The following is a 57,308-nucleotide window of genomic DNA, read 5'->3' as shown; positions in this document are numbered from 1 at the left end:
CCTTCGACCCGAGCAGAAGGATGAGATCGGCATCCGCCGGCAGCACGCCGCCCGGGCGCACCCGAATGAGTTCCACGGATGGCTCCGCATCCAGCGGGTCGAGATCGTCGAAGTTGGAGACATGCGGCAGGATCGGCACGGCAATGCGGATCTTGGCACAGGTCTTTACCGGGGGGGCGGCATTCAGTGCCAGCGCATCTTCCGCCGGCAGCCGCACCGCCTCGGCAAAATGCGGCAACAGACCGATCGGCGACCAACCCGTAAATCCTTCGACCATCCGCATACCCTCGTCGAACAGGCTCGGATCGCCGCGGAACCGGTTGACGATGAAACCGCGGATCATGGCCGCGTCTTCCGGGTCCAGCACCGTCTTGGTGCCGGCAAGGCTGGCAATCACGCCGCCGCGGTCGATATCGCCGATCAGCACCACCGGAACATCGGCGGCACGGGCAAACCCCATATTGGCGATATCGTTGCGGCGAAGGTTGACCTCCGAGGCACTGCCGGCGCCTTCCACCAGCACCAGATCGGCAGCCGACTTCAGACGCTCGAAACTCTCCAGCACCCGCGGCATCAGGCGAGCCTTGATCTCCTGGTATTCGGCGGCCCTGGCATTGCCTTCCACTTTGCCCTGCACGACCAGTTGCGCACCCACCTCGCTTTGCGGCTTGAGCAGGACCGGGTTCATATGGACCGACAGAGCGGCGCGCGCCGCACGCGCCTGCAGCGCCTGCGCCCGGCCGATCTCGCCACCATCGGCGGTGACGGCGGCATTGTTCGACATGTTCTGCGGCTTGAACGGCAGCACCGTCAGCCCGCGCAGGGTAAAGGCACGTGCCAGGCCCGCGACGATCAACGACTTGCCAACATCGGAGCCGGTGCCTTGGAACATCAAGGCTTTGGCGGGCTTGCCTGTCATCAGAACTCGATCCCGGCCTGCGCCTTCACGCCGGCCTTGAAATGGTGTTTTACCAACGTCATCTCGGTCACCATGTCGGCAGCCTCGATCAGCGCCGGCTTGGCATTGCGCCCAGTCACGATGACATGCAAATCGTCGCGGCGCGCACCGAGATCGGCAAGCACAGTTTCGAGATCGAGGTAATCATAACGCAGGGCGATGTTGAGTTCGTCGAGAATGAGAAGGCCGACATCCGGCAGCGCCATCATCTCCTTCGCCTTCTCCCAGGCCCGTTCGGCGGCGGCCACGTCGCGCTTCAGGTCCTGCGTGTCCCAGGTAAATCCCTCGCCCATGGTGTGCCAGAGCACGCGATCGCCAAAGGCTTCCAGCGCCACGCGCTCGCCCGTATCCCACGCGCCCTTGATGAACTGCACCACCGCGACCGTTCGCCCATGCCCCAGCATGCGCAGCGCAAGGCCGAAGGCGGCCGTCGACTTGCCCTTGCCCGGCCCGGTATTGACGATCAGCAGCCCTTTCTCGATGGTTTTGGACGCGACTTCCGCATCCTGCACCGCCTTGCGGTTTTCCATCTTGCGGCGGTGACGGTCTGCCACGCTCTCGTCGATCTCCTTCAAGGGGCCTCTCCTAGGGTCGTTTATCGAGCGCCGGACTATAGTCGAAAGCGGACCCGCGGCAATGCGGCATTGACACGGGCTCCGCCAAACGCATAGTGAACCCTGCAACGGTCTTTCCCCGGCAACGGGAAAGCTAAGAGGGAACGTGGTGCGGTTTTAGACCTAAACCACGGCTGCCCCCGCAACTGTAAGCGGCCCCCGCCTTGGATGAAGAGGCGGAACGTCCGGCGCGAAATGCCACTGAAGCGCGAACTTCGGGAAGGCGGCGTCCGGGACACAAACCGCGAGCCAGGAGACCTGCCGTTGAGGAAGGAAAGTCCAGCCGGGCGGGGTGCTCCGGAAGGGACGTTTTTGAACCATGCGGATCCTCTGATCCGTCGTGGCAGCACCCCGTTACGATCAACAGGCGGGGTGGATTTTGGATCTCTCGGCACGACACGAAAAGCGGCAGACCGATGCGGACACGACACCGCGTGTCATCATCCATGTCTGCGAAACCTGCCGCAGCGGCACAGAAGCGGCCGATGCGCCCCGCGACGGCGCAATCCTGACTGCGCGGGCAAAGGCACTGTCTGCGGAAGGTGTCGAGATCCGCGCCGTTGCCTGCCTCGCCAACTGCAAACGTGCGCTGAGCGCCAGCATCCAGAGCGCGGACGGCTGGTCCTATGTGTTTGGCGACCTGACTGTGGATTCAGCAGAAGACCTGCTCGAAGGCGCCCGCCTGCTTGAGGCATCCGCCGATGGCCTGATGCCTTGGAAAGGCCGCCCCGACATGCTGAAGCGCGGCATGATTGCCCGCATGCCGCCTCTGCACCCTATTTTGCATTCGACGAACAAGACTTGAAGGACCGCCATCATGACCCAATCGCTCAACCGCGTGCCCTGCACCGTCGTCACCGGCTTTCTCGGCGCCGGCAAGACGACGCTGCTGCGCAATGCGCTCCAGACCATTCAGGGCAAGCGGCTTGCCGTGATCGTCAACGAATTCGGCGATGTCGGGATCGATGGCGAGATCCTCAAAAGCTGCGGTATCGAAAACTGCCCGGAAGACAATATCATCGAGCTCGCGAATGGCTGCATCTGCTGCACGGTCGCCGATGACTTCGTGCCGGCGATCGACAAGATCCTCGCAATGGAACCGAAGGTCGATCATATCCTGATCGAAACCTCCGGCCTTGCCCTGCCGAAGCCGCTCGTCCAAGCCTTCCAGTGGCCGAGCGTGAAAAGCCGCGTCACCGTCGATGGCGTCATTGCCGTGGTGGACGGTCTGGCGCTCGCCGAGGGCCGCGTTGCCGATGACCTGGAGGCGCTCGCCGCCCAGCGCGCCGAGGATCAGTCGCTCGATCACGACAATCCGGTGGAAGAGGTTTTCGAGGACCAGATCGCCTGCGCCGATCTCGTCATCCTCACCAAGGCGGATCTGCTGGATGCCGCCGGCCTCGACAAGGCCCGCGCCCATGTGGAAGACCACCTGCCGCGCGCCGTGCGCATTGTGAATGCGGAAAATGGCGCAATCGACCCGGCGATCTTCATCGGACTTGGCCTTGCGGTGGAGGACGACATCGAAAACCGCAAGACCCACCACGATGATGAGCTGGATCACGAACACGACGATTTCGACAGCTTCGTGCTGGATATCCCAGCCATCGCAAGCCCGGAAGCGCTCAGCCAGCGCATCCAGGATGTGACGGACGCGGAAAAGGTACTGCGCATCAAGGGGTATGTGGAAGTGGCCGGCAAACCGATGCGGCTTCTGGTGCAGGCCGTCGGCCCGCGCGTGAACCATTATTTCGATCGTCCCTGGGGAACGGATGAAACCCGTCGTTCGCGCCTCGTCGTGATCGGCGAAAAGGGCATCGACGCCGAAAAGATCGGCAGACTGCTGGCCGCCTGATGCACATCCTCGCCACCACATCCTCGTCGCTCGACGACCTGATCGAGCCGGTCGATCTGAACCAGAAGCCGGGCGATGTGGTGGTGCTGTCCTTTACCGACAGCGACCTGAACGGCATTGCGGGCGCCTGGGGAAGGCTTCAGTCCAACCCGCTTTCGCTCAGGCTCGCCCAGCTGTCCGATCTCCGCCATCCCATGTCGGTCGATCTGTGGCTCGACAAGGTGGCGCGCCACGCCAGACTGATCCTCGTACGCGTGCTCGGCGGTTATGACCGCTGGCGTTACGGCGTGGACGAACTGGCAAGGCTGGCGCGGCAGCACAACATTCCCCTCTACCTCCTGCCCGGCGAATGCAGCGAGCGCGATGAGCGACTGGAAGCCGCCTCGACCGTTGATTTTCATGAAATCCAGGCAGTTCTCGCGCTGTTTCGCGCCGGCGGGCCGGACAATCTCGACCGGCTCGTTGGCCGGCTCTGCACCAGGCTGCGCGGCGAGCAGGACATTCCCCTTCCGGCTGCACTCGATGTGCCGAAGCTGGGGTTTTATCGGCCGGAAGCGGGTATCGTTTCGCTGGACGAGGCGTTGAAGGCGCGCGGGGAAAAATCGCTTCTGCCGCTTCTCTTCTACCGCTCCATGCTGCTGGCAAGCGATATCGCGCCCATCGACACCTTGACGCGGGCGCTTGAAGAGCGCGGCCATGGCGTTCTGCCGGTTTTCGTGCCGGGTCTCAAGGAGGCCGCGGTCCTGTCCGAGCTGCGCGATACGCTCGCCCCCTTGCAGCCGGTCGCCCTCATCGCCACGACCGCCTTTGCCAGCAATGCCGACCTCGACGGAGAAACGCTGTTCGATGCACTGGGCGTTCCGGTGTTCCAGGCGGTGATTGCCACCACCAAACGGCAAGCCTGGGCAGAGAGCCGGCGCGGGCTAGGTCCTTCCGATCTCGCAATGCATGTGGTGCTGCCGGAACTGGATGGACGCATTCTGGCCGGCACGCTCTCCTTCAAGGCCGAGCGAGAGACTGCCGCCGAATCCGGCTTCACCGGTTTTGCCAACCGCCCGGAACCCGACCGCGTCGAAGCCACCGCCGAGCGTATCGCAAAACATCTCCACCTCTACGCCACGCCGAAAGTGGCACGCCGGCTCGCCATCCTGATGCCGGATTATCCAGGCGCCGATGGCCGCACCGGTTATGCGGTCGGGCTCGACGTGCCGGAAAGCGTGCTGCAGATGCTGCGCGACCTGAAATCCGAGGGCTATCAGGTCTCGGACATCCCCGACACGGCCGCCGAGCTGATGGACCGTCTGCTGCGCCGGACAGAAACCATGAGCGTGACCGATTACGAGGCCGCGCTGCAAACCCTGCCCGACGAGGCTAAGAAGGGAATTGTTTCCACCTGGGGCGACCCCTTAGCCGACGAAGGACAACAGGGCGGCGTCTTTTCTTTCCGCGCCGTGCGTTTCGGAAACGTCACCGTGGCTTTGGCGCCGGATCGCGGCCGGGAAGCCGATCGCCGCACCGATTACCACGATCCGGCGCGTCCGCCGCGCCATGCGCTTGTGGCCTTCGGCGCCTTCCTGCAGCAAAAGCTTCGAAGCCAGGCCATCATCCATGTCGGCGCGCATGGCACGCTGGAATGGTTGCCGGGCAAGACGGTGGCGTTGTCGAAAGACTGCTTTCCGGAAATCGTCACCGGCAATCTGCCGGTGATCTATCCCTTCATCGTCTCCAATCCCGGCGAGGCGGCAGTGGCCAAACGGCGGATTGCGGCGCTGACGATCGGCCATCTGCCACCGGTTCTGGTAAGCGCCGGCCTGTCGCCGGCCCAGCAGCGCCTGGAACTGCTGGTCGATGAATATGCCCAGGCCGATGGGCTCGACCGACGACGCCGCGACCGCCTCGCAAAACTCATCGTGGAAACAGCGGAAGACACCGGGCTTGCATCGGAAGTCGGCATTTCCCGCGACGAGGACCCCGATGCGGCGCTTGCCCGCATCGACGCCTTTCTCTGCGACCTCAAGGATTTCGCCATCAAGGACGGCCAGCATGTGTTTGGCCGGTCAGATGCCGGAGAAGAGGATCCGCTGCGGCTGCAGAGTGCCGAAGCCGAGCGCGCGGCCCTTTTCGCAGCACTCGACGGGCACCATATCCGCCCCGGCCCCTCCGGCGCCCCGGCCCGCGGACGCCTCGACGTGCTGCCGACCGGCCGCAATCTTTACGCCTCCGACCCGCGCACCATGCCAACGCCGACCGCCTTTGAGCTGGGGAAGCTTGCCGCCGACGAGGTGATCCGCCGTTATATGCAGGATCATGGCGACTGGCCGAAAAGCCTGGTGATCGACCTCTGGGGCAGCGCCACGCTGCGTAGCGGCGGCGAGGAAGTGGCGCAGGGACTGGCTCTGATGGGCGCTCGTCCCGTGCAGGATGCCGCGACCGGCCGGGTGACCGGCATCGAGGTTCTGGCACCCGCGCAGCTCGGCCGCCCCCGCGTCGATGTGACTTTCCGGATTTCCGGCCTGTTCCGCGACATGTTCCCCTCGCTGATTGCGCTTCTCGATGCCGCAACCCGCTCCATCGCCGCGCGCGAGGAGGCCGACGGCGACAATCCGCTGGCCGAAACAGCCCGCAGCGAAGGCAGCGTCCCGGCCCGCATCTTCGGTTCGGCCCCCGGCACCTATGGCGCCGGCATTGAGGAAAAGCTCTCCTCCGGCGACTGGCAGGCGCGGGACGAACTCGGCCGTGCCTATCTCTCGATGACCAGCCATGCCTTTGGCGGCGCCGATGGCGAAGGTTACGAAGCAGGCGAGGCTTTTGCCGAGCGCATCCGCGCCGCAGATCTTCTCGTGCACACGGGCGACGATCCGGGCCGCGACCTGCTGGATGGGTCGGGAGATGTCGCCTTTATCGGCGGGTTTGCCGCAGCCCTTGCAGCACTCGGCGGCAAGGCCGACCTGATTGCGCTGGACACCACCGATCCACAGAAACCTCGCGCCCGCTCGGTGACGGAAGCCGTGACGCGTGTGGTGCGGGCCCGCGCCATCAATCCGCGCTTCATCTCCGGCCAGATGCGCCACGGCCCACGGGGCGCGGCGGAATTTGCCGAAACGGTGGACCGGCTGGTCGGTTTTGCCGAAACCACCAATGCCGTGCCGCACAGCCTGATCGAGGCCGTCTTCGATGCCTATGTGGCCGATGAACGGGTGCGCGATTTTGTGCTGGAGCAGAACCCGGAAGCGGCGCGTGCCATTGCCGAACGGCTGATGTCGGCCCGCCGCCGGGGCCTCTGGCAGCCACGCCGCAATTCGGTCGATCGCGATCTCGAACTCCTGCACGGGTTCGCCCAGGCGAAAGCGCGAAGGAGGGCACGGCGATGAGTGCCGTCCCGACGCTTTCCACCGCCTCCATGGCCCGCGGCGCCTGCCCGGCGCTTGATGCCCCTATGCTGACCGGCGACGGTTATTTGTCGCGCATCGCGCTGGTCGATGCCATCTCGCCCAGAGAGCTCGCGGCGCTCTGCGCCCTGTCGGAGCGCCACGGCAATGGCATGATCGATATCTCCGCCCGCGGCAATCTGCAGCTCCGCGGCCTGACGCCGACCTCGGCGGCCGCGCTGGAGGCGGACGTGCGCCGTCTCGCCCTGCCGCTGCGTGAAGGTCTTGCGGTGGAATGGTCGCCGCTCGCGGGTCTCGATCCCACGGCAGATGTCGACCCGCGACCACTCGGCCTGGAGATCATGGCCCGTGCGCAAGACCTGCGCGGGAGCCTGGCACCCAAGCTTTCCGTGGTCATCGAGAGCTGCGGCCTGATCCGGCTCGATGACCTGCTGGCCGACATCCGGCTGGTGGCGACCGAAAACGATGGCCGCACGGGATGGCATATCCGCCTCGGCGGCACCGCACGACAGGGTCGTGCGATCGGTTTTGTGCAGGAGGACCGGGCGGCGGACTGTGTGGCGGCGCTGCTGTCTCACCTTGCTGCCCTCGGCCCCCGCACCCGTGGCCGCGATATCGATCCGGCAGGCCTGCCCAAAATGGTTTCCCATGCGCTGGAAGCCTCGACACCTCAACTCTTGTCCCCCCATCGCGACGCCTTCGGCCTCCTCGACTTGAAGGACGGGAAGGGTGCGCTCCGTGTCGCCCTGCCCTTTGGTCAGATCCAGTCCCGGCAGCTTTCAGCCTTTGCGGATCATGCCAGACGATGCGGCATCGAAAGTGTCAGGCCGGCCGCCGAACACACGCTGCTGGCTTTCGGGTCACGGCAGGCCTGCTCGGCGCTGCAGGCGGCGGCAAAGACCCATGGCTTCATCACCGATCAACACGATCCGCTGCGCCAGATCGATGCCTGTCCCGGCGCGCCGTCCTGCCAGTCGGCGCGTCTGGACACCCATGCGCTGGGCCGCCTTGCCACCGAAGAGGCAGGCGAGCTTTTCGACGGTTCGCTCAGCCTGCATCTCTCCGGCTGCCTGAAGGCCTGTGCTCATCCCACCGCCGCCACCCTGGTTTTTGCCGGCACCGACGACGCAACACATCTTGTCATCGACGGCAAAACCACCGATACCCCCGCCAAACGGCTTTTCCCCCAAACGGAAGCTGCGGCTCTCTCCGCCCTTTCCGCGCTGATGCGTCAGGAACGCCAGCCGGGTGAAACGAGCCGTGACTGTCTGCGACGCCTGGGTCCCGAGCGGATCGCGGCGGCGCTTGCCTGAAGGATCATGATGACGACGTACGACTATATCCGCGAGGGCGATGCGATCTACGCCAAATCCTTCGCCATCATCCGCGCGGAGGCGGATCTTTCCCGCTTCAGCGAGGAGGAGGCGGATGTCGCGATCCGCATGATCCATGCGTGTGGCCTGGTGGAGGCCGCCAGCCAGTTCGAATTCTCTCCCGGTTTCGTCAGCGCCGCTCGTGCGGCGCTTCTCGCCGGAAAGCCGATCTTCTGCGATGCGCAGATGGTGGCGCATGGCGTCACCCGCGCCCGCCTTCCGGCGCAGAACGAGGTGATCTGCACACTGCGTGACCCGCAGGTGCCGGACCTGGCGAAGAAGGTCGGCAATACCCGATCCGCCGCGGCCATGGAGCTCTGGACGGAGAGACTGGAAGGCTCGGTGGTTGCCATCGGCAATGCGCCGACCGCCCTCTTCTACCTGCTCGAAATGCTGGACCGTGGCTGCCCGAAGCCGGCGGCGATCATCGGCATGCCGGTCGGTTTCGTCGGCGCTGCGGAAAGCAAGGAGGCGCTGGCGGAAAGTCGACACGGCATTCCCTACGCAATTGTCAAAGGCCGCATGGGCGGCTCGGCCATGACGGCAGCCGCCGTCAATGCGTTGGCGAGGGCCGGCCTGTGAGTGAGATGTCCCCCGGCAAGCTCTATGGCGTCGGCACCGGCCCCGGTGATCCGGAGCTTCTGACGCTGAAAGCCGTCAAAGCGCTGAATGCCGCCGATGTGCTGGCCTTTTTTGCCAAGCGCGGTGCCCGCGGCAATGGCCGCACCATCGTCGAGACCCATGTTCGGGCCGATATCCTCGAACTGCCGCTCGTCTATCCGGTGACGGTGGAGGAGGACAAGGAAAGCGACAGCTACAAACGCGCCATCGACGGCTTCTTTGACCAGTCGGCGGCGGACATCGCGGTCCACCTTCAGGCCGGACGTAATGTCGCGGTCTTGAGCGAAGGCGATCCGCTGTTTTACGGCTCCTACATGCACCTGCATCTGCGGCTTGCGCCGCATTTTCCGGCGGAAGTCATTCCGGGCGTCACCGCCATGTCCGGCTGCTGGTCGCTCGCCGGCCTGCCGCTGGTCCAGGGGGACGATATCCTGAGCGTGTTGCCCGGCACATTGCCGGAAGAGGCGCTGACGGCGCGGCTTGCCGGCACCGATGGCGCGGTGATCATGAAGGTTGGCCGCAACCTGCCAAAGATCCGCCGCGCGCTCGCCGCCACGGGAAAACTCGACGGCGCGATCTATGTGGAGCGCGGCACCATGCCGACCGGCCACGCCATGCCGCTGTGTCAACGCGACGAAACCATGCCCGCCCCTTACTTTTCGCTGGTGCTGGTGCCCGGCTGGAAGGGCCGCCCGCAGGGAGTGCCGGCATGACGGGCAAACTCACCGTTGTCGGTCTCGGCCCCGGCAGCCCACAACAGGTGACCCCGGAAGCGCTCGCCGCTGTTGCGGAAGCCAGCGATTTCTTCGGTTACGGCCCCTATGTGGACAGGCTGGAGCTTAGGCCAGACCAGCGCCGCCACGCCTCCGACAATCGCGAGGAACTTTCCCGCGCCAGTGCCGCCCTGACGCTTGCGGCGCTTGGGGAAAAGGTCTGTGTCGTCTCCGGTGGCGATCCCGGCGTCTTTGCCATGGCGGCTGCCGTGTGTGAGGCAATCGACAGTGGCCCCTCCGCGTGGCGCACCGTCGAATTCTCCGTCGTGCCGGGCGTCACCGCCATGCTGTCGGTCGCGGCAAAGGCCGGCGCACCGCTGGGGCATGATTTCTGCGCCATCTCGCTCTCCGACAATCTGAAACCCTGGGCGGTGATCGAAAAGCGGCTGATTGCGGCGGCAGAGGCAGGCTTCGTCATGGCTTTCTACAATCCGGTCAGCAAGGCCCGGCCCCACCAGCTGGCAGAGGCCTTCGATATCCTGCGCGCCCATCTGCCGGGCACGGTTCCGGTGATTTTCGGTCGCGCCGCCGGTCGTCCCGACGAGAGGATTGTCGTCGTGCCGCTATCGGAGGCGCGGTCTGACATGGCCGATATGGCGACCTGCATCATCGTCGGATCGACGGAAACGCGACTGATCAAACGCGAGGGCAACCGTCCGCTCGTCTATTCGCCGCGGTCCTGGGGCAAGACCTCCGCTGGAAAGGCCTGATCCACATGGGACACGAGGTCATCCACCGTCTGAAAGGCGAGAACGTCCGGCAGAACCGGGCGGCGGATCATGATGACTGCGATGCCCAGCGCCCGCGCGGCGGCAATTTTGCCGTAGCTTGCCGTGCCCCCGGAATTCTTGCAAACGATGGCCTCGATGCCGTGGCCGGTCAGAAGCGCCCGCTCGTCCGCCTCCTCGAAGGGACCACGGGCCGTCAGATAGGTCACCGTGGGCAGAACGAGCGGCGGTTCGACGGCATCGACGCTGCGCACGAGATACGCATGCTGCGGCGCCGCCTCGAAGGGCAGCAGTTCCTGGCGGCCAAGCGCCAGAAAAGCCCGGCGCGGCGGCTCTCCGAGAGCGGCAACCGCCGACTCGACGCTGTCCACCTCCCGCCAGCGGTCACCCGCCTGCCGCTCCCAGCCGGGACGGCGCAGCGCAATCAACGGAACGCCGGTGAGAGCGGCCGCCCGTGCGGCATTGGCGGAGATTTTTGCTGCATACGGATGCGTAGCATCGATCAGCAGGTCGAACCCGTGCTCCGTCAGGTAACGGCCAAGACCTTCCGCCCCGCCGAAGCCGCCGATGCGCACCGGAACCGGCTGGCGGACCGGCGCTTTCGTGCGGCCGGCCATGGACAGTTCCAGCCGAAAACGGCCGGTTTCGCCGAGGCGTTCCGCCAGTTGCCGGGCTTCCGTCGTGCCGCCCAGAATGAGAATGGAGGCGTTCATCATGGCTCCTGAATCATCCACCCCTCTTCTAAACGGCCAGCCCTGGTTGTCCATCGTCGGCATTGGCGAAGATGGCCTGGCCGGGCTTGGCGAGTTGGCACGACAGGCCATTACCGAGGCAGACTTCGTCTTCGGCGGCAAACGCCATCTGGAATTGGCGGGAACTGCCATCCGGGGCGAGTCCAAGCCCTGGCCGCAGCCCTTCGACAGCGCCATGCAGGCGGTTCTGACGCTCAAGGGCTACAAGGTCTGCGTTCTGGCTTCCGGCGACCCGTTCTTTTTCGGCGTCGGCGTGACGCTGGCGCGCCAGCTGTCAAAACAGGATTATCGCGTTTATCCTGCCCCTTCCGCCTTTTCGCTCGCCGCCTCCCGGCTCGGCTGGGCCCTGCAGGAAATCGAGACCGTCTCGCTGCATGGCCGCGCGCTCGATCTCATCCGCCCCCTGCTGCATCCGGGCCGCAAGGTGATTGCCTTGACCTCCGATGCCGACGGGCCGGCGCAACTGGCAAAACTTCTGACGAAGACCGGTTTTGGCAGCAGCCGGCTGACAGTTCTCGAAGCACTCGGCGGCACCCGGGAAGCGATACGTTCAACCCTGGCCCGCGATTTTTCCCTTTCCGAAGTCGACCCACTGAATGTGGTGGCCCTTGAGGTGCAGTCAGAGGCTACAGCCCGCGTTCTGCCCTTGGGGTTCGGCCTCCCCGACGACCTCTTCGAGCATGACGGCCAGATCACCAAACGCGAGATCCGCGCGGTGACGCTTTCGGCGCTCGCCCCCCGCCGCGGCGAGTTGTTGTGGGATATCGGTGCGGGCTCCGGCTCCATCGGCATCGAATGGATGCTGGCGCATCCCTCCATGCAGGCAATGGCCATCGAGCATCGCAGTGAAAGGGCGGCCCGTATCCGCCGCAATGCGCAAAACTTCGGCGTGCCCGCACTGCAGCTCATCGAAGGCAGGGCGCCGGACGCGCTCGCCGGACTGCCCGAGCCCGACGCCATCTTCATCGGCGGTGGCGGAAGCGGCGACGGCGTGCTGCAGGCCGCGCTGACAGCGCTGAAACCCGGTGGCCGGCTCGTTGCCAATGCCGTCACGCTGGAGATGGAGCAGATTCTGCTGAACGCCCATAGCCAATGGGGTGGCAGCCTGACGCGGCTGTCCATCGACCGCGCCGAACCGGTGGGCCGGATGACCGGCTGGCGCCCTGCCATGCCCGTCACACAATGGATTTTTTCAAAGCCAGAGGATTGAACCCATGATGATTGCCGGAATCGGATGCCGTCGCGGCACCAGTGCAGAGGTCGTAATGGCCGTGCTTGAAGAGGCCCTCGCCGCCGCCGGCAAGGCGGGAGATCGTCCCGCCAAGCTGGCCACCGGCACGCTGAAGGCCGATGAGGTGGGGCTTCTGGACGCCGCAAAGCGTCTTGGACTCGATCTCGCCATCCTCTCCGACGCGGAGATGGACGCCGTCTCCGACCGCACGCTCACCGTCTCGCCGCACAGTGTCGGCCATGCCGGCGTCTCCAGTTTCTGCGAAGCGGCAGCCCTGGCCGCCGGCGGTGCTTCCGCAAAACTTCTCGGCCCCCGCCACGTCTCGCAGGGCGTCACCTGCGCGCTGGCCATCGTTGAAGATCACATCGAGGACGCCGCATGACGGTTCATTTCATCGGCGCTGGCCCCGGTGCCGCCGATCTGATTACGGTGCGTGGGCGCGATCTGATCGCCCGCTGCCCGGTCTGCCTTTATGCCGGCTCCATCGTGCCGCGCGAACTCTTGGACTATTGCCCGGCAGGTGCACGCATCATCGACACGGCCTCGCTCTCCCTCGATGAGATTGAGGCCGAATATCTGCGCGCGCACGAAGCGGGGCAGGACATCGCCCGCCTGCATTCCGGCGATCTTTCCGTCTGGAGCGCGGTCGCCGAACAGATGCGCCGGCTCGATCGGCTCGGCATCGATTACACGCTGACCCCCGGCGTGCCATCGTTCGCGGCGGCGGCGGCGGCGCTGAAGCGCGAACTGACGATCCCGGAAGTGGCGCAAAGCCTGATCCTGACCCGCGTCTCTGGCCGTGCCTCGAAAATGCCGGAGCGGGAGACGCTGGAAAATTTCGCGGCAACCGGATCAACACTCGCCATCCATCTCGCCATCCACGCGCTGGACAAGATCGTTGCGGATCTGACGCCGCATTACGGCGCCGACTGCCCCGTCGCGATCGTGGTCAAAGCCAGCTGGCCGGATGAAAAGATCCTGCGCGGCACGCTTTCGACTATCGCCGCTGAGGTGGCCGCCGAACCGATCGAGCGCACGGCGCTGATCTTTGTCGGTCCTGGCCTGAAAGCCGAGGATTTTCGCGAAAGCGCGCTTTACAGCACCGATTACGTGCGCCGCTTCCGCTCGCCCAAGGAAAAGGACGAGGCATGATGCGAGGGGGTGAAGGGCGCTTCGCCAACGAGTTTGCCCTCGCGGTCGAAGATCAGGATCTCGAGCGCGATCGCCTCGTTGCGCAAGGCTCCCGCCGCCGTCTGCCAGGCACGCGCCGCGATGCGATTGCCGAGATCAAGGCCCTCACTCTCCGCGAGCTGGAAGGCCTGCGCCACCGTGTTCGCCTGACCGATCGCGCCGATGAGGCTGTCGCTTGCACCGGCCTCGCGCGCGACGGCGGCCAGCGCCTCCAGATCCGCGAGGCCACGTTTGGAATGCACGTCCAGCATGCCCTGCGACAGCTTGGTGATCTTGGCGACACCACCGGCCACCGTGACCTTCGGAACGGGATGTTTACGCAGATATTTCAGCATGCCGCCGACGAAATCGCCCATGTCGAGCAGCGCAGTCTCCGGCAGGGCGTGATGCGCCTGCACGGCCTTTTCCGTCGTCATGCCGGTGGAACCGGCAACATGGTCGAGCCCCTCCGCCCGCGCCACGTCGATTCCGCGCCAGATGGAATGGATCCAGGCCGAGCAGGAAAACGGGATGACAATGCCCGTCGTGCCGAGCACCGACAGGCCGCCGACAATGCCAAGGCGCGGGTTGAGCGTCTTCTGCGCCAGCGCCTCGCCTCCCGGAATGGAAATCTCGACGTCGAAATCCGCGCGCTCGCCCGCCACCTCGGTGATCGCCTGCGCAATCATCTGGCGGGGCACCGGGTTGATGGCAGGTTCGCCCGGGGCAATGGGAAGTCCGGGGCGGGTCACCATGCCGACGCCTGTGCCGGCAAAAAACCGGATGCCGGCGCCGGGAGAACCGTGCCGCAGCGTGGCGATGACCAACGCGCCGTGCGTGACATCCGGATCATCACCGGCATCCTTGACGATCCCGGCGCGGGCAAAACCCTCCCCCTGTTCCTCCAGCGCCAGAACAAAACCCGGCCGCTGGCCGCCGGGCAGCGTCACCTCGACGAGATCGGGAAAACCGTAACCGGTGAGCGCCAGGCAGGCAGCCTTGGCCGCCGCCGCCGCACAGGTGCCGGTGGTCCAGCCGCGCCGCAGGTCTTTTGCCGTCTCGTTTCCGATTTCCACTTCCATACGCGTTTCTATACCGGTGACACGGTCTTGCGTCATCGGCAAAAGGCATCCGCATGACAAACCCTGCCTTCGAACTTCTGGCTGAACGCCTGCCCGCCTTTCATCCGGGCCATGTGTGGCTGGCCGGCGCCGGTCCCGGCGATCCGCGCTACCTGACGCTGGAAGTGCTGGATGCGCTCGGCAAGGCCGATATCCTGGTGCATGACGCGCTGGTCTCCGACGAGGTGCTGAGTTTCGCACCTCAGGCCGAGGTGATCTATGCCGGCAAGCGCGGCGGCAAGCCGTCTACCGCGCAGGAAGACATCACGCTCTCCCTCATTCGCCTGTCGCGGCAGGGCAAACGCGTGCTGCGCCTGAAGGGCGGCGACCCGTTCATCTTCGGGCGGGGTGGCGAAGAGGCCGAGGCGCTGGCAAACGCCGGCATCCCGTTCCGTATCCTGCCCGGCATGACTTCTGCACTCGCAGCCCTTGCCTCCACTCGCATTCCGGCCACCATGCGCGGTTTGAGCAAGGCGATCACGCTGGCAACCGGCCATGCCGCCGGCGAAGCGGACGATCTCGATTGGGCCGCGCTGGCGAGCACCGGGGAACCGATCGTCGTTTATATGGGCCTGAAGAACCTCGCCACCATCACAAGGCTGCTGATCGAGGGTGGCCGTGCGGCGGAAACGCCGGCGGCGATCATCATGGCGGCAACCACGAAAGAGGAACGGCTGCTGACGGCGACGCTCGGCACGCTTGCCACGGAAGCCGAACGGCAGGGTTTTGCCGCTCCTGCCCTGATCGTCATCGGTGAGATCGTCCGCATGCGCGGGCTGCTGGTCCCACAGGAGGCGGCCGGATGACAAAGGCGCTCATCATCGGCGCGCCGCGCTCCGGCTCCGGCAAGACCAGCGTCACCATCGGCCTGTTGCGCGCATTCGCGAGGCGCGGCATCAGGGTACGCGGCATCAAGTCCGGCCCGGATTACATCGATCCCGGCTTTCACCACGCCGCCACCGGCATCGAGGGCCTGAACCTCGACAGCTGGGCCATGCAGCCGGAACTGGTCCAGAATCTTCTGGCCGGGGCGGCGGATGGCACAGATCTGCTCATCATCGAAAGCGCCATGGGCCTGTTCGATGGGATTTCGGGCGGCGAGGGCCGCACCGGTTCGGCCGCCGATCTGTCCCGGCTGCTCGGCATTCCGGTGCTGCTGGTGCTCGATGTCTCCGGCCAGAGCCAGACGGCAGCCGCGGTCGCGGTCGGTTTCCGGCATTACGATCCGGCCGTCCGCATGGCGGGGGTCGTGCTGAACCGCGCCGGCAGCGAACGGCATGTGCGGCTGTCGAAGGCGGCAATCGAAGCGGCAGGCCTGGACGTTGTCGGCGCCGTCCTGCGCAATGGCGAACTGTCATTGCCCGAACGGCATCTGGGCCTGGTGCAGGCAAGCGAACATCCGGCCATCCAAAACCATATCGACCGTCTGGCCGATGTGATGGAGACCTCACTCGATCTCGATCACATCCTCTCGCTGGCAACAGAGATTGCGCCTCAGTCGGGCTCGACGGCAGCCCATCTGCCTCCGTCCGGCCAGCGCATCGCCATTGCCTCGGATGCCGCCTTCACCTTTCTTTATCCGCATCTCGGCCGCCACTGGCGCTCGGTGGGCGCGGAGCTCGTGCCCTTTTCGCCGCTTGCCAACGAGGCGCCGCCAAACGCCTGCGATGCCTGCTGGCTGCCCGGCGGTTATCCGGAGCTTTTTGCCGCAACGCTTGCCGCCGCAGACCATTTCCGCAACGGCTTGGCCCGGTTTGCCGAAACGCGGCCGGTGCATGGCGAGTGCGGCGGTTACATGGTGCTGGGCGAGGGCCTGGAGGATGCCGAGGGGAACCGCCATGCGATGACCGGTCTGCTCTCGCATTCCACCAGTTTCGCCACCCGCAAGATGAATCTCGGTTATCGCCAGGCGAAGCTTCTCGCGGAAGGCCCGATGGGCAAGACGGGCGACGTGATCCGCGGCCACGAATTCCATTACGCGCGCGTGACGGATGCCGGCCACGACGAGGCCTTTGCCGAGATTGCCGATGGCACCGGCACGCCGATCGGCCGATCCGGCGGCAGGCGCGGCCTCGTCACCGGGACGTTCTTCCATGCCATTGCCCGCGTCACGGGCTGAACCTCACTCGACAAAGACCCGCACGGTCGCCGCCCGCCCCACGGCATCGATCACCGTCAGCGTCGAATAACCGGCGCCATCCGGCACCCATTCGGAAATCCGCTTGCGCGACAGATCCGGCAGAGGTTTGCCATTGGCAAGCCAGCGGAAGGGCGCGCGCCCGCCCTGCAGTTTCAGCACCAGCGGCGAGATCTCTGCGCCGGCGCGCGCGCCAAGATCCACCCGCGCCCCTTCCGGCGGGTAGACGATCTGTGGCGCCGGTTCACGCGTCGATGAACGCACCAGACCAGTCGACGTGACGGCATAACGGCGCTGGCCGATCGGCAGGTCGGAGAGTGCCAGCCGCTGCGCACCGGGCGGCGCAGAGGGGTGCGGGCTCACCGCCACGCCGGAGCGGGAAAAGGCCTCGAACAGGATGGGTGCCGCCGTGCCATAACCGGTGATGCCCGGCACCGCGCCATTGTCCGGCCGGCCGACCCAGACGCCCAGCACATATCGTCCGTCATAGCCAACCGACCAGGCATCACGATAGCCATAACTCGTGCCGGTCTTGTAGGCGATGCCGAGCTTGCGCGCGCCCTGCGGCGGCAGCACATCGGAGAGCACATCCGTGACGTTCCAGACGGCGACGGGATCGAGCAGCGGCTGGGCCGGTTCGCGGCTCGGCACCTCGTGCACGCCATCCCCCAGCAGCACCGGCCAGCCCTCATTGGCAAGGCCCGCATAAAGCTGCACCAGTTCCTTGAGCGTCAAGCCCACCCCGCCAAGCCCGATCGCCAGACCCGGCGCCTCGCCCGCCGGCAGGATGGGACGAACCTCCGCACGGCGGAAGCGCACCATCAGTTTTGCCGGACCGACGCCCTCCAGCAGCCGGACCGCCGGCACGTTGAGCGACAATTGCAGCGCCTGCCGCACGCTCACATCGCCCTGATAACTCATGTCGAAATTGCGCGGGCGGTAACCGGAGAAATCCGAGGGCCGATCCTCGATGATGGTCTCCTGCGCCACCAGCCCATCCTCGAAGGCAAGACCGTAGATGAAGGGTTTCAGCGTCGAGCCCGGCGAGCGCGGCACGCGTGTCATGTCGATCCAGCCGGAGCGGGAGGCGTCGAAATAGTCAGCCGACCCCACCGCACCGACGATTTCACCGGTGGTCGAATCCGCCATGATCATCGCCAGCGATGTTTTCGGCGGCAGGCTGGACACGACCGATGTGGCGACTGATTCCAGCCCTTCCTGGATCGGCTTCCGGAGCGTTGTTGTATGCCGGATGTCAGTGGGCGCCTTGCGCAGCGCGGCTTCTGCCAGATGGGCTGCGAGTGCGGGCAATTGCCGCCGCTCCCGCGGCACGGAAACGAGCGTCGCCCGCTCCACCTCGCCTTCACCCACCGCCGCAGACACCTGTTCGCGGCTCAGCACCCGCTGCCGGGCCGCCCGTGCCACCTCGGGAAAACGATCCGGCCGCCGGGCTTCCGGCGATTGTGGCAGGGCGACCAGAAGTGCCGCCTCCGCCACCGACAGCCGTTTTGGCTCCTTGCCGAAATAGGCAAGACTTGCCGCCCTCACCCCTTCCAGATTGCCGCCATAGGGCGCCAGCGTCAGGTAAAGGTCGAGGATTTCCGCCTTCGACAGCCGCCGTTCGATCTGCAGGGCACGCGCCATTTGTTTCAGCTTGGCCAGAACCGAGCGGCTGTCGCGCGGTTCGATCAGCCGCGCCACCTGCATGGAGAGCGTCGAGGCGCCGGAGACGATCCGGCCATGGGTTGCGAACTGATAGGCGGCCCGCAACACCGCCTGCGGATCGACCCCGCCATGCGCATAAAAACGCCGGTCCTCGTAGGCGATCAGCATGCGTAAAAACTGCGGATCGACATCGGCGGCACCGGTCTTCAGGCGCCAGAACCCATCCTTCGTGGCAAAGGCGCGCAACAGACGCCCCTCCGCATCGAAGACCTCTGCAGAGACCTGAGAGGCCTGTGCCAGAGGCGGCGGAAAGGCCCGGTCGGCGGCATCAAGGGCAAACAGGCCGGTGGTTGCCAGGATCGCAATCCCACCGAACCCGATCAGCCCTTTCAGCCAGATCCGCATCGCCCCTTACTGCGCCTCGCGCACCTGCATGCGCCCGGTCGCCGTGCGGGCCGACAATTGCGGACGATACATGTCCTCCACGTAAGCCGCCGGATGCTCATAGGTGCCGGGGGTGACCGCCCGCACGACATAAGCGAAGGAGAATTCGCGATTGTCGCCGGCATTACGGTCGAAGGCCGCCACGAACCGGTCGTTGCGGAATTCCGTATGCGCCGCCTGCACCTCGCCGATCCATTCGAAATTGGACAGCTCCGCACTGTTGACGAGGTTCGGGTTGTCGATCTCGAAACCGGCCGGCAGCAGGTCCTGCACGAGAATACGCGAGGCCCAGTCATTGCTTTCGTTGACAGTCAGCACCACCACGTAACGCTCGTTCTGCGCCACCTCGCTGACGCTGACTTCCTCGCCATCCATCGTGTAATAGGCACGCGTGATGGCAAAACCGTCGCCGCCAGCGGCAAGCGGTGTCGTGGGCGCAGCAACCGTGGTCACCACCGCCGAGACCGGATCATTCGAGCGGTTCGTCAGCGTCACCGGCTTCTGCAACAGGGCATCGCCCGTCATGCGGCTGGCATAACGGCCGGCCTGCGGCGCACCGTTCACCTCCACCTTCAGGCTTTCATCCCCCTGCTGCAGCGCGCGCGCCGCGAGCAGCATCCAGGCCTGTTCCTGCGTGCTCGTATATTTCTTGTTGCGCCACGCCTTCGCCACCACCGGTGAGAGCTGCGGCACGATCGCCGGCACCGGCCGGCTTTCGGCGGCAAGCGCCAGCACCGCCGCCCCATCGCGCAGAAGCGAACCATAATCAGACCGCGACAGGCTGACCGGCTGCACAACCGATTGCTCGGTCATCTGCAGCGCCGCGTTGAACACCGTCTTGGAACGCTGGGCATCACCATACAGCGCCAGCGCTGCGCCGAGATGGGCCTTGGACATCGGCGTCGGGAAGTCTGAGAGCATCGTATCGGCATAATAGCGCAGATCGCTGATCGAGGCCTTACGGTTGCGCGCCAGAACGTAGAGCGCATAGGCAATCTGGCTACCCTGGTCCTTCACGTTGACATCATAGGCAAGCGCGTTCTGCAGATTGTTCAGCGCCTGCACCAGCGCCTGTTCCGGCACGTCGTACCCTTGCTCGCGGGCGCGCGTCAGGAAGTCGGAGACATAGGCATCGAGCCACTTGTCGCCATAACCCGGACTCCAGAGGCCGAAACTGCCGGAGGAGGACTGGTAAGACAGCACACGATAGATCGCATCCTGGACACGCTTTTTAATCTCCGTGTCATCGGCCAGCCCGTTTTGTTTTGAAAGCTCCGACAGATAAAGCAGCGGCAGGGCGCGGCTCGTCGTCTGCTCGGCGCAACCATACGGGTAACGGTCGAGTGCCATCAAAAGCGCCGGCACATCGAAATCGGCAGCACGGGTCACGCTGAGGGCAACGGAAGCACCGGCAAGCTGCGCATCCGCCAGAAGATTGCCATCCACCGTCAGGCTCTGGCCCGGTGCCAGCGCGATCACGCGCCGTTCGGTCACCGGCAGAACGGCGGGACGCACCGGAACGTAGAGCACCTGCTCCATGGCGGAGAGCCCGTTGCCGGCAAGCGTCAGGGTCACCTCGCCATCACCGGTCCGCATGCCCTTCAGCGGCAGGCGCAGGCTCTGTTTGCCGCCCGCCTCCAGCCGGATGGTGCGGCTTGCGCGCGCCGCATCGGTGGCGATCATCGCATTGGTGGCAATGTTCAGCTGGTAATCGCCCGCCGGCGCATCGGTATTGGCAATGTCGAGGCGAAGGCTCGCTTCATCGCCGGGCGCCAGGAAGCGCGGCAGGCTGGCGGTCAGCACCACCGGATCGCGGATCACCACATCCTTCGTGCCATGGCCGACACCGTTTTTGCTCCAGGCAACCGCCATCACACGCGCCGTGCCGTTGAACTGCGGAATATCGAAGGAAACCCGCGCCTTGCCGGTGGCATCGAGCTTGACGATGCCGGAGAAGAAGGCGACGAGCTTTTCCTTGGGCGGGCTGCCCTGCAGCGCAGCACTGCCACCGTCGCCGCCGGTGCGCAATCGCCCGGTGGCTCCCAACGAGCCGTCGATCAGGCGGCCATAGATATCGCGGATTTCCAGGCCTAAGCGCCGCTGGCCAAAATACCAGTTGTCCGGCGCCGGCGGTTCGTAACGGGTGAGGTTCAGGATGCCGACATCCACGGCGGCAACCGTCACATAGGCCTCTTCACCAATCCCGGCGCCGGCCACCTGCACCTCGATGGGAAGCGGCTGGCGCGGCAAGGTCTTGTCCGGCGCCGTCAGCGACACCGTCAGATCACGGGTCTCAGGATCGACCTTCAGCCAGCTAATGCCGATCGCCCGCATCGGCATGCGGCTTTCCTGCGCATTGCCGGGTCGATAGAGCGTCGCCGTGACATAGGCCCCGGCACCGAAGGCTTCCGTCACCGGGATCGACACTTCGCCGCCTTTTTCGCCGAGTGCAACGTTCTGCACGGAGATCAGCGTCTCGGCACCACTCGTGACCATCAGCTGGCCGGCATAACGCGACGAGACTTTGAGCTTCGCTGTCTCGCCCACCTTATAGCTCGATTTGTCGAGCGCGACTTCGAGTGCGTCCGGCGTCTCGGTCGAGCTGGCGGTGACGAACCAGCCGGCATCAAATTCGACGCTGCTGGCGGGGCCGTCCGCAGCCGCCGTCTCAACCTCCAGCCGGTAGCGGCCCCATTGCACCGGCACGGAAACCCGCCCGCCATTGGCGGCATCGGCAGACACCTTTCCATCCGCCACCTGGCGGGTGCGGTTGACGGCCTCGTAGCGCCAGGAACTGCCCTCGCGATACCACTGGTAATCGCGTTCGATCTTCACGAGTTTCCAGCGCAGATCGCCGGCTGCCTTGCGGGCACCGTCATCGCCGATCATGATCACGTTGAAATTGGCGACCGCGTTTTCGGCCAGATCGCCGGAAAATTCGGGCTTGATGCCGATCCGGTCGCCATCGGCGCGCACCGGCAGCGTCAGTTTGCGCTCGACGGCACGCCCGCCGCCTTCCTTCAGGCGCACCACGATATCCGCATCCGTCAGCTGCGTCGTATAGGCAAGTTCGGTCAGGCCGGCATCGAAGCTTGTCTTGCCCTCCTCGTCCAGAACCCCGAGATCCTCAAGCGGCAGGCGCTCCGCTTCGCTCGCCTCCTCATCCGCAAGGCCGAAGAAATAACCCTTGTAGGCCTCCCGCTCACGGGTGTGGCGCAGAACGATCTCGCCCTCCAGCGAAAGACCGGCCGCCGGGGCGCCATACAGGTAACGCCCATCGACGGTTACCCAGGTCTCATCGCCAACGATGATTTCCTTGGCCTCGCTCGCAAGATCGAACTCGATACGGTCCGGCACGAAATCGTCGATCAGGAACCGTTTTTCCGCAATCGCCGTACCCTTGGGATCGGTGAAGACCTGCAGCGTCCAGGTGCCGCGCATCGCGGTTGCCAGCGTCGGCAGGTCGACGGCATAACCGCCGAGCGTGCCACTGCCGGTCATGCGCCGATCCTCCACGCCATCCGGGCGCAGGAAAACGAAGGTCAGCGGCAGCGTATCGATCGCCTGAGCTTCGGTATCACGCGCCAGCAGCGCCGCATGGACCGTCTCACCCGGACGATAGATCCCGCGTTCCGTCCAGGCGTAGACATCGATCGCGCCCGGCGCCGGCCTGCCCGTCACGCCACGATCGGAAAGATCGAAGCCTGCCCGCGTCATGTCGAGGAAAACATAGTCCTCGCCGGACTTCGAGGCTGTCAGAACCGCCGGCACCATGCCGGCCGTGCCGCGGATGAGCCCGGCGCTGAAGACGGCGCGGCCATCCGCATCGGTCCTGGCGGTGCCCAGCACCTCGTTGTTCTTGGCAAGCAGTTGCAGATCAATGCCGGCCGCCGGTTCCGCCGTTGCCAGCGAACGCACGAAGACGTTCAGGCCATCGGTTCCGGCATAGGTGGAGAGGCCGAGATCGGAAACAACGAACCACTGCGTCGCCTGATTGTCCCACTCGTTGACCGTGCCGGTTCCGGCGGTCGCTGTCAGAACATAGACGCCCGGCTTGCGCTTCGGCAGCACCTCGTCCACCGGAAAACTGGTGACGACATCCTTGTTGACGTCCTGGGTAATCTCGATCGAACCCTGCCAGACCAGTTCGCCATTGTTCTCCTCGATCTGGCCGGCCGTATAACCGTCCATCTGCGTCAGGAACTGCGACTGGGCGAGCAGCGGCGCAATGTTGCGGTCACCGATCCGGTAAAGTTTAAGGTTGGCGCTGGTAGTATTAACGGAAACGAGCGGAATGCCGCGGCGCGCCGTGGATGGCAGAACAAAACTGTCACCGGTAAAGCGCACCGAGGCACTCCGGTCCTTGACATAGATGTCGAGATCGACCGTTGCCCGAAGGTCCTCGCCAACGGAGGACGGCAGGCCGCGGCGCAGCGACAGCTTGTAGCGCTCGCCATGGGTGAGACCTTCCACGCAGATCTGCTGGTCCTTGGCTTCCACCGCCTTCGGGGCGGCACCGTTCAGCGTCACGAAGCTGGAATAGTCGGCCCCGAACTTCAGGAGCTTTTCGGAAAACTGCACGCAGGCGCGCGGGCTTGCCGCATCGGCATCAACCGAATGATCGACGACGCGAAAACCCCAGCGTTCCTGCAGTTCGTTCAGCCGCGACTGCACGGTGCGCGATGCGACGAGATCGACGCTTTCGGCAAGCGCGCTGATCGCACCACGATGATTCTCCTGCGCCTCCAGCGCCTCGCCGATCTGGGCGAGCGCTTCGGCGCGCTGAGGCGCCGTGCGCGAGGCATCATAGGCGTTGATCGCGGCCAGCAGGGCCTTGGTGGTGAACTCCGCATCGCCGCGGATCGTGCCGGCGGCGCGGGCCATCTCGTTCCACAGATCGGCATCATCCGGCTCGATCGACAGAGCGCCGGTGAGGGCTGTCAGTGCAGCCGGTATATTGCCATTGACGATTTCCAGCTGCGCCAACGCCTTGAGGCTCTCCAGCCCCTGGCCCGTCATCTCGATCGGCATGCCGAGATTGTCATAGAGACTGTTCGCCTGGCCGATCACCTCGGAGGACAGGAAAGACAGCGTCGGGGGTGCGCCGAGATCCGGTTCGGCACCGGCCACCACCACCTTGCCGGCCACCGCACCGGCAAAATCATTCATCAGGCCGTAGTCGGATTTCAGAAAACACCACTTCGCCTTGACGTTGTAGGTAAAGGCGCGGCAGCTCTTGTCCTTCAGGCAGGCGGTTTCGCACTGCGCCTGCGACACGTTCTTGTCGGTCCGCAGGTCAAAGCCCGGATAATCGGAATCCTCCGAAATCTCGATCTGCCGCTGAGATTGTTGCGCCACCGCGGGTTGCCCCACGATGCCGATCGCCAAAAGCAGAGAAATCCCGAACCACGCGCGCTTAGACATCATGTCCCCCCGGAAGCTTGGCGGTATTGCGCCCAAGTTTTCTGCTGCAAACAGGAGGTTGTCAATTGAAAGGATTACGACATTCGAAAGTGTAAAGATTGCCGCGGCTTGACCCGGCAGGTGGATCGAAAGGCCGGTGGCTGCTACACCCATGACGTGGAAGAGAGTGCCTTGCGCCATGGACGAAACAGACACGCACAACACAGAGACGCAGCCGATCAGACTGGTGCTCCGGCTCGACTTTCCGCCGGCCCACCGGCTCGGGCGCGGCAAGATCGAGCTTCTCGAACACATCCGCGAGACCGGCTCCATCTCGGCGGCCGGCCGTGCGATGGACATGTCCTACCGCCGCGCCTGGCTGCTCGTCGATGCGTTGAACCAGATGTTCGAGGAACCTGCCGTTGAACCGCAGCGCGGCGGCAAACAGGGCGGCGGTGCGCAGCTGACGCCCTTCGGCGAGCTGCTGGTGACCCGCTTCCGCCAGATGGAACAGAAGGCGACAGAGGCCATGCAGGCGGACATCGAATGGCTGGAGGCAAAGCGCAAGCCGGAAGCGGGAGAGACGCCGGAATAACCGGCATCGCTCCCGCCTGTATCAGCCGCCTGAGCGTTCAGCCGAGCGCTTCCTCGGTCTTGGCGCCATCACCGGCCACCTGCAGCCGGATCAGCATGGCAATGTCGCCGGACAAAGCATCGACCTTGGCATGCAGGTTGGCGATCTCGGCTTCCGAGCGAAGGTTCGTTTCATAATCCAGCCGGGCAGCCAGACGGTCTTTCGCGGCCTGGCGGTTCTGGCTCATCATGATGATCGGGGCCTGGAGAGCAGCCAACATCGACAGCATCAGGTTCAGGAAGATGAACGGAAACGGGTCGAAGGCATTGGCGGCCAGCACCACCGTGTTGAGGATCGACCAACCGATCAGGAAGAGCATGAAGCCGATGATGAAGCTCCAGGAGCCACCGATCACGGCGATACGATCCGCCAGACGATCCCCGAAGGTCAGGCGTTCTGCAAAGATTTCGTTCGGATCCTTGCGCACGGCAGAACGGCGCAGATGATCGGCAAAAAAGCGGATGGTTGCGTTCATGGCTCACCTCCTTCGAGCGACCGGCCGTCTGCGGCCCGTCGCGAGGGAGCCGATGATGAGATCAGCTCAGCGCGGCAGCCGCAAACGGCACGGTCAATCGACTATGATCGTTACTGGGCATGATCCCCTCGGGGGTCGGTTTCAGGAAGATGCGCACGGAACCGTGCACGCCTTTGAGGTAATCCCGAAGCCTAAGGACGTCAAATGGAAAAATGCCGCTCTGTTGCGCCGCAATATGGCGCTCTGATCACGTTTTGGCGATCACGGCCGCTCCAGCGCGACCGTCTTGATGATGGCATGTACGGGCCTGCCAACCACAAGTTCCAGCCGGCCAACGGAGACTTCCGTAATACGTGCGTGAAGCGTCTCTTCACCGCAATCGATCGCCAGATCCACCACGCCGCCCGCCACCCCCGTCAGCTTCGAGATTTGCCCCGGTACGATATTCAGCGCGCTGATGCCGGCGGGTTTTTCCGTCGCCACGAGAACATCGCGAGCCGGCACGTGAACCCGCACCCGCTGCCCTGCAACGAGATGCGCCGGCGGCACGACGAGCGACATGCCCCTGAAACCAATCGTGGCAAGTCCTGTTTCCGGATCCAGCGCCGAGACGGCACCGGTGAGCACGCTTCCCGCCTCCCGGCCGCTCGCATCGGCAAGGTTCCCCAGCGTGTCGGTGGCGCTGCCCACCGCCTGCACCCGGCCATCGGCCAGCACCACCACGCGGTCCGCCAGCCGCGCCACCTCCGAAACCGAATGGCTGACATAGAGAATGGGAAGGTCCAGTTCGTCGCGCAGCCGTTCCAGATAGGGAAGGATCTCTGCCTTGCGCGCCTCATCCAGAGCCGACAGCGGTTCATCCATCAGAAGCAGGCGGGGCGACGACAAAAGCGCCCGGCCGATAGAAACACGCTGTTTCTCGCCGCCCGACAGCGTGCCCGGGCGCCGCTCCAGAAGATGGGTGATGCCCAGCATGTCGAGGATATGGTCCATGTCGGCGCGCCCTCCGGTCCGACCGGCAAACCACCGTCCATAGGTCAGGTTCTGGCGCACGCTCAAATGTGGGAAAAGCCGCGGCTCCTGAAAGACATACCCGAACCGGCGCCGATGCGCGGGGATACACAGCCGGCGATGTGTATCGAGCAACGGATCGCCCGCCAGTGTGATCCGCCCCGCATCCGGGCGGATCAACCCGCCGAGGATGCGCAGGATGGAAGTCTTGCCTGATCCGGAGGGGCCGAACAGTGCCGTCACGCCGCCCTCCGCAGCAAAGGCTACATCAAGCGAAAAGTCGCCCTGGTGATGGCGGATCTCGACCGAAAGCGTCATGGCTGAACTCTTTTCGCGACAAGCCGCGCCAGCCATTCGGACACCAACAGCGCCGTCATGGAAATCGCGATCGCGATCAGGGTCAGGCGGAGCGCGCCGGCATCGCCGCCCGGCACCTGGGTGAAGGTGTAGATCGCGGCAGAAAGGGTCTGCGTTTCACCCGGAATATTGGAGACAAAGGTGATCGTCGCACCGAACTCGCCCATGGCCTTGGCAAAGGCGAGGATCATGCCGGCAATCACGCCGGGCAGGATCAGCGGCAGAGTGACTGTCAGGAACACGAAGAGTGGCGAGGCGCCGAGCGTGCCGGCAGCCTCTTCCAGCTTCTGATCGACCGCCTCGATGGAGAGCCGGATGGAGCGCACCATCAGCGGAAAGCCCATGACGGCGCAGGCGAGCGCCGCCCCGGTCCAGCGGAAGGAAAGGACGATGCCGAGGCTCTGGTCGAGAAAGGCGCCGATCGGGCCGCGCCGTCCGAACAGGATCAGCAGGATGTAGCCGGTCACCACAGGCGGCAGGATGAGCGGCAAATGCACGAGCCCGTTCAGCAGCGATTTGCCCCAGAACCGCCCACGCGCCAGCACATAAGCGATCAGCACACCGAACGGCAGGCTGGCCAGCGTCGCAACCAGTGCCACCCGCAGGCTGAGTTCGATCGCCGTCCACTCCTCGGCACTCAAGGTCCACGCATTCAAGACTGGATCACTGCTCCCTCACCCGCTGCGGCAGGATGCTACTTCAGAACCGTAAAGCCTTGCGACCGGAAAAACTCCGCGGCCTGCTCCGATGTCAGGAAGGCAAGATAATCGGCAGCGGCCTTCGACGGAGATTGGGAGACAAGCGCTGCCGGATAGATGATCGGCGGATGCGTGTCAGCCGGGAAGGTGGCGACAACAGTTACGCCTTCGTCCGCCGCCGCATCCGTTGCGTAGACGATACCGTAGGGCGCCTCGCCACGCGAGACGAGCGCAAGCGCGGCACGGACATTCTCCGCTCCCGCAACCTTGGCGGAAACCGTCGCCCAGATACCCAGATTTTCCAGCGCAGCCTTGCCGTATTTGCCGGCCGGAACGCTCTCGACCGCCCCCATGGCGAGGCGCCCGTCCGGTCCGAGCAGGCCGGCAAGGTCGAAACCCGGCTTGATCTCCACCGGTTTTGCCTTGTCCCTGGCCGAGACGAGCACGATGGCATTGCCGAGGAGGTCGATGCGGCTCTCCACCCTGATGAGCTTGCGCTCGGAAAGATAGTTCATCCAGTCCCGGTCGGCCGAGATGAAGACATCGGCCGGTGCGCCGGCCTCGATCTGTTTGGCAAGCGCCGAGCTTGCGGCATAGGAGGTCGTTACCTGCACCCCCATCTGCTTGGCATAGGCGGCATTGGCGGCATCGAGCGCCGTCTTCATGCTGGCGGCGGCAAAAACGGTCACCTTGTCCGCCGCTGCAGCCGGCAAACCGCTACACACGCCGCCGAAAGCGACGAGACAGACGGACAGGGCACGAAACAGGCTGCGGCGCGTGTGCATGTGTTTTCCCGAAGGGTCAAAATGACCAGGAAACCATAAGGCATTCGCGCTGGATTGCCAGCGTTATATTTCATGAAACATATCCAAACGAACACTGGCGCCAAACAACCGCTTGCTTGACGATTGCCAAGGAACACCCACCTAATCCGGCAGACGCGCCACATCCTGTGCGAGACCCTCAAGGAGGCCACCATGACCGACACGCCGGCCGATCCGACAGACAGCAAATTGACGACCACGAAGCGCAAATGGGCCGCCGAGGGCCGTTTCCTGACCGGGCGGATCAGCCGGCCGGAGACCGATCGCCTGCCGCCGGGACAGCATCTGGTGAAGAACTGGCCGGTGCTCGACCTTGGCCAGCAGCCGCAGATCTCCGAACTGCAGTGGCGGCTGGACATCCGGGGCGAAGTGGAAAGCGCAGTCACCCTCGACTGGAAGGGCTTTCTCGCCCTGCCGCAGACGAAAGCGGTCTCCGACATTCACTGCGTCACCACCTGGTCGCGTTATGACAATGCGTGGGCTGGCGTGATGGTGCGCGATCTTCTCGACCTCGTGCATCCGAAACCCGAGGCCGATGCGGTGATGCTGACCAGTTTCGACGGGTACACGACGAACCTGCTGCTTGAGGATTTCGCCGCCGAAGACGCCATCCTCGCCACCCATTGGGAAGGCCAGCCGATCACGCGCGAACATGGCGGACCGATGCGGCTCGTGCTGCCGCATCTCTATTTCTGGAAAAGCGCCAAGTGGCTGACGCGCATCGAATTCACCCGGCAGGACAAACCGGGCTTCTGGGAAAAGAACGGCTACCACATGCGCGGTGATCCGTGGCGCGAACAGCGGTATTCGGACGACTGAGCCGCCAAGAAAAGACGCCCCGGTGCTTGGGCAGCAGCCGGGGCGTACGACGGACGGATGGGACTGTGTGAGAGCCCATGGGGACCGTCGGATCAACCTTCCGGGAAGATCGGATCGTTGACGAAATTGCCGCCCTGGTAGACGTGCAGTGCTGCCTTGGGATCGGGCTTGCCGAGCGTCGCATCCAGTTCCGCACGGTAGCTTTCCGCGTTGTCCTGCGGTTTCCAGCCCAGATAGGCGGCGTGCGAATTGTCCCACCATTTGCTGTCATTGTTGGAAACGCCCCAGATGATCGGGCAGCCCAGCATCGGCGCGCGGAAGGCGCATTCGATGAGCAGCCTGAAATCGCTATAGGACATCCAGCTGGACAGCATGCGATGATTGGTCGGCTTTTCCATGCAGCTGCCGATGCGCACCAAAGCCGTTTCCTGGCCGAATTTCTCGAAATACATGCGAGCCAGCGCCTCGCCGAAACATTTCGACACACCGTAGAGCCCGTCGGGGCGCATCGGCGCGGTCGTGTCGATATGCTGGTCCTGGCGATAAAAACCGACGGTATGGTTGGAACTGGCAAAAATGATGCGCGGATGGCCATGCGCACGCGCCGCCTCGTAGAGGTTATAGAGCCCGAGCAGATTGGCGTTCATGATCTTGGAGAACTTGTCCTCCACCGAAATGCCGCCCAGATGCAGGATGCCATCACAGCCCTCGACCAGCCTGTTGACAGCGGCCGCATCGCCCAGATCGCACTGGACAAGTTCCTCGTTGGGGCCGGCCTCACCGAGGTTCGCAATGTCCGAAAGGCGCAACGTCTCGGCGAAAGGGGCAAGCCGCACGCGCATGGCACGGCCCAGCGCACCGGCGGCACCGGTAATCAAAAGTCTCTTCACAGAATCCTCCTTGGGGGCGAAGACAAGACAAAACTTGTCTCGTTGCCACATCAATTTATCATACATGTTGGCAGATCAGCGTCAACACGGTACAGCTATGGGAACAATCGATCCGGCAGGCCCTGCCGACCGGGTCCAGACTGGCAGGGAAAGAGGTCTCTTGATGAACATGGCCACGCACAGCAGAATGCCCAACGGATCCGGAACGCTGGCGTCGCGGCTCAGCGATACGCTGCGACAGGCGATCGCGGCGGGCCAGTTTCCGCCGGGCAGCAAGCTGCCGAGCGAGGCCCAGTTGGGCGAGACGCACGGGGTCAGCCGCACGGTCGTGCGCGAGGCCATCGCGGCACTGAGGGCCGACCGACTGGTCGAAGCCCGCCAGGGCGCCGGCGTCTTCGTGCTTGATCCGCCCGGGCCCGCAGCACCCGCCCCGATGTCCATCGACAACATCGACCACGCCCGCGTCTCCTCCGTCATCGAATTCCTCGAACTGCGCACCGCCGTCGAGGTGGAGGCCGCCGGCCTTGCGGCGCTGCGCCGCTCACCAGCCCAGGAAGAAGTGATCTTCGACTGTCATTACGCGGTGCAGGCCTGCCTGGAAGCCGGCAAACCCACCAGCGAAGCGGACTTTGCCCTGCACCTGGCCATTGCCGAAGCCACCAACAACAGCCGCTTCCGTGATTTCCTCGCCATGATCGGCAAAAGCATCATTCCGCGCGCGGCCCTGCGCAACGAAGAAAGCGAGGAAGATCAGGCAGCCTATATCAAGCTCATCATGCAGGAGCACAACGCCATCGTCACCGCGATTTCCGCCGGCGACGAAGAGGCGGCCCGCGAGGCCATGCGCCGCCATCTGCGTGGCAGCCAGACGCGCTATCGAGCGCTCCTGCGCGAGCAGCGCCAATTTGTAAGATAACTAATTGACACTTGTATGTAGAGTGGATACGACATTGGACGGAGGAGACGTCTAACAAGGAATTCACTCATGACGCCACAAGAGATCAAGGCGGCGCTTGGCGCTGGCCTCCTGTCCTTTCCCGTGACCCATTTCGATGGTGAAGGCCAGTTCCAGCCGGAAAGCTACAAGCGCCACATCGAATGGCTGTCCGGCTTCGATGCGCCTGTTCTCTTTGCCGCCGGCGGCACCGGCGAGTTCTTCTCGCTGTCCCCCGATGAAATCCCCGGCATAGTCAAGGCCGCCAAGGAAGCAGCCGGCAAGACGGCCATCGTCTCCGGCTGTGGTTTCGGCAGCCATGTCGGCGTCGAGCTGGCAAAGTCGGTCGAAAAGGCCGGCGCGGACGGCATCCTGCTTCTGCCGCATTATCTGATCGATGCGCCGCAGGAAGGCCTCTACCAGCACGTCAAGAAGATCTGCCAGTCGGTCGGCATCGGCGTCATGGTCTACAACCGTGACAATTCGGTTCTCTCCGTGGACACGCTGAAGCGCCTGTGTGACGAGTGCCCGAACCTCGTCGGTTTCAAGGACGGCACCGGCGATATCGGCGCAGTCCGCCAGATCACCGCCACCATGGGCGACCGGCTGACCTATCTCGGCGGCATGCCGACGGCAGAACTCTTCGCTGAAGCCTATCTCGGCGCCGGTTTCACCACCTATTCGTCCGCCGTCTTCAACTTCGTGCCGGGTCTCGCGGTCGAATTCTACAAGGCGCTGCGCGCCGGCGAACGCGCCCATTGCGAAAAGATCCTGAAGGATTTCTTCTATCCCTTCATGGCCATCCGCAACCGCCGCAAGGGTTATGCCGTCGCCGCCATCAAGGCCGGTGTGCGTCTGCAGGGTTTCGACGCCGGCAAGGTGCGCGCGCCGCTCGACGACCTGACCCGCGAGGAAGAAGGCATGCTGCTCGACCTGATCGGTCCCTGGAAGCGCGGCTGAGGATAGTGCCACGATGAAGATCACCGCAGTTCGCACCCATCTTCTGGAACACAAGCTGGACGTGGCCTTCGAAAGCGCCTCCATGCGTTTCGATCGCCGGGCCCATATCCTGGTGGAGATCGAGTGCGACGACGGCACGGTGGGCTGGGGCGAATGCCTCGGCCCTGCCCGTCCCAATGCGGCGATCGTCGCGACCTATGCCAACTGGCTGATCGGTGAAAACCCGCTGGAAACCGAAAAGATCTGGGCGAAGCTCTACAATGCGCTGCGCGACCAGGGGCAGCGCGGCCTCACCGTGACGGCCCTGTCCGGCATCGACATCGCGCTGTGGGACATCAAGGGCAAACGTTTCGGCGTGCCGGTCTCCATCCTGCTCGGCGGTCGTTTCCGCGAGAGCGTCAGGGCCTATGCCACCGGCAGCTTCAAGCGTGACGGGGTCGACCGGGTGGAGGACAATGCCACCGATGTCGCCCGTTACTGGAAGGAAGGTTTCCACGCCACCAAGATCAAGATCGGCTTCGGCGTCGAAGAAGACCTGCGCGTTGTCCGCGCCGCCCGCGACGCCGTTGGTTCGGACATGCGCATCATGGTCGATGCCAACCACGGCTACGATGCCGTCGAAGCGATCCGCTTCGGCCAGGCGGCAGCCGAACTGAACCTCGACTGGTTCGAGGAACCGGTGGTGCCGGAACAGCTTGCCGCCTATCGTGAGGTACGTGCCCGCCAGCCGATTCCGGTGGCCGGCGGCGAAACCTGGCATTCCCGTTGGGGCATGCGCGAACCGGTCGAAACACGCTGCGTCGACATCCTGCAGCCGGATCTTGCCGGCGTCGGCGGTTTCACCGAAGCCAAGCGCGTCGCCGATCTCGCAGCGCTCCACGGGGTACGCGTGGTGCCGCATGTCTGGGGAACGGCAGTCCACATTGCCGCCGCCCTGCAGTTCATGGCTGCCATGGTGCCGAGCCCGGTGCGCGTCAACCCGATCGAGCCGATCCTGGAATTCGATCGCACCGACAATCCCTTCCGCCAGGCGGTGATCAAGACCCCGATTGAACACGTCAACGGCGTGGTCGCGATCCCGAATGGCCCCGGCCTCGGCATCGAGATCAACCGTGACGCGCTCGTCGAATTCAAGATGAAGGATGCTTGATGCTCGTCCGCACCCTTTCCGGCCGCAAACCGAAGATCGCGCTGCCGAAGGGCAGTGTGGACACGCAGATGCACATGTATCTGCCGGGTTACCCCTCGCAGCCGGGCGGGCCGGGCCTTCCGGCCGGCGCGCTTCCGACACCTCAGCAATATCGTGAGGTCATGGCTTGGCTCGGCATCGACCGGGTCATCATCACCCAGGGCAATGCCCAGCAGACCGACAATGCCAATGTCGTTGCGTGTCTGAAGGAGATGGGACCGGTCGCCCGCGGTGTGGCAGCGGTTGCCCCGGATATTTCCGAGGCCGAACTCGACGTTCTGGCAGAAGCCGGTGTCGTCGGGCTACGGATCATGGATCTGCCAGGCGGCGCTGTCGGCCTGTCCGCACTGGAGGAACTGGACGCGATTGCCGCGGCCCGTGGCTTCATGCTCGCGATCCAGTTCGACGGCAGCAATATCCTCGATCACGAACCGCGGCTGGCGAAACTGAAATCCCGCTGGGTCTTCGATCATCACGGCAAGTTCTTCTGCGGTGTTACCCCCGACAGTCCGCAAGTCATCGCGACACGCCGCCTGATCGATGGCGGGAACTGCTGGTTCAAATTTGCCGGCGTCTACGAAAGTTCGAAGAGTGGCGGCCCCGACTACGCCGATGTCGCAGCCGTTGCCACGATGCTGGCGGCCCATGCGCCGGAGCGCATCGTCTGGGGCACCAACTGGCCGCACAACCTGGCCCGCGAACAGGCGGACTATCCGGACGACGCAGCCCTCACCGATACCGTTCTCGGCTGGTTTGCCGATGAAAATGCCCGCCACATGGCTTTGGTCAAAAATCCAGAAGCCCTGTTCGGTCTGCCTGCCTGGCAGGAGGAGAAAGCATAACAAACCGCACCCCGGCGGGAGGCCAGGGTGCAACCACTGGAGGAGAGAAAATGAAACTGACGAAAATACTGGGGCTCGCTTTGGGCCTTGCACTGAGCACGGCACTGACCGCTCAGGCACAGGAAGTCACGCTGCGTTCGGCGGACATCCATCCGGACGGTTACCCGACCGTCGAGGCCGTCAAATACATGGGCCAGCTCGTCTCCGAGCGCACCAAGGGCCGCATCAAGATCCAGGTCATGAACAACTCGGTGCTCGGCAGCGAGAAGGACACGATCGAACAGACGCGTTTCGGCGTCATCGACATGAACCGCGTCAACACCGCCCCCTTCAACAACCTGGTCAAGGAAACCGTCGTTCTCGGCCTGCCCTTCCTGTTCCGCTCGACTGAGCACATGCACAAGGTGGTGGACGGCCCGATTGGCGACGACATCCTGAAGGCTTTCGAGCCGCATGGCCTCGTCGGTCTCGCCTTTTATGATTCCGGCGCCCGTTCCTTCTACACCACGAAGAAGCCGATCGAGAAGCTGGCCGACCTGAAGGGCATGAAGATCCGCGTCCAGCAGTCGGACCTCTGGATCGCCATGATGCAGGCCTTCGGTGCCAACCCGACACCGATGCCGTTCGGTGAGGTCTACTCCTCGCTGGAAACCGGCGTGGTGGATGGTGCGGAAAACAACTGGCCGTCCTATGAATCCTCGCGCCATTTCGAAGTCGCGAAGAACTATTCGCTGACGGAACACTCGCTGACGCCGGAAGCGCTCGTCATGTCGAAGATGTCCTGGGACAAGCTGAAGCCAGAAGATCAGGAGACCGTCCGCAAGGCCGCCAAGGAATCGGTCGCCAAGATGCGCGAACTCTGGCAGGCGCGTGAAAAGGCCTCGGAAGAGAAGGTCAAGGCCGGCGGCGTCAAGGTGATCTCCGTCAACAAGGAAGAGTTCTCCGCCGCCATGAAGCCGGTCTACGACAAGTTCGTCACCGATGCGAAGATGAAGGACTTGGTCGCGCGCATCCAGGCCGTCAAGTAATCTCCCAGTCAGGGGCCAGTTGCAGATCGCACTGGCCCCTTTTTCTTCGAGACGCGCGCCATCTGCGCAAAGGACAAGGGAATGAGGAATTTCATTCGCAGCGTCAGGCCCGTGCTGGGTTTCCTCAGCCGCCTTGCGCTTTATCTCGCCGCTGCCGGCATCGTCGCCATGACCCTGATCGTAGGCTGGCAGGTCTTCGGCCGCTACGTGCTCAATGATACGCCAAGCTGGTCCGAACCGCTGTCGCTGTTCCTGATGTCCTGGTTCATCCTGCTCGGCGCCGCTGTCGGTGTAAGGGAAAGCGGCCATCTCGGCCTCGATATCGTCCGTTACGCCATGCCGAAACCGGTCCAGCGGGCCATGGATATCACAAGCCTCATCCTGGTGGCGGCTTTCGGCGGCTTCATGAGTTATTACGGCGTGCTTCTGGCCAGAGGCACCTGGACCGCCACCATCCCCGTTCTCGGCTGGCCGGGTGGCGTCGACTTCATCCCACTCATCGTCGGCGGCGCCATGATTGCGCTTTTTGCGCTCGAACGTCTCTGCGATGCCCTGCTTGCCGAACCGGAACCTGTTGCCCCCGCGGCACAGGGTGTGGAGAGCGTCTGATGGCCTATGCAGTTCTTTTCGGTTCCTTCGTGGTCCTGATGTCGATCGGCATGCCGATTGCGTTTTGCCTTGGCATCGCCTCGCTTGCCACGGTGTTCTACCTCGGCCTTCCGCCGATCGTCATCTTCCAGCAGCTGAATTCCGGCATGAACGTGTTTGCCATGATGGCGATCCCGTTTTTCATCTTCGCCGGCGACCTGATGGTGCGCGGCGGCATCGCTGCACGCCTCATTCGCTTCGCCGCCGGTCTCGTCGGGCATCTACGCGGCGGTCTCGGCCAGGTCAACATTGTTGCCTCGACGCTGTTTGGCGGCATTTCCGGCTCGGCGGTCGCCGATGCCTCGGCCGTTGGCGGCCTGATGGTGCCGCAGATGGCGGCGCGCGGGTATGACCGCGGTTATGCGGTCAATGTCACCACCAGCTCGGCCATCATCGCGCTGATGATCCCGCCATCGCACAACATGATCCTCTATTCGATCGCCGCCGGCGGCAATGTCTCGGTTGCTGATCTCTTCACGGCGGGCATTCTGCCCGGTTTCCTGCTGGCCCTGGCACTGATGGTGACCGCCTATATCGTTGCGCGCCGCCGCGGGTATCCGTCCGAGCCCTTCCCCGGCTTCACCAATCTTCTGGTCTACCTGCTGGCGGCCCTTCCGGGCATTCTGCTGATCGGTATCATCTTCGGTGGTGTGCGCTCCGGCATCTTCACCGCCACGGAAAGCTCCTGCATCGCGGTTCTGTATGCCTTCCTCGTCGCCATGCTCGTTTATCGGGAGCTGGACTGGCACGGTTTCATCGAAGCGGTGACCGGTGCGGTCCGCACGACCGCCATGGTTCTATTGGTCATCGGCACCGCCGCATCCTTTGCCTGGCTGATGGCCTTCCTGCAGGTGCAGCAACTGATGATCGGCGCGATCGGGGCAATCTCCGACAATCCGATCATCATCCTGCTGGTGATCAACATCATCCTGCTTCTGCTCGGCACCTTCATGGATATGGCGCCGCTCGTCATCATCTCGACGCCGGTTCTGTTGCCGGTGGTCAAGGCCTTCGGTGTCGATCCGGTGCATTTCGGGGTGATCATGATCCTGAACGCCGGCATCGGGCTCAACACCCCTCCCGTCGGAACGGTGCTGTTCGTCGGCTGCGCCGTGGGCGGCATCACCATCCGGGAAGCCATGAAGACGATCTGGCCTTTCTTCGGTGCCAGCGTCGCGGTGCTGATGGCGGTCACCTACATCCCGGCACTGTCGCTCTGGCTGCCAAGCCTGTTTCGCTGAACCCGATCCTTCCGAGATCCAGACAGAAGGCCGGCGGATCGCTCCGCCGGCCGTCTTCATGAAAAAATGATCCGGCGCAGGTCCGCCAGTGCGCCGGTACGCTTTACGCGACTAAGGATAGATTACGCCCTTTTTCAAAATGACATTGGCATAAAGCCGTGGCTCGCCGGTCTGCACCACCGTGTGGGCCGCCTTGACCCGCGGATAAAAATCCGGTCCCAGAAGCGGTACGACCGCCTGGTTCGGCTCGTGTTTTGCGCAGCACGTTATGATCTCTTCATGCACCGGATCGAGCGTGTCGCGCTCCTTGCCCTTGGTCGACCGGAAGATCGCCTCCGGCACGAAATCGTCGATCGGCATGACGGAGAGAATCGCATCGAGCACCGGGATCAGGGCGTGGCCATCCAGCCGCACGAGCCGGCGGGCATGCTCCAGCGCCGGATAGTTTCCATCCACGATGGCAATTTCATCGCCATGCCCCATGGCGCGCAATGTCGCCAAAAGATCCGGGCTGAGAATGGGGTTGATGCCCTTCAGCATTACGCAAGCTCCTTGAACAAGACACTCTGGTCGGTAAGATAACGGGCAAAGATCGGCAGGCTCGCCCCGCCGATGGCGCGGGCCTGGGCGCCGACCGCCCCTTCGATGATGTCGGGAATGATGACACCCTGCAGGTCGAGCCGCGACACCGCCTCGACGGTCGCCGCAACGATGCGCCGGCGCACCCAGGCGGGAAAACCACCGTCGATCACGGCCGCGCCGAAATCGATGACGGAGGCGGCCGCGACGATCGCCTGGGCCAGTGCTTCGGCCGTATCGCGGATCCAGATTTCCATCGGTTCGCCGAAATCCACCCAGTCATTGGCGGAATACCACAACGGCTGCGGATCGATACCGCGCTCCAGAAGCAGTTTTTCCAGGACGAAGATCGAGGCGATATCGAGAAGCTGGCGGTTTTCGCCGTTCTTGCCGCGCACCGGCAGCGGCCCCAGCGCGCCCGCCGTTCCCGTGCGACCGGAAAACACGGCGGAGTTCAGGACGATGCCGCCGCCAATGAAGGAGCCTATGAAAAAATAGACGAAATCCGGATAAGAAGGCCCGACGCCGAAGACGAGTTCGGCCCCGCAGGCACTGGTCGCGTCGTTTTGCAGATAGACGGCGTGACGGACACGCGCGGCAACCTCGGCCTGCATGTCGAAACCGCGCCATTCGTCCATGGCGCCCGGCGGCGCACCCACTTCCTCCGCCCAGTTCCACAGTTCGAAGGGCGCGGCGATGCCGACACCGGCAATGCGTATGCGCTGTTCCTCCGACATCTGCGCCTCAAGCCGCTCGATGCCGGACATGATGATGGTGATGATCTGCTCCGGCTTCGGATAGGCATAGGTCTGGCGCACCTGCAGGCGGATCTTGCCGACAAAATCCATCAGCACGACGTCGGCGCTGCGCCGGCCGATCTTTACGCCGAAGGAAAACACCGCATCCGGATTAAGCCGCAAAGGCACCGAAGGCTGGCCCACCTTGCCGCGCTGCGGTTCGCCGCGCAGAAGAAGCCCATCCTTTTCGAGCGCCCGCATGATGACGGAGACGGTCTGGGCGGAAAGCCCGCTCGCCCGGGTGATGTCGGCTTTCGACAACGAGCCGTACATCCGCACCAGAGACAGCACGAGCCTCTCGTTGTAGGCGCGAACGCGCACCTGGTTCGATCCGCCGGCCAAACCGGAGGTGAACGGTGCAACGGGGCCAGCTGGCGGATTGCCTTGGACGGTCATGGCCACCCCTCCCTAGGTACCCATTTTTTCTCCAGCGGCGAAACTATCGCCCTCGCATTAATAAATCAATCGGAATTAATTATTGACAGAGATGGAACTTTGCGCATTATTGGCGCTGCAAGGGCGGACGGCTTGGAGGAGGCGTACTGTCACTCGGAACCGTCATTGCCTTTAAAATATCCGCGTGGTGCGGAGATCCACACTCTGGGAGGAGCCCGATGAAAAAATCTGTTTTGACTGCAGCCTTTGCCACGCTCGCGCTTGGCGTCGTTTTCGCCGCGCCGGCATCGGCTGCGGGCGTTTCCGCCTGCCTGATCACCAAGACCGACACCAACCCCTTCTTCGTCAAGATGAAGGAAGGCGCGACGGCCAAGGCCAAGGAACTGGGCGTGACGCTGAAGTCCTACGCGGGCAAGATCGACGGTGACTCCGAAAGCCAGGTCGCTGCCATCGAAACCTGCATCGCCGATGGCGCCAAGGGTATCCTGCTCACCGCATCCGATACGAAGGGTATCGTTCCGGCCGTTCAGGAAGCCCGCAAGGCCGGCTTGCTCGTGATTGCTCTCGACACGCCGCTTGACCCGATCGACGCTGCCGACGCAACCTTCGCAACCGACAACCTGCTCGCCGGCGAACTGATCGGCAAGTGGGCCGCTGCAACGCTCGGCGACAAGGCGAAGTCCGCCAAGATCGCTCTCCTGAACCTCACCCCCGCACAGCCGTCCGTCGACGTTCTGCGCAACCAGGGTTTCATGAAGGGTTTTGGCATCGACGTGGGTGACATCACCCGCATCGGCGACGAAAAGGACCCGCGCATCGTCGGCAACGACGTAACGAACGGCAATGAAGAAGGCGGCCGCACCGCGATGGAAAACCTTCTCCAGAAGGATCCGACCATCAACGTCGTGCACACCATCAACGAGCCGGCTGCAGCCGGTGCCTACGAAGCCCTCAAGGCTGTGGGCAAGGAAAAGGACGTCCTGATCGTGTCGGTCGACGGCGGTTGCCCGGGCGTCAAGAACGTCAAGGAAGGCATCATCGGCGCCACTTCCCAGCAGTATCCGCTGCTGATGGCATCGCTCGGCATCGAAGCGATCAAGAAGTTCGCCGACACCGGTGAAAAGCCGAAGCCGACCGCCGGCAAGAACTTCTTCGACACCGGCGTGGCGCTGGTGACCGACAAGCCGGCCAAGGGCGTTCCGTCCATCGACACCAAGGAAGGCACCGCCAAGTGCTGGGGCTGAGCCTCACGCGCTGACGCTGCAAACGAACAGCTCGGAGGGCGGCTCAGGCCGCCCTTCTGGCAAGCGTGATCTGCCGAAATTCGAGGCAGACACAGAACATGCGATGCATGCAGTTCTCATAGCCGACGAAACGAGGGTCCGTTATCCTCCTGTGTCGGCCCTCATATCCTCGATAGAGGCCAAGGGAGGAAACCGATGAGCGAGCCACAAGCCGCCACAAAACCCCACATGGAATATGAAAAAGTCCTGTCGGGCAGTTCAACGCAGGTCGCCCAGTTCGACACGCACGACAAGACGCCCCTGCAGCGATTCCAGCATTTCCTGCACGGAAGTCCGGCGGCCGTCCCGCTGATCGTCCTGCTGCTGTCACTCGCCGTTTTCGGCATGATCCTCGGCAGCAAGTTCTTTTCGGCCTTCTCGCTGACGCTGATCCTGCAGCAGGTGGCCATCACCGGCATCATCGGTGCGGCCCAGACGCTGATCATCCTGACCGCCGGTATCGACCTTTCGGTGGGCGCCATCATGGTGCTGTCCTCCGTCGTGATGGGCCAGTTCGCCATCAATTACGGCGTGCCCGTGCCGCTCGCGATCCTTGCCGGTTTTGCCGTGGGCGCCATCTGCGGTCTGATCAACGGTTTCCTGGTGGCCCGTATCAAGCTGCCGCCGTTCATCGTCACGCTCGGCATGTGGCAGATCGTGCTCGCCACGAACTTCCTCTATTCGGCCAACGAGACCATCCGCTCGCAGGATCTGGCCGCCAAAGCACCGCTCCTGCAGTTCTTCGGTGAAAACATCCGCATCGGCGGGGCCGTCTTCACCTACGGCGTCATCGCCATGGTGCTGCTCGTCCTGCTGCTCTGGTACGTTCTGAACTCCACCGCCTGGGGTCGCCATCTCTATGCCGTCGGCGACGATCCGGATGCGGCGGAACTCGCCGGCGTCAACGTCAAGAAGATGCTGATCTCCGTCTACACGATTTCCGGCATCATCTGTGCGCTCGGCGGCTGGGCGCTGATCGGCCGCATCGGTTCGGTCTCGCCGACCGCCGGCCAGTTCGCCAACATCGAATCGATCACGGCCGTGGTCATTGGTGGATTGTCGCTCTTCGGCGGCCGCGGCTCCATCCTCGGCATGTTGTTCGGCGCGCTGATCGTCGGCGTCTTCTCGCTCGGTCTTCGCCTCATCGGCACCGACCCGCAATGGACCTATCTGTTGATCGGCGTGCTCATCATCGCAGCCGTCGCGATCGACCAGTGGATCAGAAAGGTAGCAGGCTAATGGCACAGGAACCCATCCTCACCGCCCGCGGTCTCGTCAAGCGCTACGGCAAGGTTACCGCACTCGACCGCGCCGATTTCGATCTCTACCCGGGTGAAATCCTGGCGGTGATCGGCGACAACGGCGCCGGCAAGTCCTCGCTGATCAAGGCGATTTCCGGCGCCATCAGCCCGGACGAGGGCGAAATCCGCCTGGAAGGCAAGCCGGTGAGCTTCCGCTCGCCGATCGAGGCCCGCCAGGCCGGGATCGAGACCGTTTACCAGAACCTTGCGCTGTCGCCGGCGCTCTCGATCGCCGACAACATGTTCCTCGGCCGCGAGATCCGCAAGCCGGGCATCATGGGCAGTGTCTTCCGCAAGCTCGACCGTCAGGCCATGGAAAAATTCGCACGTGAAAAACTGTCCGAACTCGGCCTGATGACCATCCAGAACATCAACCAGGCGGTCGAGACGCTCTCCGGCGGCCAGCGCCAGGGCGTGGCCGTGGCGCGCGCCGCAGCCTTCGGCTCCAAGGTCATCATCCTGGACGAACCGACGGCGGCGCTTGGCGTCAAGGAAAGCCGGCGCGTTCTGGAACTCATCCTCGACGTGCGCTCGCGTGGCATCCCGATCGTTCTGATCTCGCACAACATGCCGCATGTCTTCGAAGTTGCCGACCGCATCCACATTCATCGGCTCGGCAAACGCCTGACGGTGATCAATCCGAAGGACTATTCGATGTCGGATGCCGTCGCCTTCATGACCGGGGCAAAGTCTCCGGAACCACTGGCCGCCTGAGCCCCGGCGACCAGCTCCTCGGGCCGCGCCTTTCAACGGACCCAGCGCGGCCCCTTTCCTTCCGGCACTTGTCCGACGACTGATCACCAACCTCGCGGATCAGTTGAGATTTGTGAAAAGATAAGTCTTCCGATTCCGGCAGAATCGGTCTCCTATGTCATTCCCTTCGGCAACCTTCCGCCTAATTCATGCGGTACAAGCGCGCCTCTCGCCCGAGCGCCTGCGCGCCTCATACTGGAATGACGATCGTGACAGCCTCATCCCCCAGCGGAGCAGCCCAGCTTTCCGCCTCGCTTGCCCACGTCAAAGCCGCCGGCTGGGGCAAGGGCCTCTCCATCCTGACCCGCATCACTGTGATGGCCTTTCGCCACCCATGGCAATCGGGCGCGGCGATTGGCGCCACCTTCATCGCCTCCGCCTTTCAGCTGATGATCCCGGAACTGCTCGGACGGGCGGTCGACCAGGCCCAGGGCATCATGGCCAGTGGAAGCCTGGGTGTGGAAGCGCAGGACGCGCTTTTATGGACCGCCCTTCTCCTGCTCGGTGCCAGCGTCCTGCGCGGCCTCTTCACCATGGTGCAGAACTATTACAGCGAAGCCGTCGGCCACCATATCGGCTACGAGCTCCGGCTCGCCTGTTACGAGAAGATCCAGCGGCTCTCCTTCAGCTTCCATGACAGCATGCATTCCGGCGACCTGATCACCGTCGGCCTGCTCGATCTGGAAGGCGTGCGCATGTATTTCTCGACAGCCCTCGTCAGGATGATCTTTCTCTCGGTCCTGATCGGCATCGGCGCCTATCTGCTGCTCTCGACCGATGTGGTGCTTGGGCTTCTGGCGCTGAGTTTCGTGCCCTTCGTCGGCTGGCGTTCGTCGGTCACGCAGCTTCGCCTGCGTGCCACCTGGCTCGACCTGCAGGAGCGGCTCGCCGTTCTGACCCGCGTGATGGAGGAAAATCTCGGCGGTATCCGTGTCGTGCGCGCCTTTTCCGCCCAGAAACACGAGCTGGAAAAGTTCGACCAAGCCTCGCGCAATGCGCTGTCGCTTGCCCATCAGCGCGTCGGCATCCGGGTTGCCAATACCAGCGCCATGACCTTGTCCTTCTTTGCCGCCATGGGCCTCGTTCTGTGGGTCGGCGGCGCCAAGGTGACGGCGGGCGAGATCACCGTCGGCACGCTCGCCTCCTTCCTCACCTTCATGACCATCCTGCAGATGCCGGTACGCCAGCTCGGGCTGATGGTGAACGCCTTTGCCCGCGCCTCCACCTGCGGCGCCCGGCTATTCGGCCTGCTCGACATGGAGATCGCGGTCAAGGACGATCCGAAGGCGCCGGCTCTGACTGTGACCGAGGGCACGCTGCGCTTCGAGAATGTCGGCTTTGCCTATCCGGCGGCACCCGACAATCCGGTCCTGCAGGATATCTGTTTCGAGGCGAGGCGCGGCGAAACCATCGGCATCGTCGGCCCGCCAGGCAGCGGCAAGTCGACGATCGCCCATCTCATCCCGCGTTTCTACGACACGACCGAAGGCCGCATCACCATTGACGGCCAGGATATTCGGGATGTCAGGCTGCAATCGCTGCGCCGCGCCGTCGTCGTTGTCCAGCAGGACAGTTTCCTCTTCACCACGACGATTGAAAACAACATCGCCTACGGCGATCCCTGGGCCCGCGAAAACCAGATTGCCCGGGCGAGCGAAAGCGCGCAGCTGCACAATTACGTGCTGGGGCTCCCCTCGAGTTACGGCACCGTCGTGGGCGAACGCGGCGTCTCGCTCTCCGGCGGCCAGCGGCAGCGCCTGTCGATTGCCCGTGCCCTGATGCTGAAGCCGGCGGTGATGATCTTTGATGATTCGACCGCCGCCATCGATGCCGCCACCGAACAACGTATCCGCAGCGCCATGCGCCGTTACGCCTCCGACCGGGTGACGCTCATCGTCGCACACCGGCTGAGTTCGCTGATGCATGCCGACCGCATCCTCTTTGTGGAAGACGGCCGGATCGTCGAACACGGCTCGCACCAGGAGCTTCTGGCGCTGGGGGGACGCTACCGCGCGCTCTACGACCTGCAGATCCGTCCCGATGACGAAACTTTGGCCGGCTGAGGGAGGGGAGAGCATGGCAGAAGAGATGGAAACCGAACGCGCCGACGTGCGCGATGACGGACGCCGCCCGCCCCGCGCCGTTGTGGGCTCGCACCGGATCGAGGAGGAAATCTTCGGCAAGGTGTTCGATCGCAACATCGTTGCGCGCATCTGGGATTTCGTCCGTCCCTACCGCCGGCAGGTGACGCTCGCCGTCGTCGCCGTGCTGGTCTTCACCGCCATGCAGCTGATGATCCCGTTGATCATCCGTTATGCCATCGATCACGGCATGCAGCCGGGCGGCGATCGCTCCGCACTTCTTTACGCCATCATCGCCTTCGGCGTGGCGATCCTCATCAATTTCGCTGCGAGCTATGCGCAGGAAACGCTGGTCGGCAATGTGGCGGAAGACGTGCTTTTCGATATTCGCCGCGCCATGTTCTCGCATCTCCAGCGGGTCTCGCTCTCCTTCATGGACAAGACCGAGGTCGGCCGCCTGATGTCGCGCCTGCAGGGCGATGTGAATTCCATGCAGGAATTCCTCGAAACCTCCGTCCTGTCGGTGGGCGACATCACGCTGCTGATCGGCATCGTCGGCGTGATGCTGTATCTCGATTTTTATCTCGGCCTGCTGACGCTTTCCGCCCTGCCGGTGCTGTTCGTCGTGCGCATCTTCTGGCTGCCGGTGGCACGCAAATCCTTCATGGCGGCGCATGAATCGAACTCGGTGGCGAGTGGCGCGCTGGCTGAAGCCATCCATGGCGTGCGTGCAGTGCAGGGCATGGACCGCCAGACCGTCAATTTCACGCTCTTCGATGACAAGGCCCGCACCAACCTCATCAACCACCTGAAGGCTGCCCGTCTGGCACAGGTGATGATACCGATCGTCGATACACTGACCGGCATTGCCATGGCGCTCGTCATCGTTGTCGGCGGTGCCCGGGTTCTGGGTCAGGCGCTCGATGTCGGCGTCATGGTCGCCTTCCTCTTCTACATCCAGCGTTTTTTCGACCCGATCCGGTCGCTCACCCTGCAATATTCGGTGATGCAGCGCGCCATGGCGTCCGGCCAGCGGCTGACGGATGTGCTGGACGTGCGGGTGGACATTCAGGACAAGCCGGATGCCAAGGCCCTTTCTGCCGAGATGGACGGATCTGTGGAATTCCAGAACGTCGTGTTCGGCTACAACCGGAAACATCCGGTACTGAAAAACGTCAGCTTCCGGGTCAATCCGGGGGAAACGGTGGCGCTGGTCGGCCCGACCGGGTCCGGCAAATCCAGCTGCATGTCGCTGATCCACCGCTTCTACGAGGTGCAGCAAGGTGCCGTTCTTGTCGGCGGTCATGATGTGCGGGATCTCACGCAGGAATCCCTCGGCCAGCAGATCGCCATGGTGCTGCAGGAGCCGTTCCTGTTCACCGGCACCGTGTTCGAGAACATCCGCTACCACAAGACGGAGGCAACGCGCGATCAGGTGATCGAGGCGGCGAAGGCCGTCGGCGCGCATGATTTCATCATGCGCATGCCGGATGGTTACGACAGCCAGCTCGGCCAGCGCGGCGGCAATCTTTCGCTCGGCCAGCGGCAGTTGATCAGTTTTGCCCGTGCGCTGGTGGCCGATGCCAAGATCCTGGTTCTGGACGAGGCGACCGCCAATATCGACAGCTATACGGAAATGCTGATTCAGAAGGCACTGGTGAAACTGCTGGAAGGCCGCACCGGTCTGGTGATTGCCCACCGCCTGGCGACGATCCGCGAGGCCGACCGCATCATCGTGCTGCAGAACGGCGAACTGATCGAAAGCGGCAATCACGCCGAACTGATGGCGAACGGCAAGTTGTATTCGAAGCTTTATAACCTCAACTACGCCTCCTTCGATGACATTCCGGAGGATGTGATGGAGGATGCCGCCAGCCCCTCGGCCACCTGAGGCCAGGCTTTTAACCCTGCCGGAACCTTGTCAGCCCCTTTCCGTTGTCTGGTCGATTGAGATGGATCGAAACAGGAGAAGCAGATGGACAAGGACAGAAACGCCCAGCGCGCCGTCGGTGAAGAGCAGGCCCCGGATCATCCCCGCCAGGGCGTGATCCCGGCCGGACCCGATGCCCGCGCCCGCGTCAATGGTGAAAAGACCCCGGGCACCGGCGCATTGCCGGATCCGGATGCCCGTGAAATCGATCCGGGTTCCGAATGAACCGTGCTGCAGGTCGAGACGCCGCGCCCGGGCGCGGCGCCTAACTGCGGCGCCATGACGCTTGCCGCCTGTGCCGCAGAGGTCTAACACCGTCCCTGACAAACAGGACGGGGTGACGATGAGCGGCGAAACCATCACGCTGTATGAAGCAATCGGCGCAGATGAGACCGTGCGGGCGCTCGCCCGCCGGTTTTACGAGTTGATGGACACCTTGCCCGAGGCAGCACGCTGCCGCGCGATCCACCCCGCCGACCTCTCCCGCAGCGAAGACAAGCTTTACGACTACCTGACCGGTTATCTCGGCGGCCCGCCTGTCTATGTGGAGAAATACGGCCATCCGCGGCTGCGCGCCCGTCATTTCGCCGCACCGATCGGCGTTGCCGAACGCGATGAATGGTTGCTGTGCTTCCGAAGGGCCATGGACGAGACAATCGAAAACCCGAAGCTGCGCGAGATCATCTGGGCGCCGGTCGAACGGCTCGCCCATCACATGCAAAACCGCGAGGAAGAGGCATGAGGCTTGCAGCATCCCGCCCCGCCATTCTGATGCTGGCCGGCTTCATGGGCGCATCGGGGGTCGTGCTGGCCGCAGCAGCCAGCCATGGCGGTGACGGGCGCCTTCTTGGTTCCGCCTCCACCATGTGCCTTGCCCATGCCCCCGTACTGCTGGCACTTTACCTCGCCGATGGCCGGGTTCGGACGGCAACTGTCGCCGCTCTGGTTCTGGCGCTGGGCACGCTGCTGTTTTCCGCCGATCTCCTGTCCCGTCACTTTGCCCAGTCCGGCCTTTTTCCGATGGCCGCCCCCACCGGCGGTGTGCTGATGATCCTCGGCTGGCTGCTGATTGCGATCAGCGGGCTTTTCCGCGAAGGCCGGACGTAAACGCCAGCTGAGCCGCAGCAGAACGACCGGTTGGTGGCGCTTGCGCGGACCTTATGTTAGGATGCATGCATCATCATCGGAGCCCGGCATGCCGCGTGACGTTCCCGGTCGGGAAAGCCCCTGGTGGATCCTTCTGGCGCCGCGCAGGCGTTCCTCTCCCTGGATCGGGCAGCTGATCGCAGTCGGGCTTGCCGCCATTTCCGCCGGAATCTGGTTTTTCCTCCACCGCTTCCTGCCGGGCGCGCCGTTCAACACCTTCTTCCCCTTCATTATCGTTGCCGCCGCGCTCGGCGGACGCAGCGCGGGCTTTGCGCTCATGGCATGGGGCGTGCTGTTTGCCATTGGCGTTTGGCTCTCGATCCGGCCGGTCAGCATCTGGGGTGGGGTCATCGCGAGCGTCGTGTTTGTCGGTCTCGGCAGCCTGACCATCGCGATCGTCCACGCGCTGCAGTCCCTTGTTGCTGCGCTGGAACGTGCGGAGGGACAAGCCGATGTGATGGCGCGGGAGATGCGCCACCGGGTCGGCAATCTCATGCAGCTTGTCCAGGCCATTGCCCAGATGACGGCACGCTCCAGCACCGACCTTGCCCATTTCATGCCGCGCTTCGAAGGGCGGTTGCGCGCGCTTGCCGAGGCGCATCAGGTATCTGCCGGCGATCGCCAGCTGTCGGGCGATCTCGAAACCCTGCTGCGCCTGCTGCTTTGTGCCTACGATCCGGAACGCCTGCAGATCTCGGGCCCGAAGGTCATGCTCGATGCCGATGTTGCGCCAAGGCTCGCTTTGGTGATCCATGAACTGGCCACCAACGCGGCAAAATACGGCGCGCTGTCCGTCACGACCGGCATCGTCAAGATCGACTGGCAGCAAACGAAGGACATGCTTGAGCTTCTTTGGCGCGAGCAAGGCGGGCCACCGGTCTCCGCACCCGGCAGGACCGGCTTCGGATCGCGCCTGATTGCGGCAACAGTCGCGACGGGACAAGGCACGGCAGAGTTCGATTATGCCGAGACGGGCCTCTTGTGCCGCCTGCAATTGTCCCTGCGAAAGACCGCGTGACACCCGGCCCGGACACGATCCGCTCAGTCCTTCTCGATATCCCGGATCAGCCGCTCGATGTGGGATGCAAAGATACCGGCCATATCCACCGTCTCCGGTGAACGAAGCCACAGCACCTGCAACCCGTCCATCAGCGCAATGAGTTCGGCGGCAATGGCCTCGCCACAGACGTCGGCGCGGATCTCGCCCGCCTCGACCGCATGCGCGATAACGGACGCGAACCGTTTGCGTAGCGACCCGGTCCGCTCGACGAACCACGCCTCGGCAGGGTGGTTGCGCGTCAGGCTTTCCGTATTCAGGACGGCAAACACGCGGATGACCTCCACCATACGCATGTTGCGCCGCACGACCTCCACCAGGCCCTGCAGGTATTGCTTCCACGATGCAATATGGATGTCCTGGACTTGGTCCGTCTCGGCATCACGCCAGGCAAGCAAGGCAACCAGCAGATCGACCTTCGTCGGATAATGGTGAATGAGACCAGGCAGAGTGAGCCCGGCATCGCGGGCAATGGCGGCGAAGGATGCATTCTGGAAACCGTCATGGGCAAATCGGGCCATGGCGGCGCGCAGGATCGCTTCCCGACGCTCCTCTCCCTTCGGCGAACGACGACGCCGCACTGTCACCCCTGCCAAGCCACTTGCCTTCAACACGGTGTCCATCATCGCTCTCTTCGCTGTCATGTCGTTTTAGAGCGAATTGATGGTGAATCAACGTGAAGTGCAGTAAATGCGGCGTTATCGTGCGCCGTGCGCCCCTTTTTCCGGCCAGACGTGACAAGCGGGGGCCGTCCGACCTGCGGGAGCTGAAGCGCCGCGAAAAGATGGCGAGACGCAGGGTCGCGCCTCGCCGCAACAGGCGGGTGTTACGGCACCACCACCTGTTGAAAGGAATTCAATCCTGCTGCCGGATCACGAGGATCACGGCATCGAGAAACCGGACCTGTGACGCAGCACCTGACGGACGGTCTCGGCATTGCCCGCCTGGGACGCACGCTCCAGAAATTCGATCTGTTCGCGCAGGCGAAGTTTGGTCTTCTTCAGTGACATGATCCGGAGGGTGTCCGGTTGCAGTGCTCTTTGTTCCCGGTCGATCTTGTTCTGCAGGATCGCATGCCGGGATCTCAGGGCCTTCAGCAGAGGGTTCATGATGTGATCTCCTTCCCTTACAGCCACAGAATGCCCAATCGGCACTGATAGATCCAATTCATTGACAATATGATCTTGATAGATAGAATCTATCGCATGCCTTTTCGCCCGACCCATCGCCAGCTGGAATATCTCGTGGCTCTGGACGAAACCCGCCACTTCGGCCGGGCCGCACAGCTCTGTCACGTGTCGCAGCCCACGCTGTCGGTGCAGATCTCGCTTCTCGAAAAACAGTTGGACGTGGTCCTGGTGGAACGGACCCCCGGCGCGATCAGCCTGTCGTCCGTTGGTCAGGACATTGCCGCGGCGGCGCGGTCCGTGCTGGCGACACTGGACGACATCGTCACCGTCGCGTCGGCCGGTCGCGACAATCTCGGCTCGCTGATCCGCCTCGGTGTCGTTCCGACCTTCGGTCCCTATTTCCTGCCGGTATTCCTGCCGGACCTGCACCGACGCTACCCCGCCTTGCGCGTTCATGTGCGCGAGGAGCGACCGGCGCTTCTCGAGGATCAGGTGCGCGGCGGCGACATCGATTGCGCGCTCGGCCAGCAGCCCAAGCATCGGGACTCCTTCGTTTTCGAGCCCATCTGCCGGGAGCAGATCTTGCTCGGCATCCCCGTCAACCACCGGCTAGCCTCGGCGGCAAGCGTGCGTCTGACCGACCTTGAGGGCGAAACGCTGCTCACCCTCGGGCGCGGCCATCGCCTGGTGGAAAATGTGCGCGAACTGGCAACCTTGTCCGGATCGGTAATGGCCGAAGATTACGAAGGGACCAGCCTGGACGCCCTGCGCCAGATGGTGGCGATCGAAATGGGGCTTTCCCTGTTTCCGGAATTCTACGTGCGGACGGAGTTCGCCAAGGAAGCCAACGTCAAGCTTTTCCCCATCGAGGATTGGCCCGCAAGCCGCGAGATGGGTTTCTTCTGGCGCAGTTCGAGCGCCAGGGGCGCCCATTTCCGGCAACTGGCTGTACTGGCCCGCGAAATTCTCGGCCAACGGGAACAGGCAGCCCGGCCACCCGCCTGAAAGTCGGCTCAAAAACCAGGCGAAAAGCCTCGAAATTCTCAACTTATACGGACATATGCGACATTCGCCCTATTGCTCCCAGGGCGGAACGGCGGGATTATATTCCTGATAACGAGTCAGGAGTGGCCGATGGAGTCAGACAGCAAGGTGGTTCATCCTCCGGTAAGCGGCGCCCCTGTTCGTTTCCGTGCCCCCGATGGGTATGAACTCGGCGGTTTTCTCTGGCACAGTCCGCAGGAGGGTGAGGAGAGGCCGATCCTGATCATCAGTTCGGCCACCTCCGTCCGGTGTCGGTATTACGCGCGCTTTGCCCTTTATATGTTTCAGCATGGTTTCGACGTTCTGACCTACGACTACCGCGGCATCGGCGAATCGAGGCCCAACCAGCTGAAGGGGTTCAACGCCGATTGGGCCGACTGGGGCGAGCAGGACCTGGAAGGCGCGCTGCTCTATATCGGGCAGATACTGCCAGGCCGCCCGTTGCGGGTGATCGGCCATTCGATCGGCGGCTTCGCGATCGGCCTTGCCCCCTCGAACGGCAGGATTGGCCGGATCCTCAGCGTCGGATCGCAATATGCCTACTGGCGGGACTACGGCGCACGACACAAGCTGCGCATGCTCTGCAAATGGCATCTCGTCATGCCGCTGATGACCCGCCTCTTCGGGTATTTTCCGGCCAAACGGCTCGGCTGGATGGAAGATACACCGGCAGGCGTGGCCCGTGACTGGAGCGGCATGAAAGCCCGCTTCGAAGACACGCTCCGCGCGGGTCGCTCCGTCGGCGGTCGAGCGGAAGGCGATATTCTGCGCGAACGTTTCGAGCAGGTGCAGGCGCCGATGCTGGCGATCAGCTTTTCCGACGACCCGCATGGGACAGTGCCCGCGGTCAACCGGCTGCTCGCCTATTTCAGAGGCAGCGAACGAAAGCACCTGCATCTGAAACCCTCCGATGTCGGCCATGAAACGATCGGCCACTTCGCCTTTTTCCATGAGCGGTTTCGCGACACGCTGTGGCCGCTCGCCCTCCATTGGCTCCGTCACGGCCGTATTCCGCCGGGCCTCAGCTCTGCCCTCATCAGCCTGCCGCTCGTCTGACAGGCATTCGCCCTGACAGACAGGTTGCATCGTCTCTGCCAAAATTGTATGGAAGTGTCGACACAGGCAGGGAGGAGACGCCCGTGAACGCCCGCAGCCTTTCGGAAAGCATGGCGCACAAGGTGGAGCGGCAATTGCGCGGCGATATCCTGACGCTTGCCTTGCCGCCCGGGGCACGGATCTCCGAACAGGAAATCGGCGAACGCTACGGCTCCTCCCGCCAGCCGGGCCGCGAGGCATTGATCGCGCTCGCCAAAAGCCGTCTCGTCGAAATCCTGCCGCAGCGCGGTGCGGTCGTCGCCCGCATTTCCGTCGCCAAACTGATGCAGGCCGCCTTCATCCGCGAAACCATCGAGACCGCCGTGGTGAAGGCCGCCTGCAATGCCTTCCACTTTCATGCCCGCACACGGATCTCCGATTGCCTGAGGGCACAGGAAGAGGCTGCCGAGAGCGGCGACCGGGCGGCCTTCCGCCGCGGTGACGACCTTTTCCACAAGACACTCGCCGAAGGCGCGGGCCTGCCCATGGCCTGGTCCGTGGTCGAGGATCTGAAGGCGCATATCGACCGCGCCTGCTGTCTGTCCCTGCATGCCCCGCACACGCTGTCCAAGCTGGTGGCGGAACATCACGCCATCGTCGCCGCCATTGACCGGCGCGACGAAGGGGCGGCGATGACCGCCATGAACGCTCACCTGTCCGAACTGCTGCACGACCTGCCGAAGCTCGAAGCGCAGCACCCCGATCTTTTCGAATGACGACCAAAGGGAGTTGAGAACACCATGACCACCACGATCGAAACGCGCCACGCGGTGCATTATACCCAGTCCGAAAAGATGACCGGCGCGGAACTGCGCCAGACCTTCATGATCGAAACCCTGTTTGCGGCCGGCGAACTGCATGCCGCCTATACCCATTACGACCGTATGCTGGTGGCCGGCGCCATGCCGACCACAGCTCCGCTTTCCGTCGGCGCAGACCTCGCAAAAACCGTCGGCACGGATTACCTGCTGGAACGCCGCGAACTCGGCCTCATCAATATCGGCGGCAAGGGCAAGGTGGTGGCCGACGGCACGGTCTATGAGCTGGATTTCCAGGACGGGCTCTATCTCGGCATGGGCGTGCGCGAAATTTCCTTCGAAAGTGCCGATCCCGCACAGCCGGCCAAGTTCTACATCAACAGCGCGCCGTCCCACACCAGCTTCCCCTCGCGCATCATCCGCAAGGCGGATGCGATCGAGAACCATCTCGGCGACCAGCTGACCTGCAACAAGCGCAAGCTCTACCAGTATATCCACCCCAAGGTTCTGCCGACCTGCCAGCTGCTGATGGGGTTCACCCGCCTGGAGCCGGGCAGCGTCTGGAACACCATGCCCGCCCACCTGCATGACCGCCGCATGGAGGCCTATCTTTATTTCGAGATCCCGCAGGATGCCTTCGTCGTCCACCTGATGGGCCGCCCGGAAGCGACCGGCCACCTGATCATGCGCAACGAACAGGCCGTGCTGTCCCCGCCCTGGTCGATCCATTGCGGTTCGGGTACCAATTCCTATGCCTTCATCTGGAGCATGGCCGGCGACAACCAGTCCTTCACCGACATGGATTTTGTGCCCATGCAGGACCTGAAGTAAGGATTGCGTCCCATGAACCTCTTTGACCTTTCAGGAAAACGCGCGCTGGTGACCGGCGCGCGCACCGGCCTCGGCCAGGGGCTTGCGCTGGCGCTCGCCCGTGCCGGCGCCGATATCATCGCGCTCGGCTCGCGCCCGATGCCCGACACAAAGGAGAAGGTGGAGGCGCTCGGCCGCCGGTTCGAGGAGGTGGTCTATGACCTGACCGATCCGTCCGGCCTCGACAGTCTCGTCACGGACCTCACCTCTGCCGGCAATATCGACATCCTCGTCAACAATGCCGGCCAGATTCGCCGCGCCGATTTCACCGAGTTTTCCGAAACGGACTGGGACGACATCATGAACATCAACCTGAAGAGCACCTTCGTGCTCTCGCAAGGGGTGGTGCGTCACATGCTGGAAAAGAAGATTGCCGGGCGCATCGTCAACATTGCTTCGCTTCTGTCCTTCCAGGGCGGCATCCGCGTCGCCTCCTATACGGCGAGCAAACACGCGGTCGCCGGTCTCACCAAACTGATGGCGAACGAGCTGGCGGCCAAGGGCATCACGGTCAATGCGATCGCACCGGGCTACATGGACACCGACAATACCGAGGCGCTGCGCAACGATCCGAACCGCGCGCGTTCGATCCTAGAGCGGATCCCGGTCGGGCGCTGGGGAGACCCCTCCGATCTCGATACGGCCGTCCTGTTTTTCACCTCGCCGTCCAGCGGTTACGTGACGGGTCAGGTGCTGGCCGTCGATGGCGGCTGGCTTGCCCGTTGAGGTGGGCGGTTATTTCGACAGTTCGGTCGCGCGTTGCAGTGCGGCCGAAAAACCACTGAGCGACACGCGCATCGGCACCTCTTCCCCGGTCGACAGCTGGACGGTGGTGAGAGAAAACGTCTGGACCGCCTGCAGGACGCTCACCGCCGGTGTGTCCAGGCGGATCGGCACGACACATCCGCCGGGCAGACAGGTGGAATAGGCAAACCGCAGCGGTTGCGGCAATCCGTCGGCCGACAGCACGACACCCGCGGCAAGCGCCATGCCGAACGGCAGCAACAGGGCGCCCTCCAGCCTGCCCTGTGGTAAGGGCCGAAACTCCGCCGACAACATCGGCCGTCCGGTGACGGGATCGGCCTGGACCTGGCTCAGCACACAGCCGACCAGCCCGTTCTGACCGCGGCAGACCACGGCCCAGTCCCCATGCGGCTCGACCAGCGATCCCTTGCCGCCCGGCAACTGTGCCGCCGGCACGAAAGATGCCGGAACCAGCGATGCGGAGATTGCCGCGAGCAGCAGGACGGGAAGTGATACAAAACTCTTCTTGATGCGTGGCATCGACAGACCCCGACGGGCGCGACGAGAACCATCTCCGCGCCCCTTGCCAATTATGATCGGCACGGGTGAGTGTCACAGCCGGGCGCAAAGCTCAAGCGGAAAAAGTGGTGATCCGCCCTCGCCATACGGGCGGCTACGCCTTCGGCACGCCAAGGCGTCCCAGAAACGCAAAAAGCCCCGCAGCATTATTTGCTTGCGGGGTTTTATGTATTTGGTTGCGGGGGCAGGATTTGAACCTGCGGCCTTCAGGTTATGAGCCTGACGAGCTACCGGGCTGCTCCACCCCGCGTTATTGGGTGTGTTTTGTCATGTCCGGGCTTTTTTGTGTCCGGGAGGTTTTGTTGTGAGAAGATTTTGTATTGCCTTTAGCAGACCTGGCAGCGACCTACTCTCCCGCGTCTTGAGACGAAGTACCATTGGCGCAGGGGCGTTTCACGGCCGTGTTCGGAATGGGAACGGGTGCAGCCGCCCCGCCATGACCACCAGGTCAGCTAAGGGCAATGTATCCGGCGCGGTTTGGCGCCGGAGATTGTTGAGAAGCTGGTGACTGAGGGCTTAGCCAGTAGGCAGTAGCCAATAGTCTTTTTTTTGAACACGTCTTTTGTTCGTTTCGCGTGGCACCAGCAGCCGGCAGAGCCGAGCCGCCGGTTGTCCGGCGCGCCGTCCGCAGCGAAGGCTCGAAGAGCCGCCAGCGTGAGGACAGAACGAAGGCATCATCGACGCGGCGTTAGCCGCGTTGATGAGCATTTACAATGGGAACGATGAAGTCGATCGGGCTATTAGTAAGGCTAAGCTTCATGCATTGCTGCACGTCCACACGCCTCCTATCAACGTGGTCGTCTTCCACGGCCCTGATAGGGAATACTCGTTTTCAGGTGGGTTTCCCGCTTAGATGCCTTCAGCGGTTATCCCTTCCATATATAGCTACCCTGCTATGCCGCTGGCGCGACAACAGGTCCACCAGAGATATGTCCATCCCGGTCCTCTCGTACTAGGGACAGATCCTGTCAATATTCCTACACCCACGGCAGATAGGGACCGAACTGTCTCACGACGTTCTGAACCCAGCTCACGTACCGCTTTAATTGGCGAACAGCCAAACCCTTGGGACCTGCTCCAGCCCCAGGATGCGATGAGCCGACATCGAGGTGCCAAACAACCCCGTCGATATGGACTCTTGGGGGTCATCAGCCTGTTATCCCCGGCGTACCTTTTATCCGTTGAGCGATGGCCCTTCCACGCGGGACCACCGGATCACTATGACCGACTTTCGTCTCTGCTCGACTTGTCAGTCTCGCAGTCAGGCGGGCTTATGCCATTGCACTCGACGAGCGATTTCCGACCGCTCTGAGCCCACCATCGCGCGCCTCCGTTACTCTTTCGGAGGCGACCGCCCCAGTCAAACTACCCACCATACACTGTCCCGGATCCGGATGACGGACCGCGGTTAGACATCCATGACGATAAGGGTGGTATTTCAAGGATGGCTCCACCGAGACTGGCGTCCCGGCTTCAAAGCCTACCACCTATCCTACACATGCCGACACGAATGCCAGTGTAAAGCTATAGTAAAGGTGCACGGGGTCTTTCCGTCTGACCGCAGGAACCCCGCATCTTCACGGGGAATTCAATTTCACTGAGTCTCTGCTGGAGACAGCGGGGAAGTCGTTACGCCATTCGTGCAGGTCGGAACTTACCCGACAAGGAATTTCGCTACCTTAGGACCGTTATAGTTACGGCCGCCGTTTACTGGGGCTTCGATTCAAAGCTTGCACCTCTCCTCTTAACCTTCCAGCACCGGGCAGGCGTCAGACCCTATACGTCGTCTTATGGACTTCGCAGAGCCCTGTGTTTTTGATAAACAGTCGCTACCCCCTGGTCTGTGCCACCCCAAGCTACTTGCGTAATTTGGGGTCACGCTTCTTCCGAAGTTACGCGTGCAATTTGCCGAGTTCCTTCAGCAGAGTTCTCTCAAGCGCCTTGGTATACTCTACCTGACCACCTGTGTCGGTTTCGGGTACGGTCTATAATGGTGGTGCTATTTCCTGGAACCATTTCCTCGCCCGTTCAATCCAATAAGAACGAACAAGTTACATGATCCGTCACATCCACCAGGCCCACGAATATTAACGTGGTTCCCATCGACTACGCGTGTCCGCCTCGTCTTAGGGGCCGGCTAACCCTGCTCAGATTAACTTTAAGCAGGAACCCTTGGTCTTTCGGCGAGGGGGTCTCTCACCCCCTTTATCGTTACTCATGTCAACATTCGCACTTCCGATACCTCCAGAGGCCCTCACGGGTCCTCCTTCACAGGCTTACGGAACGCTCCGCTACCACTCCTCAAAGAGGAATCCTCAGCTTCGGTGCATGGCTTTAGCCCCGTTACATTTTCGGCGCAAAGACCCTTATTTAGACCAGTGAGCTGTTACGCTTTCTTTAAATGATGGCTGCTTCTAAGCCAACATCCTGGTTGTTTTGGGATCCTCACATCCTTTCCCACTTAGCCATGACTTGGGGACCTTAGCTGGAGGTCAGGGTTGTTGCCCTCTTCACGACGGACGTTAGCACCCGCCGTGTGTCTGCCGACTAGTACTCCCAGGTATTCGGAGTTTGGTTAGGATCAGTAAGACGGTGAGTCCCCATAGCCCATCCAGTGCTCTACCCCCTGGGGTATTCGGTCGACGCTCTACCTAAATAGATTTCGCGGAGAACCAGCTATCTCCGAGTTTGATTGGCCTTTCACCCCTAGCCACAAGTCATCCCAATCTATTGCAACAGATGCGGGTTCGGTCCTCCAGTTGGTGTTACCCAACCTTCAACCTGCTCATGGCTAGATCACTCGGTTTCGGGTCTAATGCGTCGAACTGAACGCCCTGTTCAGACTCGCTTTCGCTGCGCCTACACCTACCGGCTTAAGCTTGCTCGACACACTAAGTCGTTGACCCATTATACAAAAGGTACGCCGTCAGGCTTGCGCCCTCCGACTGCTTGTAGGCATCCGGTTTCAGGTTCTATTTCAC

General features: G+C 63.3%; 51 protein-coding genes, 1 tRNA gene, 2 rRNA genes and 1 riboswitch (2 of these 55 only partly in view). Of the genes, 35 read left to right on the top strand and 19 right to left on the bottom strand.

What is annotated here, in order from left to right; all coding sequences use genetic code 11:
* On the bottom strand, window positions 1-919 hold the 5' portion of the coding sequence (locus OU993_RS08640; protein ID WP_268156211.1) for a cobyric acid synthase. It extends 551 nt beyond the left edge of the window; 919 of the gene's 1,470 nt are visible here — the first part of the coding sequence; it begins with the start codon at window positions 917-919; its stop codon lies off the left edge, out of view.
* Complete coding sequence (gene cobO / locus OU993_RS08635; protein WP_268156209.1) at window positions 919-1,533, bottom strand: cob(I)yrinic acid a,c-diamide adenosyltransferase; 615 nt, start codon at window positions 1,531-1,533, stop codon at window positions 919-921. The genes OU993_RS08640 and cobO overlap by 1 nt, the downstream gene beginning before the upstream one ends.
* A gap of 91 nt (window positions 1,534-1,624) precedes the next feature.
* Window positions 1,625-1,852: riboswitch (cobalamin riboswitch) on the top strand.
* 60 nt (window positions 1,853-1,912) lie between these two features.
* On the opposite strand from cobO, the gene OU993_RS08630 reads away from it, so the two are divergent.
* The 7 genes from OU993_RS08630 to OU993_RS08600 are packed head-to-tail and all read left to right on the top strand — an operon-like array spanning window position 1,913 to window position 10,293.
* Entirely contained in the window at window positions 1,913-2,377 is a 465-nt protein-coding gene (locus OU993_RS08630; protein WP_268156207.1) for a DUF1636 family protein, read from the top strand.
* Between the two features lie 12 nt (window positions 2,378-2,389).
* A complete protein-coding gene (gene cobW, locus OU993_RS08625; protein WP_268156205.1) occupies window positions 2,390-3,427 on the top strand; it encodes a cobalamin biosynthesis protein CobW in 1,038 nt (345 codons plus the stop codon).
* A complete protein-coding gene (gene cobN / locus OU993_RS08620) occupies window positions 3,427-6,798 on the top strand; it encodes a cobaltochelatase subunit CobN (RefSeq protein ID WP_268156204.1) in 3,372 nt (1,123 codons plus the stop codon). Before cobW ends, cobN begins: the two co-directional genes overlap by 1 nt.
* Entirely contained in the window at window positions 6,795-8,129 is a 1,335-nt protein-coding gene (gene cobG, locus OU993_RS08615; RefSeq protein ID WP_268156203.1) for a precorrin-3B synthase, read from the top strand. The genes cobN and cobG overlap by 4 nt, the downstream gene beginning before the upstream one ends.
* Before the next feature lie 9 nt (window positions 8,130-8,138).
* Window positions 8,139-8,771 (top strand): precorrin-8X methylmutase, encoded by a 633-nt coding sequence (locus OU993_RS08610; protein WP_215567164.1) that lies wholly within the window; start codon window positions 8,139-8,141, stop codon window positions 8,769-8,771.
* Window positions 8,772-8,776: 5 nt separating this feature from the next.
* Complete coding sequence (locus tag OU993_RS08605; protein WP_268157598.1) at window positions 8,777-9,523, top strand: precorrin-2 C(20)-methyltransferase; 747 nt, start codon at window positions 8,777-8,779, stop codon at window positions 9,521-9,523.
* The gene (locus tag OU993_RS08600) at window positions 9,520-10,293 is read left to right on the top strand and encodes a precorrin-3B C(17)-methyltransferase (protein ID WP_268156201.1); all 774 of its coding nucleotides are present in this window, start codon (window positions 9,520-9,522) and stop codon (window positions 10,291-10,293) included. The genes OU993_RS08605 and OU993_RS08600 overlap by 4 nt, the downstream gene beginning before the upstream one ends.
* Here the strand turns inward: OU993_RS08600 and OU993_RS08595 are convergent.
* Window positions 10,248-11,024 (bottom strand): cobalt-precorrin-6A reductase, encoded by a 777-nt coding sequence (locus OU993_RS08595; protein ID WP_268156200.1) that lies wholly within the window; start codon window positions 11,022-11,024, stop codon window positions 10,248-10,250. The genes OU993_RS08600 and OU993_RS08595 overlap by 46 nt on opposite strands.
* 1 nt (window position 11,025) lies before the next feature.
* On the opposite strand from OU993_RS08595, the gene cbiE reads away from it, so the two are divergent.
* Genes cbiE through cobM form a run of 3 tightly spaced genes read left to right on the top strand, consistent with a single transcriptional unit; the run spans window position 11,026 to window position 13,446 of the window.
* Complete coding sequence (gene cbiE, locus OU993_RS08590) at window positions 11,026-12,273, top strand: precorrin-6y C5,15-methyltransferase (decarboxylating) subunit CbiE (RefSeq protein WP_268156198.1); 1,248 nt, start codon at window positions 11,026-11,028, stop codon at window positions 12,271-12,273.
* A 4-nt stretch (window positions 12,274-12,277) separates the two neighbouring features.
* Complete coding sequence (locus tag OU993_RS08585; RefSeq protein WP_268156197.1) at window positions 12,278-12,676, top strand: cobalamin biosynthesis protein; 399 nt, start codon at window positions 12,278-12,280, stop codon at window positions 12,674-12,676.
* Window positions 12,673-13,446 (top strand): precorrin-4 C(11)-methyltransferase, encoded by a 774-nt coding sequence (gene cobM / locus OU993_RS08580; protein ID WP_268156196.1) that lies wholly within the window; start codon window positions 12,673-12,675, stop codon window positions 13,444-13,446. Before OU993_RS08585 ends, cobM begins: the two co-directional genes overlap by 4 nt.
* On the opposite strand, the gene OU993_RS08575 is transcribed toward cobM, so the two are convergent.
* On the bottom strand, window positions 13,401-14,546 hold the full coding sequence (locus tag OU993_RS08575; RefSeq protein ID WP_268157596.1) for a cobalt-precorrin-5B (C(1))-methyltransferase: 1,146 nt from the start codon (window positions 14,544-14,546) through the stop codon (window positions 13,401-13,403). The genes cobM and OU993_RS08575 overlap by 46 nt on opposite strands.
* Window positions 14,547-14,599: 53 nt before the next feature.
* On the opposite strand from OU993_RS08575, the gene cobA reads away from it, so the two are divergent.
* Window positions 14,600-15,391, top strand: a complete 792-nt coding sequence (cobA, locus tag OU993_RS08570; RefSeq protein ID WP_268156194.1) for a uroporphyrinogen-III C-methyltransferase — start codon at window positions 14,600-14,602, stop codon at window positions 15,389-15,391.
* Window positions 15,388-16,704, top strand: a complete 1,317-nt coding sequence (locus OU993_RS08565; RefSeq protein WP_268156192.1) for a cobyrinate a,c-diamide synthase — start codon at window positions 15,388-15,390, stop codon at window positions 16,702-16,704. The genes cobA and OU993_RS08565 overlap by 4 nt, the downstream gene beginning before the upstream one ends.
* Window positions 16,705-16,707: 3 nt before the next feature.
* On the opposite strand, the gene pbpC is transcribed toward OU993_RS08565, so the two are convergent.
* Complete coding sequence (gene pbpC, locus OU993_RS08560) at window positions 16,708-18,792, bottom strand: penicillin-binding protein 1C (protein WP_268156190.1); 2,085 nt, start codon at window positions 18,790-18,792, stop codon at window positions 16,708-16,710.
* 6 nt (window positions 18,793-18,798) lie between these two features.
* Window positions 18,799-24,255 carry an alpha-2-macroglobulin family protein gene (locus OU993_RS08555; RefSeq protein WP_268156188.1) on the bottom strand — a complete coding sequence of 1,819 codons (5,457 nt, stop codon included), beginning with the start codon at window positions 24,253-24,255 and terminating at the stop codon, window positions 18,799-18,801.
* Between the two features lie 178 nt (window positions 24,256-24,433).
* Between OU993_RS08555 and OU993_RS08550 the strand changes: the two genes are divergently transcribed.
* Window positions 24,434-24,829 (top strand): winged helix-turn-helix domain-containing protein, encoded by a 396-nt coding sequence (locus OU993_RS08550; protein WP_268156186.1) that lies wholly within the window; start codon window positions 24,434-24,436, stop codon window positions 24,827-24,829.
* Window positions 24,830-24,866: 37 nt separating this feature from the next.
* Here the strand turns inward: OU993_RS08550 and OU993_RS08545 are convergent, their stop codons facing one another.
* The 4 genes from OU993_RS08545 to modA all read right to left on the bottom strand — a co-directional run bounded on the left by OU993_RS08545 (window position 24,867) and on the right by modA (window position 28,194).
* A complete protein-coding gene (locus tag OU993_RS08545; protein WP_268156184.1) occupies window positions 24,867-25,343 on the bottom strand; it encodes a DUF1003 domain-containing protein in 477 nt (158 codons plus the stop codon).
* 261 nt (window positions 25,344-25,604) lie between these two features.
* Entirely contained in the window at window positions 25,605-26,672 is a 1,068-nt protein-coding gene (modC, locus tag OU993_RS08540; RefSeq protein WP_268156182.1) for a molybdenum ABC transporter ATP-binding protein, read from the bottom strand.
* Window positions 26,669-27,367 (bottom strand): molybdate ABC transporter permease subunit, encoded by a 699-nt coding sequence (modB, locus tag OU993_RS08535; RefSeq protein ID WP_268156179.1) that lies wholly within the window; start codon window positions 27,365-27,367, stop codon window positions 26,669-26,671. The genes modC and modB overlap by 4 nt, the downstream gene beginning before the upstream one ends.
* A 38-nt stretch (window positions 27,368-27,405) precedes the next feature.
* A complete protein-coding gene (gene modA / locus OU993_RS08530; RefSeq protein ID WP_268156177.1) occupies window positions 27,406-28,194 on the bottom strand; it encodes a molybdate ABC transporter substrate-binding protein in 789 nt (262 codons plus the stop codon).
* A gap of 192 nt (window positions 28,195-28,386) precedes the next feature.
* Here modA and OU993_RS08525 point away from each other — a divergent pair, with 192 nt between their 5' ends.
* Window positions 28,387-29,052 carry a sulfite oxidase-like oxidoreductase gene (locus OU993_RS08525; RefSeq protein WP_268156175.1) on the top strand — a complete coding sequence of 222 codons (666 nt, stop codon included), beginning with the start codon at window positions 28,387-28,389 and terminating at the stop codon, window positions 29,050-29,052.
* A gap of 92 nt (window positions 29,053-29,144) precedes the next feature.
* Here the strand turns inward: OU993_RS08525 and OU993_RS08520 are convergent, their stop codons facing one another.
* Window positions 29,145-29,942, bottom strand: coding sequence for an NAD-dependent epimerase/dehydratase family protein (locus tag OU993_RS08520; RefSeq protein ID WP_268156173.1), 798 nt, complete (start codon window positions 29,940-29,942; stop codon window positions 29,145-29,147).
* A 187-nt stretch (window positions 29,943-30,129) separates the two neighbouring features.
* Between OU993_RS08520 and OU993_RS08515 the strand changes: the two genes are divergently transcribed.
* The 7 genes from OU993_RS08515 to OU993_RS08485 all read left to right on the top strand — a co-directional run bounded on the left by OU993_RS08515 (window position 30,130) and on the right by OU993_RS08485 (window position 36,784).
* Complete coding sequence (locus OU993_RS08515; RefSeq protein ID WP_442792889.1) at window positions 30,130-30,858, top strand: FadR/GntR family transcriptional regulator; 729 nt, start codon at window positions 30,130-30,132, stop codon at window positions 30,856-30,858.
* Window positions 30,859-30,927: 69 nt separating this feature from the next.
* Window positions 30,928-31,836 (top strand): 5-dehydro-4-deoxyglucarate dehydratase, encoded by a 909-nt coding sequence (gene kdgD, locus OU993_RS08510; protein WP_268156171.1) that lies wholly within the window; start codon window positions 30,928-30,930, stop codon window positions 31,834-31,836.
* Between the two features lie 13 nt (window positions 31,837-31,849).
* A complete protein-coding gene (locus tag OU993_RS08505) occupies window positions 31,850-32,986 on the top strand; it encodes a mandelate racemase/muconate lactonizing enzyme family protein (RefSeq protein ID WP_268156170.1) in 1,137 nt (378 codons plus the stop codon).
* Window positions 32,986-33,867: an amidohydrolase family protein gene (locus OU993_RS08500; RefSeq protein WP_268156168.1), complete on the top strand. Its 882-nt coding sequence runs from the start codon at window positions 32,986-32,988 to the stop codon at window positions 33,865-33,867. Before OU993_RS08505 ends, OU993_RS08500 begins: the two co-directional genes overlap by 1 nt.
* 50 nt (window positions 33,868-33,917) lie before the next feature.
* The gene (locus tag OU993_RS08495; RefSeq protein ID WP_268156166.1) at window positions 33,918-34,895 is read left to right on the top strand and encodes a TRAP transporter substrate-binding protein; all 978 of its coding nucleotides are present in this window, start codon (window positions 33,918-33,920) and stop codon (window positions 34,893-34,895) included.
* Between the two features lie 81 nt (window positions 34,896-34,976).
* The gene (locus tag OU993_RS08490) at window positions 34,977-35,504 is read left to right on the top strand and encodes a TRAP transporter small permease (RefSeq protein WP_268156164.1); all 528 of its coding nucleotides are present in this window, start codon (window positions 34,977-34,979) and stop codon (window positions 35,502-35,504) included.
* Window positions 35,504-36,784: a TRAP transporter large permease gene (locus OU993_RS08485; protein WP_268156163.1), complete on the top strand. Its 1,281-nt coding sequence runs from the start codon at window positions 35,504-35,506 to the stop codon at window positions 36,782-36,784. Before OU993_RS08490 ends, OU993_RS08485 begins: the two co-directional genes overlap by 1 nt.
* Before the next feature lie 111 nt (window positions 36,785-36,895).
* Here OU993_RS08485 and OU993_RS08480 read toward each other — a convergent pair whose 3' ends face one another.
* Together OU993_RS08480 and OU993_RS08475 are read right to left on the bottom strand one after the other, a co-directional pair.
* A complete protein-coding gene (locus OU993_RS08480; RefSeq protein ID WP_268156161.1) occupies window positions 36,896-37,324 on the bottom strand; it encodes an RbsD/FucU family protein in 429 nt (142 codons plus the stop codon).
* Window positions 37,324-38,556, bottom strand: a complete 1,233-nt coding sequence (locus OU993_RS08475) for an ROK family transcriptional regulator (protein ID WP_268156159.1) — start codon at window positions 38,554-38,556, stop codon at window positions 37,324-37,326. The genes OU993_RS08480 and OU993_RS08475 overlap by 1 nt, the downstream gene beginning before the upstream one ends.
* 218 nt (window positions 38,557-38,774) lie before the next feature.
* Between OU993_RS08475 and OU993_RS08470 the strand changes: the two genes are divergently transcribed.
* The 9 genes from OU993_RS08470 to OU993_RS08430 all read left to right on the top strand — a co-directional run bounded on the left by OU993_RS08470 (window position 38,775) and on the right by OU993_RS08430 (window position 48,068).
* Window positions 38,775-39,800: a sugar ABC transporter substrate-binding protein gene (locus OU993_RS08470; protein WP_268156157.1), complete on the top strand. Its 1,026-nt coding sequence runs from the start codon at window positions 38,775-38,777 to the stop codon at window positions 39,798-39,800.
* Window positions 39,801-39,995: 195 nt separating this feature from the next.
* Window positions 39,996-41,078: an ABC transporter permease gene (locus OU993_RS08465; protein ID WP_268156155.1), complete on the top strand. Its 1,083-nt coding sequence runs from the start codon at window positions 39,996-39,998 to the stop codon at window positions 41,076-41,078.
* Window positions 41,078-41,854 carry an ATP-binding cassette domain-containing protein gene (locus OU993_RS08460; RefSeq protein WP_268156153.1) on the top strand — a complete coding sequence of 259 codons (777 nt, stop codon included), beginning with the start codon at window positions 41,078-41,080 and terminating at the stop codon, window positions 41,852-41,854. Before OU993_RS08465 ends, OU993_RS08460 begins: the two co-directional genes overlap by 1 nt.
* 248 nt (window positions 41,855-42,102) lie before the next feature.
* On the top strand, window positions 42,103-43,956 hold the full coding sequence (locus OU993_RS08455) for an ABC transporter ATP-binding protein (RefSeq protein ID WP_268156151.1): 1,854 nt from the start codon (window positions 42,103-42,105) through the stop codon (window positions 43,954-43,956).
* Between the two features lie 13 nt (window positions 43,957-43,969).
* A complete protein-coding gene (locus tag OU993_RS08450; protein WP_268156146.1) occupies window positions 43,970-45,865 on the top strand; it encodes an ABC transporter ATP-binding protein in 1,896 nt (631 codons plus the stop codon).
* Window positions 45,866-45,949: 84 nt separating this feature from the next.
* A complete protein-coding gene (locus OU993_RS08445) occupies window positions 45,950-46,129 on the top strand; it encodes a hypothetical protein (RefSeq protein WP_268156142.1) in 180 nt (59 codons plus the stop codon).
* 118 nt (window positions 46,130-46,247) lie between these two features.
* Window positions 46,248-46,646, top strand: a complete 399-nt coding sequence (locus OU993_RS08440; RefSeq protein WP_268156140.1) for a group II truncated hemoglobin — start codon at window positions 46,248-46,250, stop codon at window positions 46,644-46,646.
* Window positions 46,643-47,011 carry a DUF423 domain-containing protein gene (locus OU993_RS08435; RefSeq protein ID WP_268156138.1) on the top strand — a complete coding sequence of 123 codons (369 nt, stop codon included), beginning with the start codon at window positions 46,643-46,645 and terminating at the stop codon, window positions 47,009-47,011. Before OU993_RS08440 ends, OU993_RS08435 begins: the two co-directional genes overlap by 4 nt.
* 88 nt (window positions 47,012-47,099) lie before the next feature.
* Window positions 47,100-48,068 carry a sensor histidine kinase gene (locus tag OU993_RS08430; RefSeq protein ID WP_268156136.1) on the top strand — a complete coding sequence of 323 codons (969 nt, stop codon included), beginning with the start codon at window positions 47,100-47,102 and terminating at the stop codon, window positions 48,066-48,068.
* 23 nt (window positions 48,069-48,091) lie between these two features.
* On the opposite strand, the gene OU993_RS08425 is transcribed toward OU993_RS08430, so the two are convergent.
* Together OU993_RS08425 and OU993_RS08420 are read right to left on the bottom strand one after the other, a co-directional pair.
* The gene (locus OU993_RS08425) at window positions 48,092-48,733 is read right to left on the bottom strand and encodes a TetR/AcrR family transcriptional regulator (protein WP_268156134.1); all 642 of its coding nucleotides are present in this window, start codon (window positions 48,731-48,733) and stop codon (window positions 48,092-48,094) included.
* 255 nt (window positions 48,734-48,988) lie between these two features.
* Window positions 48,989-49,216 (bottom strand): YdcH family protein, encoded by a 228-nt coding sequence (locus OU993_RS08420; protein WP_268156132.1) that lies wholly within the window; start codon window positions 49,214-49,216, stop codon window positions 48,989-48,991.
* Window positions 49,217-49,312: 96 nt separating this feature from the next.
* On the opposite strand from OU993_RS08420, the gene OU993_RS08415 reads away from it, so the two are divergent.
* The 5 genes from OU993_RS08415 to kduD all read left to right on the top strand — a co-directional run bounded on the left by OU993_RS08415 (window position 49,313) and on the right by kduD (window position 53,730).
* Window positions 49,313-50,242 carry a hydrogen peroxide-inducible genes activator gene (locus OU993_RS08415; protein ID WP_268156131.1) on the top strand — a complete coding sequence of 310 codons (930 nt, stop codon included), beginning with the start codon at window positions 49,313-49,315 and terminating at the stop codon, window positions 50,240-50,242.
* Window positions 50,243-50,371: 129 nt separating this feature from the next.
* On the top strand, window positions 50,372-51,337 hold the full coding sequence (locus tag OU993_RS08410) for an alpha/beta hydrolase family protein (protein WP_268156130.1): 966 nt from the start codon (window positions 50,372-50,374) through the stop codon (window positions 51,335-51,337).
* An 83-nt stretch (window positions 51,338-51,420) separates the two neighbouring features.
* Window positions 51,421-52,092 (top strand): GntR family transcriptional regulator, encoded by a 672-nt coding sequence (locus OU993_RS08405; RefSeq protein ID WP_268156128.1) that lies wholly within the window; start codon window positions 51,421-51,423, stop codon window positions 52,090-52,092.
* A 24-nt stretch (window positions 52,093-52,116) separates the two neighbouring features.
* Window positions 52,117-52,965, top strand: a complete 849-nt coding sequence (gene kduI, locus OU993_RS08400) for a 5-dehydro-4-deoxy-D-glucuronate isomerase (RefSeq protein ID WP_268156126.1) — start codon at window positions 52,117-52,119, stop codon at window positions 52,963-52,965.
* 12 nt (window positions 52,966-52,977) lie between these two features.
* Complete coding sequence (gene kduD, locus OU993_RS08395) at window positions 52,978-53,730, top strand: 2-dehydro-3-deoxy-D-gluconate 5-dehydrogenase KduD (RefSeq protein WP_268156124.1); 753 nt, start codon at window positions 52,978-52,980, stop codon at window positions 53,728-53,730.
* 9 nt (window positions 53,731-53,739) lie between these two features.
* On the opposite strand, the gene OU993_RS08390 is transcribed toward kduD, so the two are convergent.
* From OU993_RS08390 to OU993_RS08375, 4 genes are all read right to left on the bottom strand, one after another.
* Complete coding sequence (locus OU993_RS08390; RefSeq protein WP_268156122.1) at window positions 53,740-54,288, bottom strand: invasion associated locus B family protein; 549 nt, start codon at window positions 54,286-54,288, stop codon at window positions 53,740-53,742.
* Window positions 54,289-54,500: 212 nt separating this feature from the next.
* A tRNA-Met gene (locus tag OU993_RS08385) sits at window positions 54,501-54,577 on the bottom strand.
* An 83-nt stretch (window positions 54,578-54,660) separates the two neighbouring features.
* A 5S ribosomal RNA gene (gene rrf / locus OU993_RS08380) occupies window positions 54,661-54,775 on the bottom strand.
* 271 nt (window positions 54,776-55,046) lie between these two features.
* Window positions 55,047-57,308, bottom strand: a 23S ribosomal RNA gene (locus tag OU993_RS08375); it runs 625 nt beyond the window's last position.

Source organism: Rhizobium sp. SL86, from assembly GCF_026672545.1.
Taxonomy (GTDB): domain Bacteria; phylum Pseudomonadota; class Alphaproteobacteria; order Rhizobiales; family Rhizobiaceae; genus Neorhizobium.
This window is presented reverse-complemented; position numbering and strand designations above follow the sequence as displayed.

Coding starts and splice junctions, on each gene's coding strand:
- OU993_RS08445 (WP_268156142.1), top strand. CDS start 45,950: ATGGACAAGGACAGAAACGCCCAGCGCGCCGTCGGTGAAGAGCAGGCC.
- OU993_RS08585 (WP_268156197.1), top strand. CDS start 12,278: ATGATGATTGCCGGAATCGGATGCCGTCGCGGCACCAGTGCAGAGGTC.
- OU993_RS08470 (WP_268156157.1), top strand. CDS start 38,775: ATGAAAAAATCTGTTTTGACTGCAGCCTTTGCCACGCTCGCGCTTGGC.
- OU993_RS08435 (WP_268156138.1), top strand. CDS start 46,643: ATGAGGCTTGCAGCATCCCGCCCCGCCATTCTGATGCTGGCCGGCTTC.
- pbpC (WP_268156190.1), bottom strand. CDS start 18,792: ATGCGGATCTGGCTGAAAGGGCTGATCGGGTTCGGTGGGATTGCGATC.
- OU993_RS08555 (WP_268156188.1), bottom strand. CDS start 24,255: ATGTCTAAGCGCGCGTGGTTCGGGATTTCTCTGCTTTTGGCGATCGGC.
- OU993_RS08460 (WP_268156153.1), top strand. CDS start 41,078: ATGGCACAGGAACCCATCCTCACCGCCCGCGGTCTCGTCAAGCGCTAC.
- cobM (WP_268156196.1), top strand. CDS start 12,673: ATGACGGTTCATTTCATCGGCGCTGGCCCCGGTGCCGCCGATCTGATT.
- OU993_RS08545 (WP_268156184.1), bottom strand. CDS start 25,343: ATGAACGCAACCATCCGCTTTTTTGCCGATCATCTGCGCCGTTCTGCC.
- OU993_RS08605 (WP_268157598.1), top strand. CDS start 8,777: ATGTCCCCCGGCAAGCTCTATGGCGTCGGCACCGGCCCCGGTGATCCG.
- modA (WP_268156177.1), bottom strand. CDS start 28,194: ATGCACACGCGCCGCAGCCTGTTTCGTGCCCTGTCCGTCTGTCTCGTC.
- kdgD (WP_268156171.1), top strand. CDS start 30,928: ATGACGCCACAAGAGATCAAGGCGGCGCTTGGCGCTGGCCTCCTGTCC.
- OU993_RS08485 (WP_268156163.1), top strand. CDS start 35,504: ATGGCCTATGCAGTTCTTTTCGGTTCCTTCGTGGTCCTGATGTCGATC.
- modC (WP_268156182.1), bottom strand. CDS start 26,672: ATGACGCTTTCGGTCGAGATCCGCCATCACCAGGGCGACTTTTCGCTT.
- kduD (WP_268156124.1), top strand. CDS start 52,978: ATGAACCTCTTTGACCTTTCAGGAAAACGCGCGCTGGTGACCGGCGCG.
- OU993_RS08495 (WP_268156166.1), top strand. CDS start 33,918: ATGAAACTGACGAAAATACTGGGGCTCGCTTTGGGCCTTGCACTGAGC.
- OU993_RS08610 (WP_215567164.1), top strand. CDS start 8,139: ATGACGACGTACGACTATATCCGCGAGGGCGATGCGATCTACGCCAAA.
- OU993_RS08505 (WP_268156170.1), top strand. CDS start 31,850: ATGAAGATCACCGCAGTTCGCACCCATCTTCTGGAACACAAGCTGGAC.
- OU993_RS08430 (WP_268156136.1), top strand. CDS start 47,100: ATGCCGCGTGACGTTCCCGGTCGGGAAAGCCCCTGGTGGATCCTTCTG.
- cobN (WP_268156204.1), top strand. CDS start 3,427: ATGCACATCCTCGCCACCACATCCTCGTCGCTCGACGACCTGATCGAG.
- OU993_RS08480 (WP_268156161.1), bottom strand. CDS start 37,324: ATGCTGAAGGGCATCAACCCCATTCTCAGCCCGGATCTTTTGGCGACA.
- OU993_RS08475 (WP_268156159.1), bottom strand. CDS start 38,556: ATGACCGTCCAAGGCAATCCGCCAGCTGGCCCCGTTGCACCGTTCACC.
- OU993_RS08390 (WP_268156122.1), bottom strand. CDS start 54,288: ATGCCACGCATCAAGAAGAGTTTTGTATCACTTCCCGTCCTGCTGCTC.
- OU993_RS08550 (WP_268156186.1), top strand. CDS start 24,434: ATGGACGAAACAGACACGCACAACACAGAGACGCAGCCGATCAGACTG.
- OU993_RS08425 (WP_268156134.1), bottom strand. CDS start 48,733: ATGATGGACACCGTGTTGAAGGCAAGTGGCTTGGCAGGGGTGACAGTG.
- OU993_RS08415 (WP_268156131.1), top strand. CDS start 49,313: ATGCCTTTTCGCCCGACCCATCGCCAGCTGGAATATCTCGTGGCTCTG.
- cbiE (WP_268156198.1), top strand. CDS start 11,026: ATGGCTCCTGAATCATCCACCCCTCTTCTAAACGGCCAGCCCTGGTTG.
- OU993_RS08465 (WP_268156155.1), top strand. CDS start 39,996: ATGAGCGAGCCACAAGCCGCCACAAAACCCCACATGGAATATGAAAAA.
- OU993_RS08420 (WP_268156132.1), bottom strand. CDS start 49,216: ATGAACCCTCTGCTGAAGGCCCTGAGATCCCGGCATGCGATCCTGCAG.
- OU993_RS08450 (WP_268156146.1), top strand. CDS start 43,970: ATGGCAGAAGAGATGGAAACCGAACGCGCCGACGTGCGCGATGACGGA.
- cobG (WP_268156203.1), top strand. CDS start 6,795: ATGAGTGCCGTCCCGACGCTTTCCACCGCCTCCATGGCCCGCGGCGCC.
- OU993_RS08595 (WP_268156200.1), bottom strand. CDS start 11,024: ATGAACGCCTCCATTCTCATTCTGGGCGGCACGACGGAAGCCCGGCAA.
- OU993_RS08410 (WP_268156130.1), top strand. CDS start 50,372: ATGGAGTCAGACAGCAAGGTGGTTCATCCTCCGGTAAGCGGCGCCCCT.
- OU993_RS08515 (WP_442792889.1), top strand. CDS start 30,130: ATGCCCAACGGATCCGGAACGCTGGCGTCGCGGCTCAGCGATACGCTG.
- OU993_RS08600 (WP_268156201.1), top strand. CDS start 9,520: ATGACGGGCAAACTCACCGTTGTCGGTCTCGGCCCCGGCAGCCCACAA.
- OU993_RS08500 (WP_268156168.1), top strand. CDS start 32,986: ATGCTCGTCCGCACCCTTTCCGGCCGCAAACCGAAGATCGCGCTGCCG.
- OU993_RS08525 (WP_268156175.1), top strand. CDS start 28,387: ATGACCGACACGCCGGCCGATCCGACAGACAGCAAATTGACGACCACG.
- cobW (WP_268156205.1), top strand. CDS start 2,390: ATGACCCAATCGCTCAACCGCGTGCCCTGCACCGTCGTCACCGGCTTT.
- OU993_RS08440 (WP_268156140.1), top strand. CDS start 46,248: ATGAGCGGCGAAACCATCACGCTGTATGAAGCAATCGGCGCAGATGAG.
- OU993_RS08575 (WP_268157596.1), bottom strand. CDS start 14,546: ATGGAAGTGGAAATCGGAAACGAGACGGCAAAAGACCTGCGGCGCGGC.
- kduI (WP_268156126.1), top strand. CDS start 52,117: ATGACCACCACGATCGAAACGCGCCACGCGGTGCATTATACCCAGTCC.
- cobA (WP_268156194.1), top strand. CDS start 14,600: ATGACAAACCCTGCCTTCGAACTTCTGGCTGAACGCCTGCCCGCCTTT.
- OU993_RS08565 (WP_268156192.1), top strand. CDS start 15,388: ATGACAAAGGCGCTCATCATCGGCGCGCCGCGCTCCGGCTCCGGCAAG.
- OU993_RS08490 (WP_268156164.1), top strand. CDS start 34,977: ATGAGGAATTTCATTCGCAGCGTCAGGCCCGTGCTGGGTTTCCTCAGC.